Genomic DNA, 57,671 nt, shown 5'->3' on the forward strand with positions numbered 1-57,671 from the left:
CTGGACGCTCGGACATGGCAAATGCCCGCGCCGGAAAGCTGTCGCCAAACACCGGCATCGAACGAGCCTGCTCCAGGTCTTTCTGAAAACCGTTGGTGGAGATGTTCGCCAGGTTGTTGGCATGGGCCCGCTGCGCCAGTGCGTTCTGGCTGGCGCCGGTCATTGCCACATAAAGGTACTTGTCCACTGTCGTTCCTCTGCATGCCGGACGTTTGCCGTCCACTGCTGTACTGCTGAGCACTAAGCAATTTGCAGACCAACTTTTTTCTGGCGCCGTCGAGCCGCACAAACAAAGGGCTTCAGGGTTCTTGAAGGGATATGGGGAAATGTATCGAAGACGAAAAACCGGCGGTGTCATGCCGTTTGGTGGCAACGCTTGACCTTCTGGCAACGGCTACTGCCGTCATCGCGAGCAGGCTCGCTCCCACCATGGATCTTGGGTGCTCGCAGGATTTTGAACACTCGATACCCCTGTGGGAGCGAGCCTGCTCGCGATAGAAGTCCCCACCAAACACAACAGGCAAGCAACTATTATGAGCCGGCCTTACCCACCTCATACTCACGCAACTTATTGGCAATGGTCGTATGGGAAACCCCCAGCCGCTTGCCCAGTTGCCGGCTGCTGGGGTGTTCGGAATACAGCCGCTCCAACACGGCTTTCTCGAATCGCCCGACGATGTCGTCCAGCCCGCCCTCCAGGGAAAAGTCCCCCAGGGGCTGACGCACGCCGTAGTCCGGCAGACGGATATGCTCGGCTTTCACCGTTGCGCCATCACACAGGGAGACAGCCTGGAACAGCACGTTTTCCAGCTGCCGAACGTTGCCTGGCCAGTGGTAGTGGCTGAGACGGTCCATCGCCGCCGGGGCCAGTTTCGGTAGCGCACAGCCAATCTGCCGACTGGCCTGGTCAAGAAAATGTTCCACCAGCGGCATCAAGCCGTCGAGGCATTCGCGCAGGGGCGGGATGTGCAGCGAAAGGACGTTCAAACGGTGGTACAGATCCTGACGAAATTCCCCTCGGGCGCAGAGCTCGGACAAATCCACCTGGGTCGCACAGATCACCCTGACATCCAGGTACACCTCTTCATCGCTGCCTACACGACGGAAGCAACCGTCCTGCAAAAAGCGCAGCAATTTCACTTGCAGGCGCGGGCTCATTTCCCCTACCCCGTCGAGGAACAACGTGCCTCCGGCGGTCAGTTCGAGCAACCCGAGCTTGCCTTCGGCCCGGGCCCCCTCGAAAGCACCCGGGCCGTAGCCGAACAGTTCGGTCTCGGCCATGGACTCGGGCAATCCCGCACAGTTGAGTGCCATCAACGGTGACTGCCCGCGCGGACTCGCCAGGTGACAGGCGCGAGCCAGCAACTCTTTGCCAGTGCCGGTTTCGCCTTCTATCAACAGCGGCGCATCCAGTGGCGCCATGCGTCGGGCTTCCCGGACGACAGCGGCCATCACCTTCGAACTCTGGAAAATGCTGTCGAAGCCGCGCAACTCCTGCTTGCGCACGTTATAAATGCGCTCGCCCACCCGGTCCGCCCGATGCAGCGTCAGCACCGCACCGGCCATGGCCTCGCTGTCGTCGTGCTCCGATTGCAGTGGCGCGATATCCGCCAGAAACACATCGCCCCTGACCTTTACCCGCAAGCCGTTGATGCGTGACTGATTGGCGCGCACCAGCTCCGGCAGGTCAAAATCCTCGGCGTACCGGGACAGTGGAATCCCCGGCACTTCGTCCACTCGCACCCCGAGCAACTGCGCCGCAGCCCGGTTGGCGGCGACGATGCCCCCCCCCATGTCGATGGACAGCACCGGAAACTCCAGGGCGCCGAGCAGCGCGTTGAGCTCCATGTGCCGACGTTCACTGGGCATCAACCCCACCCGCTTGACGCCGAAGACCCCGGCAATGCCTTCGAACTTCGGGCGAAGCGCCTGAAACTGGATGTTGATCAGATTCGGGCAGTGCAGATAAATCGCATTGCCGTGCTCACCGCCCACTTCCCCGCGGGCGACGTTGATGCCGTACTCCACCAGCAGGTTGAGGATGTCCCGCAGGATGCCGATGCGGTTCTGGCAATGGACTTTGATGCGCATGAAAAGGCCCGATATCGATGTATATGCAAGCATGGGAGAGCGGGCTGCTTGGCAGCCCAGCGGGAGCAAGCTCCCTCGCCACAAGTTTTTTTTCTGCGTGGCAGCGCAAATAAACGTCAAGATTATGTGACAGTTGTAGGCCATTTCCCAGTCGAAAAACCCGACAATAGCGAAGAACAGCCAGCCCTGTAACGAAAACTTTACGAAACCACACCTTTATCGCGATACCCGCTCTTGTCTGCCTGCTGCACACATCCCTGCTTCGGGTTATCTCTAATGCATCGCTGGACATAACAACAAACAAGCCGTCCCCCAGAGGGAAATCAGCAGGAGAGCAGCATGAAGCAGACGCAATACGTGGCCCGCGAGCCCGATGCGCAAGGTTTTATTCACTACACCGCCGAAGAACACGCGGTGTGGAACACGCTGATCACCCGCCAGCTCAAAGTCATCGAAGGCCGTGCGTGCCAGGAGTACCTGGACGGTATCGACAAGCTGGGCCTGCCCCACGACCGTATTCCGCAATTGGGTGAAATCAACAAGGTGTTGGGTGAAACCACCGGTTGGCAAGTGGCCCGGGTACCGGCGCTGATCCCCTTCCAGACCTTTTTTGAATTGCTCGCCAGCAAGCAGTTTCCCGTCGCGACGTTCATTCGTACCCGCGAAGAACTGGATTACCTGCAAGAGCCGGACATTTTCCACGAGATATTTGGCCACTGCCCGCTGCTGACCAACCCCTGGTTTGCAGAATTTACCCACACCTACGGCAAACTCGGCCTACAGGCTTCCAAGGAAGAACGCGTCTACCTGGCGCGCTTGTACTGGATGACCATTGAGTTCGGCCTGGTGCAAACCCCGCAAGGCCGACGCATCTACGGTGGCGGCATCCTGTCTTCGCCCAAGGAAACTGTTTACTGCCTGTCGGACGAGCCGGAGCATCAAGCCTTCGATCCGCTGGAAGCCATGCGCACGCCGTATCGCATCGACATCCTGCAGCCGGTGTATTTCGTGCTCCCCGAGCTCAAGCGCCTGTTCGACCTGGCCCACGAAGACATCATGGGCATGGTCAAGCGTGGTCGCGAACTGGGCCTGCACGCTCCGAAATTTCCGCCAAAAGCTGCGTGAACCGCGTCTTTTAATCTCAATTGAGTCTGTTGCACAACGCGGCTTTGCTTTAGCGTGAGTGCATCGACGTTTTTCAAATATTCGATCCGGGAACACACCATGAACACTCTGAACCAAGCCCATTGCGAAGCCTGCCGCGCCGACGCGCCACAAGTCAGCGACGAAGAACTACCGGTACTGATCAAGCAGATCCCGGACTGGAACATCGAAGTGCGCGACGGCGTGATGCAGCTGGAAAAAGTCTTCCTGTTCAAGAATTTCAAGCACGCCCTGGCCTTCACCAACGCCGTTGGGGAAATCTCCGAGGCCGAAGGTCATCACCCGGGTCTGCTCACCGAATGGGGCAAAGTCACCGTGACCTGGTGGAGCCACTCCATCAAGGGCTTGCACCGCAACGACTTCATCATGGCCGCCCGCACCGATGACGTGGCCAAGACCGCCGAGGGCCGCAAGTAATGCATTTCGATGCCATCGGCCGGGTGCCCGGCGATCCGATCCTCGGCCTGATGGAGGCTTACGCGGCAGACAGCAATCCGGGCAAGTTCGACCTGGGCGTGGGCGTCTATAAAGACGCCCAGGGCCTGACGCCGATTCTTGCGGCAGTCAAACAGGCCGAGCAGCGCCTGGTGGACCGCCAGAGCACCAAGACCTACATCGGCGGTCATGGCGACGCCGCGTTCGGCCAGTTGATCAATGAACTGGTGCTGGGCGCCGACTCAACGCTGATCAAGGACAACCGCGTCGGTGCGACCCAGACGCCGGGCGGCACCGGCGCCCTGCGCCTGAGTGCCGACTTCATTGCCCAGTGCCTGCCGGGCCGCGGCGTTTGGTTGAGCAACCCGACCTGGCCGATTCACGAAACCATCTTCGCCGCCGCCGGGGTCAAGGCCAGCCATTACCCCTACGTGGGCACCGACAATCGCCTGGATTTCGAAGCGATGCTGGCGACCCTGAGCCAGGCACCCAAGGGCGATGTGGTATTGCTGCATGCCTGCTGCCATAACCCCACCGGCTTCGACCTGACCCAGGAACAATGGCGCCAGGTGCTGGAAGTGATGCGCAGCCGCAACCTGCTGCCGTTGATCGACTTCGCTTATCAAGGTTTCGGCGATGGGCTGGAGCAGGACGCCTGGGCCGTCCGGCTGTTTGCCCAGGCACTGCCTGAAGTCCTGATCACCAGTTCCTGTTCGAAGAACTTCGGCCTGTACCGCGACCGCACCGGTGCGCTGATCGTCTGCGCCGGCGATGCCGAGAAACTGGTGGACATCCGCAGCCAACTGGCAAACATCGCCCGCAACCTGTGGTCGACGCCGCCGGACCATGGCGCGGCGGTTGTGGCGACGATCCTGGGCAACCCGGACCTCAAAAGCCTGTGGGCCGACGAAGTGCAGACCATGCGCCTGCGCATTGCACAGTTGCGCAGCGGCCTGCTGGAAGCGCTCGAACCCCACGGTTTGCGTGAGCGCTTCGCCCATATCGGCGTGCAACGGGGAATGTTTTCCTACACCGGCCTGACGCCGGAACAGGTCAGGCTCCTGCGCGAACGCCACAGCGTGTACATGGTCGGCACAGGCCGGGCCAACGTGGCAGGCATCGACGCCACGCGCCTGGATTTGCTGGCTGAGGCTATTGCTGACGTGTGCAAGTAACCAGCCTTTGAATAGCTGAACACATCCCCTTGTGGCGAGGGGATTCATCCCCGCTGGGCTGCGCAGCAGCCCTTAAATCCGTCACCCCGGAGAGTCAGGTTGCCTTATATCGAAGGTTTTGGGGCTGCTACGCAGCCCAACGGGGATAAATCCCCTCGCCACAGATAAGTCCTCTTCACCACAGAAGCTGCGCCAGACGCTAAATCTGCGGGCCCGTCCACTCCCGGACAAACTGCCCGACATCTTCCTTCGGCGCCGTGCGGGCCTCTTTCTGCGGTGTGCCCAGGTAGAGAAAACCGATCACCTCTTCACCGTCCTCAAGACCAAGCCCCTTGGCCACATGAGGTGAATACGCCAGCTCACCCGTACGCCAGACTCCGCCCACCCCTTGGGCGTAAGCCGCCAACAGGATTGCGTGGGCTGCGCAGGCGGCCGCCAGCATTTGTTCGGACTTGGGGATTTTGAAATGGTCCTGCAACCGTGCAATCACCACCACGACCAGCGGTGCGCGCAGCGGGCCGTTGAGCGCCTTCTCCACGACGGCTTCGGCTACCAGCGGATCATTGAACCGCGCCGCTTCGGCCAGGAGCTCGCCCATGCGATGACGCGCCTGCCCTTCGACCGTCAGAAATCGCCATGGCCGCAACTGGCCATGATCCGGAGCCCGCATCGCCGCGGCGAACATGACCTCGCGCTGTTCGGCGGTAGGCGCCGGGTCCACCAGGCGCGGGACGGAAACACGGTTGAGCAAAGCGTCGAGAGCCTGCATCGGCCACCTCCTGAAAAAATGTCCAGCTATTCTAGTGGCTTGTACGGCGAGTTCGTTAGCTCAAATTCCGCAACCAGAAGTCCATTGCGCAGGCCACTGGCCTCACGCGCCACCGGGTGCCGGTTTACATGCCGCTTGTCGCGGGTAGAATGACGCCCTTCCCTTTCAGCCCGAGCGGACTTCATGGCGTTGCCGACCCTACGGATCATTGGTTTCATCATCGGCATCTTCCTGATCACCCTGGCGATCTTCATGGTCGTGCCCATGGCCACCTTGCTGATCTTCGAGCGCACCAACGACCTGCCATCGTTCCTCTGGTCGAGCATGATCACTTTTGTCGCCGGCCTGGCCCTGATCCTTCCCGGACGCCCGGAACACGTGCATCTGCGGCCCAGGGACATGTACCTGCTGACCGTCAGCAGTTGGCTGGTGGTGTGTATCTTTGCCGCGTTGCCCTTCCTGCTGACCCAGCACATCAGCTACACCGACTCGTTCTTCGAAAGCATGTCCGGAATCACCGCCACCGGCGCCACGGTCCTGAGCGGCCTGGATAACATGTCCCCCGGCATCCTGATGTGGCGGTCGTTGTTGCACTGGCTCGGCGGGATCGGCTTCATTGCGATGGCGGTGGCGATCCTGCCGCTGTTGCGCATCGGTGGCATGAGACTGTTCCAGACCGAATCCTCCGACCGCTCGGAGAAAGTCATGCCCCGCTCCCACATGGTGGCGCGGCTGATCGTGGCGTCCTATGTAGGCATCACCATTCTCGGCACCCTCGCACTGTGGTGGGCGGGGATGAACCTGTTCGATGCCATCAACCATGCGATGTCGGCGATCTCCACCGGCGGGTTCTCGACGTCGGACAAATCCCTGGCCAAATGGACCGAACCGGCGGTGCATTGGGTCACTATCGTCATCATGATCCTCGGCAGCCTGCCGTTTGCCTTGTACGTCTCGACACTGCGGGGCAATCGCCGGGCGCTGATCAAGGACCAACAGGTCCAAGGCCTGCTGGCGGTGCTGCTGGTGACCTGGGTGGTACTGGGCACCTGGTATTGGGCGACAACCGACCTGCACTGGCTGGAGGCCCTGCGGCATGTGGCGTTGAACGTGACGTCGATCGTCACCACCACAGGCTTCGCGCTGGGAGACTACAGCCTGTGGGGCAATTTCTCGCTGATGTTGTTCTTCTACCTGGGTTTCGTCGGCGGCTGTTCCGGTTCGACGGCCGGCGGGATCAAGATCTTCCGCTTCCAGGTTGCCTACATCCTGCTCAGGGCCAACCTCAAGCAATTGATCCACCCGCGCGCGGTGATCAAGCAGAAATACAACGGCCACCGCCTCGACGAAGAAATCGTACGCTCGATTCTCACCTTCTCGTTCTTCTTCGCCATCACCATCTGCGTGATCGCCCTGCTGCTCTCGCTATTGGGCGTGGAATGGATGACCGCCCTGACCGGCGCGGCCAGCACCGTGTCCGGCGTCGGCCCGGGACTGGGAGAGACCATCGGCCCGGCCGGCAACTTTGCGCCGCTGCCGGATGCGGCCAAGTGGATTCTGTCGGCTGGCATGCTGCTGGGCCGACTGGAGATCATCACCGTGTTCGCGCTGTGTATCCCGGCGTTCTGGCGTCACTGACCGGCCTGGCCGTTTGACCGCGCCCGGTATTCGCCGGGCGTCGTGTCGAACCAGCGTCGAAAGGCCCGGAAAAAATTGCTCGGGTCGGCGAAGCCCAGCAGATAGGCGATTTCCAACAGGGTCAGGGCCGGCTGCGCCAGATACTGTTCGGCCAGTTCGCGGCGGGTGTCATCGAGCAGGCTCTGGAAAGTGGTGCCCTCTTCCTGCAAGCGTCGCTGCAAGGTGCGCTGGGACAGGTGCAGCGTCTGCGCCACCACGTCACGCTTAGGCTCGCCCCGTGGCAGCAGCCGGCACAACACTTGCCGGGTCTGGTGGGTCACGCGGCTTTCGGAAAAACGCGCCAGGTATTCACCGGCAAACCGGTCGTGGAGCTGCGCCATGGCCTCGTTGGCGGTGGGTAACGGTGCTTCCATGTCACTACGTTCGAAGATCAACGCGTCGTAAGGTGCGCCGAACATCAGTGGCGCGGGAAACGCCTGTTGATAAGGCGCCAGATCAACCGGTTCGGCGCCCTGGAACAGCACCTTCATCGGGTGCAGGGTGCGTCCGGTCAACCAGTTGCACATGGCCAGCGCACAGGCCAGGGAAGCCTCGGCACTCTGGCGGGTGGGCGGGAGATGGTCGCCATGCACTGTCAGAACCAACCCGTAGCCCCCCTCCATCTGACGAAAGCTCAGGTCGGCGCTTTCAGCGATGATCCGCTGATAACGCACGAGCCGCTGGAAACCCTCGACCAGCGTGCGGCTGGACATCAAGGCATACCCGACCACGTGAAACGACGCCGGGCGCACCACTTTACCCATGTTCAAAGCGATGGCCGGGTTGCCCGACAACTCCACGGCGCGTTGCCAGAGTCGGGTCATCGAATCCTGGGGGAAACGTGCATCTGGATCTTCCAGCGCGTCATAGTCCAGCCCCAGCTGTTTGAACAGCATCCGACAATCCAGGCCGTCCATTTCCAGTGCCTTGACAATCCCCATCGCCCAGCTTGAAGAAGTCGTTCGTTCGCTCATGACGTTTTACTTGCATGACGAGCCGCAGGGTACGGCTGGATTTGCGAAGGATACTAAAGTGGCGCCCATTGTCACTGGTCGTTGCAAGTGATCGCTCTAGACTTCAATCAAACCGTTGGTCGCCCAGAACCAATAGAACAATAACCACAGAGCCCGCAGTCGTGGAAAACACCAGACGCTTCAATACGTTCGCTGAGTTCTACCCCTATTACCTCAGCGAACACAGCAACAGCACCTGCCGGCGCTTGCACTTTATCGGCACCTCTCTGGTCATCCTGATTTTTGCCCTGGCTCTGATCGTCGGCAACGGCTGGTGGCTGATCGTCTTGCCCATTGCCGGCTACGGCTTTGCCTGGGTCGGGCATTTCTTCTTTGAAAAGAACCGTCCCGCCACGTTCCAGCACCCGTTCTACAGCCTGCTCGGCGATTTCGTCATGTACCGCGACATGCTGCGGGGCAAGGTTGCGTTCTAGCCACTCTCAAAGGACTGCCCATGAACTCCCACGCGCGCTTTACCCACATGAAGGACGGTACTGAGGAAGACTGGGCAATCATCGCCGCCGACTTCAGCGCCTATGCCCGGCAATTACCGGGTCGAATCCTGACCCATTTGAAGTTGCTGGACGGCGATTTCGGCGGTTTTCCGGTGGATCGCCTGACCCATTCCCTGCAAACCGCCACCCGCGCCTATCGTGACGGACGGGACGAGGAATATGTGATCTGCGCCTTGCTTCACGACATCGGCGACACCTTGGGCAGCTACAACCACCCGGACATTGCCGCCGCCATCCTCAAGCCGTTCGTCAGCGCCGAAAACCTGTGGATGGTGGAGAAACACGGGATATTCCAGGGCTATTACTTCTTCCATCACCTGGGCATGGACCGGCACCTGCGCGAGCAATTCAAAGCGCATCCCCAATACCAGGCGACCATTGATTTCTGCGCCCGATACGACGCCGCGGCGTTCGATGCCGAGTACGACACCCTGCCGTTGAGTTTCTTCGAGCCGATGCTGGAAAGGCTGTTTGCCGCACCGAAGCAGTCGATCTACAAGGCGGCGATGGCTGAACAGGCTCAAGCCTGACTGATTGCTGGGATCGCTATGCGGTCCATCGCGGGCAAGCCTTGCTCCCACAGCTGGTGCTTGCTCTCGCAGGCTGTGAATACCTGTGGGAGCAAGGCTTGCCCGCGATGGCGTCAGATCGGCTCACGCCGGTTCGGTGACTTTCAACTCAGCCCGGATCAACGCCTCCCGCGCCTGGGCATCGGCCAACCGATACAACTCGATCGACCCGTCCCAATGCTCGATCAGCGCCGTGCACGACTCGACCCAATCGCCACAATTGAGATACTCCACCTCGCCCACCCTGCGCATCTCGGCATGGTGGATGTGTCCGCACACCACACCGTGCAGTTCACGCTTCACACATTCATGGGCGATGGCTTCTTCGAAGTCGCTGATGAAGCTGACCGCCGTCTTGACCTTGTGCTTGAGGTACGCCGACAACGACCAGTAACCGTAGCCATAACGGGCCCGCCAATGGTTGAGCCAGCGGTTCAGGGTCAGGGTGAACTCGTAGGCCGAATCGCCAAGGAATGCCAGCCAACGGTGGTACCGGGTGATGACATCGAACTGATCGCCATGGATCACCAGCAAATGCCGGCCGTCCGCGGTGACGTGCACCGCTTCGTCCACCAATTGGATATTGCCCAGGATCAGCTTCGAATATCGCCGCAGAAATTCGTCATGGTTACCGGTGACGTAGATCACCTCGGTACCGCGCTTGCTCATGGTCAGCAAGCGGCGAATGACGTTGGTGTGAGCCTGTGGCCAGTACATGCCGCCGCGCAGCTTCCAGCCGTCGATGATGTCACCCACCAGGTAGATCTTGTCGGTATGGTAGCCCTTGAGAAACTGCGACAAATGCTCGGCCTGGCAGTCCCGGGTGCCCAGGTGCACATCGGAAATCCATAAGGTGCGAACACGCTGTTTGCGGCTGGGTCTGGCGAGCTCGGCGCTGGTCATGGGCAACCCTCTGATCGTTTTAGCCACTGTGCCTCCCTGCGGTTAATACCCCATGACAAACACAAGTCCGTTACATGACAGCGCGAAGCAGCGTGGCCTCGGTGTATGCTGACGGCCTGCCCCGGGAGACCGAGATGAGACCGACCCTGACGCTACGCCATTACAGCCACGACCTGATTGTCCACAGCCACGACCACGCCCAACTGGTGTTCGGGTTGTCCGGGCTGTTGGATTTCGAGGTCGAAGGTTGTGGCAGCCAGGTCGTGCAGCAGAGTTTCGTGGTGATACCCGCCGGTGCCCATCACGCCTGCGGCAGCCCCCGTGGCAGCCGTTGCCTGGTGCTGGATGTGCCGAGCGATGACTGGATCGGGCAAGCCTTGGGTGATCACGCCGACGCCAGCCGCCGATTGCTCGACAATGCCGCGCGCAGGCCCCTGAATGCGGGGCAAAGCCAGTTGGTCAGTTGGCTGGCGGGCAGCCCGGTGGACGACCCGGTGATCGCCCAACAAGGGGCCGTGCTGCTCCTGGCCAGCCTCAATGGCACTGGCCAGGACATCGTCGGCGGCCGGCGCCTGCCCTATGCGGCGCTCAACGCCCACATTGACCAGTACGCCGCCTATCCGCTGCAAGTGGCGGACCTGGCCCAGGTCGCCGGGCTCTCCAGTGCCCGCTTGCATGCACGCTTCGTCGCTGAATGCGGGCAAACCCCGATGGACTACATCCGCAGTCGCCGTCTACACAAGGCGGTGGACCTGCTGCGTGATTCGCAACTGCCCATCGGTGAAATCGCCCACCGGGTCGGTTATAGCTCGCAAAGCGCCTTTGCCGCCGCAGTGCTGCGCGAATTCGGCGCCTCACCGGGCAAGCTGCGGCGCCAGCGCTAGCTTCGCGCTAAAAAACGCGAGGATCGCGACAGACATGAACGGCCGGTAGCGGGTTCAATACCCAGACGCTCAACCGTTGGACAAGGATCGCAATGACTCCCCGTACCGCCCTCGGCGCCCTGCACATTGGCGCACTCATGTTTGGCCTGACCGGTGTATTCGGCAAGCTCGCCGCCGCCTCGCCAGCGGTCATTGTGTTCGGCCGCGCCGTATTCGCCGTGCTGGCCCTGGCGTTTTTTGCCCGCTTCGCCAGCAGCGCCCGCTGGCACAAGCTCCACGCACAGGACCTTCGACGCCTGCTGCTGGGCGGCCTATTGCTCGCCGGACACTGGGTGAGCTTCTTCATATCGGTCAAAGTCGCCGGTGTGGCAATCGCCACGTTGGGCTTTACCAGCTTCCCGGCCTTCACGGTGTTGCTCGAAGGGTTGATTTTCCGCGAGCGGATCCGTGCCAATGAAATCCTGTTGGTGGCAATGGTAAGCATCGGCCTGGTGCTGGTCACACCGCACTTCGACCTGGCCAGCGGCGCCACCACCGGCCTGCTGTGGGCCGTGCTTTCGGGGTTGCTGTTCTCGCTGCTTTCGCTGGTCAACCGCGCCGGTTCCACACGGGTGCCGCCGGTACAGGCCGCTTTGTGCCAAAACCTGGTGGTCGGCTTTTGCCTGTTGCCAATGGCAGCGCCGCACCTGATTGACGTGCGCCCTGTCGACTGGCTTTGGATCGCCCTGCTGGGGGTGTTCTGCACCGGCCTGGCCCATAGCCTGTTTGTCGCCAGCCTGGCGGTGATCAAGGCCCGCACGGCGGCGGTGGTGTTTGCCATGGAACCGGTCTACGGCATCACCATCGCCTGGTTGCTATTCGATGAAAACCCGACGTTGCGCATGCTGCTGGGTGGCGCGCTGATCATCGTCGCGATCGTGATGTCGAGCCAACTCAGTGGCGGCACAAAGAAACCGGGTGTAAGCGCCCAAGCCGCGTCTCACTGAACCCGGTCGTTGTGGCCCAGGTCCCGCTCCGGGTCGATCCGGTCGCGGACCCGCTGCTTGAGAACCTTGGCCTCGGGAAAACCACCATCGGCCTTGCGTTCCCAGATCTGCGTGCCATCGCAACTGATATGAAACACCCCACCGGTGCCCGGCACCAACGACACCTTGCCCAAGTCGTCGCTAAACGTGCTGAGCAGTTCCTGAGCCAGCCAGGCGGCGCGCAGCAGCCACTGACATTGGGTGCAATAGGTGATGACGACTTCCGGCTTGTGCTCGGTCATTGCGGGTGAACTCCTGGGGGCAAAGGCATCGCTATAATACCTGCCTTTGATTGCCCGCCCCGAGATTGACGATGCGCCGCCTGCTGCCTTGCCTGCTTCTGCTACTGCTGCCCCTGCTCGTTCATGCCAACGAGCCCGCCGTCGAGGCGCCGCATCCGAAAATCGGCCTGGTACTGTCCGGCGGCGCCGCCCGGGGCCTGGCCCACATCGGGGTGCTCAAGGCCCTGGAGGAGCAAGGCATCCAGATCGACGCCATCGCGGGCACCAGCATGGGCGCAGTGATCGGTGGACTGTATGCCTCAGGTTACAAAATCGACGAGTTGGAAAAACTCGCCTTGGGCATCGACTGGCAACAGGCCCTGTCCGACGCTCCGCCGCGCAAGGACGTGCCGTTCCGGCGCAAGCAGGATGACCGGGACTTTCTGGTGAAACAGAAACTCAGCTTTCGTGATGACGGCAGCCTCGGCCTGCCCTTGGGCGTTATCCAGGGGCAGAACCTGGCCCTGCTGCTCGAAAGCCTGCTGGCCCACGCCAGCGACACCCGGGACTTCGACAAACTGCCAATCCCTTTCCGCGCCGTGGCGACCGACATCGCCAGTGGCGAGAAAGTGGTGTTTCGCAAGGGCCACCTGCCCAAGGTCATCCGCGCCAGCATGTCGATCCCGGCGGTATTCGCGCCGGTGGAACTGGACGGCCGGTTGCTGGTGGATGGCGGCATGACCGACAACATCCCGCTGGATGTGGCCCGGGAAATGGGCGTGGACAGGGCCATCGTGGTGGACATCGGCACCCCGCTGAGCACCCGCAAGCAATTGGTCACCGTGATCGACGTCCTGAACCAGTCGACCACCCTGATGACCCGGCGCAACTCCGAAGAACAATTGGCAACGCTCAGAGAAGACGATGTGCTGATCCAGCCGGCGCTGGCGAGCTTCGGCGCCACAGACTTCGGCCGCGCCCAGGAAATGATCGACGCCGGTTACCGTGCCACCCAAATACTCGAGGCCCGCCTGGCGCACCTGCGCCCCACGGAGCCGGCCGACCCCGAGCTCATGGCGGCGCGTACCCCAAGCGAGCGCACGCCGGTCATCACCGCCATTCGCGTGGAGAACGACTCCAAAGTCGGTGACGACGTGATTCGCTATTACGTTCGCCAGCAAGTCGGCGAGCCGCTGGACCTGGGTCGTTTGCAGACCGACATGGGCACGTTGTACGGGCTGGATTACTTCGAGCAGGTGCAATACCGCGTAGTGCACAAGGCCCCGGACCATACGCTGGTCATCAGTGCCCGGGGCAAACGCACCGGCACCGATTACCTGCGGCTGGGGTTGAGCCTGTCGGACGACATGCGCGGCGACAGCGCTTTCAACCTCGGCGCCAGCTATCGGGTCAATGGCATCAATCGCCTCGGCGCCGAGTGGCTGACCCGGGCACAGATTGGCGACAAGCAGGAGCTGTACAGCGAGTTTTACCAGCCGCTGGATGTCGGCTCGCGCTACTTCATCGCACCCTACGGGCAATTCGAATCCCGCAACGTCGAGTCCATCCTGGACAACGACCCGGTGGCCCAGTACCGCGTCGAACGTTATGGCTTTGGCCTGAACCTGGGCCGGCAGATTGGCAACAGCGGCGAAATCCGTTTCGGTGTCGGCCAAGCCTGGGGCGAGGCAGATGTACGCATTGGCGATCACGACCAGCCCAGCGAAAGTTTCAATGAAGGCTTCTACGACCTGAAGTATTCATTCGACTCCTTCGACAATGTGTACTTCCCCCATGAAGGCGAAGACATCGGCCTGACCTGGCGCCAGTATGAGCCGGGATTGGGTTCCGACCAGCGTTACCGCCAATGGGAACTCAATCTGGACAAGGCGCTGAGCCACGGCCCGGACACCTTCATCCTCGGTGGGCGTTACGGGCGTACCCTGGACACCGCTGAAGTGGTGACTTCAAGCTTTGTACTCGGTGGTGCGCGGCAACTGTCGGGCTTTCGCCAAGACGGCATCTCCGGGCAGAACATAAGCCTGATGCGCGCCGTGTATTACCGCAGGCTCACACCGCGAGCCTACCTGCCGCTGGATTTCCCGCTGTACATCGGCGGCTCCCTGGAACGCGGCCGGGCGTGGAACAACGACAATGAGTTCGACAGCGGCTACATCAATGCCGCCAGTATTTTCCTGGGGTTTGATACGCCGTTGGGGCCACTGAATTTCAGCTATGGGTTTAACGATGATGACGAGCGGGCGGTGTATCTGAATCTGGGGCAGACGTTTTGATGGCCCTGTATCCGCAGCAGCCCCCACATTGGTTTCGTGTCGTTCGCGGGCTTGGCGTTCACCGCAAATCCCCTGTGGGAGCGAGCCTGCTCGCGAAGGGGCCAGCAGGCTCACTAATAAAGGACTTCAGCGAATCCCCGCCAGGAGCACACGCGCGGTTTGCCTGAGAGGTTCGTTGCCCTCTTCGAGCAACTCTTCCAGCAGTGTGACGGCGGTTTTCAGATCGCCATCGTCAATGCAGTTCTGCGCTTGCTCCAGCTTGTCGGAGTGTTCCGGTACCTGAGGCTCTTGGTGGACAGGCTCGAGGACCATCGGCTCCAGTTCCAGCGACTGCTCTTCATCGGCAAACCCGTCGAGAAATGCATCGTCCAGCGATTCAGTTTCCGAAGGTGCGCTCCACTGCAGGTCCGGCGCGTCGAAACTCGAAAGCGACAAGTCCCCAAAGCCTTCGGGCGCAACAGGGGTTTTTTCAGTGGTGCTGTGCTGCGGCTCGGCAAGGTCCCAACTGGTTTCCATGGACAGCGCATCCAGATCGAGTTCGAACTCGTCACTGGACGCAGGAGCGACGTCAGTCAGCGGCGGCAGAGGTTCTGTGACCATGGGCGCGGCCACCGCGGCGACCTTCGGATAACGCCCGCGGATTTCTTCGAGTGTGCTGACGTCAATGCCCTGCGCCAACAAATGATGTTCCTGGGCCTGGAAACCGATGGTATCGCCCTGCTTGCCCAGCACTTCCAGCAACTTGAGGCCCAGGTCGGTGCGCGCGGGCTCTGTCAGCAGCGCGGCGCGCAGTAATCCCGCCGCTTCGGTGAAACGACCGTAGGTCAGGTAAATCCCGACCCCTTCCAGCACGTCCCCCAAAGGTGCATCACCGTTACTGAACGACGTGGCGGCCTCAGGCTGTTCCGTGTCGGCGGTCGAAGCGTAGGTTTGGGTGTCGTCTTCAAGCATCGGTTCAGGACGCTCGGGCAGGGGCTCCATTTCGGCCTGTTCTTGCTGCCGTCGACGAAGAAACAGCAATAACCCGAGCAACCCCAACAGCCCCACCAGCGCCGTTATCCACAACCAGTTAATGCCCTCCTCTGGTTCCGGGACCGGTTCTGTGACGGGTTGTGCTTGATCTGGCGGCGCGGGGGTTGCGGCAGGCACAGACTCCGGCTGCGCAGATTCAGCAGGGGCTGGCGCGACCTCGGCCAGTTGTGTCTGCAACTCGCTGATCTGCTTGCGCTGACTCGCGATTTCTTCGTCCTGGGATTGGAGCAGCGCCTGCAGTTGCTCGATGGTTTTTTGTTGCTGCTCGTTTTGCAGCACGCTGGCGGCCAGTTGCTCGTCGGACATGGCGGAGGCCGGGGCGGCAGCCGTTTCTGTCGCTGATGGCAGCACCGCAGAATCGGGCAGCAATAAACGCTGGCCCACGGAAAGCCGGTCACTGCCGGGGTTCAGGGCCTGGATGCCCTGCATCAGCTCATTGACCGAAGCATTGCTGCCGGCGTCATGCAGGCGTTTGGCGATGGACCAGGGGTTGTCTCCCTGCACGACGGTATAGCGCTTGCCTTGAGTAGCCGCAGGCGGCTTGATCGCAGGCGTTGCCTGGGCCGCGGCGGCTGGCTCGTCCCGCGCCGGTACGATACCCGGCGTGCCCGGTGGGTCGATCAGCACGGTGTATTCGCGCAGCAGACGCCCGTTGGGTTGATTGAGCTGCACCAGGAAATTGAGGAAGGGTTCCTCCACCGGTTTGCTGGAGGTCACCCGAATGTAGCCGCGCTCGCCGCGCAGCACTGGCGTGAAGCGCAAGCTATTGAGATAGAACACCCGCTCCACGCCGGCACGGCTGAAATCGTCCGCGCTCGCCAGGCTGGCCGACAAATCGCTTTCACTTACCCCGGTCACATCGACCAGGGCGATATCGGCACGCAACGGCTGATTCAGGGCGGAATGGAGGGTGATCTCCCCAAGCCCCAGCGCCGATGCCAACGCCGAATACCCCATGGCTGCCACGACTACCAACACGTTGAGCCAACTGCGCAACGTGCACTGCAAACTTACAAGCATGGGCATCCCTTTTGATTACCAGACTGAGCGCCTAAGTACTGGTTATAGTTCGCGAACCGCCGAATCTCAAAAGTCTGATGCCTGGGATATGCCTCAGGATTTTTCCAGATTGGCCAGAATCGTGCCATGGACCCGCATGCACACGCGCATGTCGGCTTCATCGACCCCCTCGAACAACTCGCGGCGCAGTTGCGTGGCAATGGTTTCGATCTGTTCGATCAGCGGCAGCGCCGGTGCACAAAGCACGATTTTCTTGGCACGACGATCCTCGGCCACGGCCTGACGCTGCACCAGGCCCTGAGCTTCCAGGCTGTCGAGCAACCGGGCCAGGGTCGGGCCTTCGACAGCGACACTCTGGGCCAGTTCGCGCTGGGTCGGCGCCTGTTCGAAACGGGCCAGGTGCAACAGCACCAGCCAGCGGGCCTGAGACAGACCCAACCCGGCCAGGCGACGATCCAGCTCGGCGCGCCAGCCTCGAGACATCTGTGCCAACTGCATGCCAAAACGGTGTTGATCGGTTAACGGCATAAAAAAACTCATCAGATCTGAAATAGAGAAAAACTAATTATTAGTCAGCTAAGCATGAGCTTCGGATTCAGGCAAGGTTTACCCTGTAGTGAATCGTTAAAGGAAGGTAACTCACTGATCAGACTTCAAATTCCGACTGCAACGCAGCCCTGACACAATACAGGACACCTTCCGGAACCCGACCGACAAACAGTGCTGCAACTTCCGACACCGCTGGCAACTCGCCTTCGCCGTCCAGAAACGCATCCTGCACCTCGCCCATCAATTCCTCGGGTAAATCCAACGCCTGCTCCAAAGACAACTGCTGCTTGCCGATGGCCTCGGCCAGCATCGTATAAACGTTCTTTTCCGAGCATTGCAGTTGTCCGGCAATCTGCAACGGGGTCATGCCGGCGCGGGCCAGGGTGATCAATTCGTGACGAACATCGGCCACCGCTTTCGGCGCCTCGACCTCGCCGCCCAGCACTTGGAGGAAGGCTTCGCCGTAACGCTCCAGCTTGCGCGCGCCCACGCCACTGACCCGGGCCATTTCCGCCAGGGAGGTGGGTTGGCTGCGGAGCATTTCCAGCAGCGTCGAGTCGGGGAAGATCACATACGGCGGCACGCCATGCTCTTCGGCCAGCTTGCGACGCAAGGCGCGCAAGGCTTCCCACTGGTCGCGCTCTTCGCCGCGCACCAGTTGGCTGGCTTGGCTCTTGCTGTTCTTGATCGCGGTTGCCGGCTTGAGATCACGGCGCAGTTCGAGGGAGACCTCGCCTTTGAGCAAGGGACGGCAGCTCGCACTCAGGCGCAGACCGCCGTAGCCTTCCAGGTCGATATCGGCCAACCCGCGGGCCACGAGCTGGCGGAACAATGAACGCCACTCACTTTCCGTGCGTGCCTTGCCCACACCGAACACCGAAAGATGCTGGTGGCCAAAACTGCGCACCTTTTCGTTGTCCTTGCCCAGCAACACGTCCACCAGATGCCCCACGCCATAGCGCTGCCCGGTGCGATAAATCGCCGACAACGCCTGGCGGGCCGGCTCGGTGGCGTCCCAGGTTTCCACACCGTCGACACAGTTGTCGCAATGTCCGCAAGGCTGGGACATGTCTTCGTCGAAATAGGCCAGCAAGGTCTGGCGCCGGCAGCGGGTCTCTTCGCACAGCGAAAGCATGGCGTCGAGCTTATGCTGCTCAAGACGCTTGTGGCGCTCGTCGCCCTCGGAGTTCTGCAGCATCTGCTTGAGCATCACCACGTCTTGCAGGCCGTAGGCCATCCACGCGTCGGCCGGCAAGCCATCACGGCCGGCGCGCCCGGTTTCCTGGTAATACGCCTCGAGGGATTTGGGCAGGTCCAGGTGCGCGACGAAACGCACGTTGGGCTTGTCGATGCCCATGCCAAACGCCACGGTGGCCACCATGATCAGGCCTTCCTCATTGAGGAAGCGCTTCTGATGATAGGCCCGCAGGTCATTGGGCAGGCCGGCGTGATACGGCAATGCCGGAAAGCCTTGCTCGCAGAGAAACGCCGCCACTTCATCGACCTTTTTGCGCGACAGGCAATAAACGATGCCGGCATCGCTGCGCCGCTCGGCAATAAACGCCAGCAACTGCTTGCGCGGCTGCTCCTTGGGCACGATGCGGTAGAAAATGTTGGGTCGGTCGAAGCTGGAAAGGAAGCGCTCGGCGTTCTGCAAATGCAGGCGTTCGACGATTTCTTCGCGGGTACGTTTGTCGGCGGTGGCGGTCAGGGCGATACGTGGCACGTCGGGAAACAGTTCGGCCAGTTGCCCCAGTTGCAGGTATTCACGACGGAAGTCGTGGCCCCATTGGGACACACAGTGGGCTTCGTCGATGGCAAACAGAGCGATTTCCAGGCTCTGCAGGAACGCCAGCATGCGCGGCTGCACCAGGCGTTCCGGGGCCAGGTAGAGCATTTTTATTTCACCCCGCTTGATTCGCGCCGCCAGGTCCCGTTGCTGCTCGGCGCTGAGGGTCGAGTTCAGCGAAGCGGCTGCAACCCCCAGCTCTTCAAGGGTCGCGACCTGGTCGTCCATCAACGCAATCAGCGGCGAGACCACTACCGCCAGGCCGTTGCGCAACAGCGCCGGCACCTGGAAGCACAACGATTTGCCGCCGCCGGTGGGCATCAGCACCAAGGCATCGCCACCGCTGGCCACGCGCTCAATAATGGCACCCTGGCGGCCACGAAAACTGTCGTAGCCGAAGATGTCCTTGAGGACGCGTTGAGCCTGTTCGAGCATAAAAACTCCAAAAATCACCGAAACATCCCTGCAAGGCTGGTTCAGAATCAAAAACGCTGCACCGGCAAATCGTAAGTGCGCGTTTCGAAACGCCGGGACGCCGCAGGGCATCACAAAACGCGGCAGTATACCCGAGGGTTTCGTTGTAAAGGGTGATGCTGACAAGAGGTGTCGGGGGTCTTCCGGTTGCCATCAGTCCCTGTGGGAGCGAGCCTGCTCGCGATGACATCGGCCCATTCAACATCAATGCAAGCTGCTCCACCGCTATCGCGAGCAGGCTCGCTCCCACATTTGATCTGTGGGCGAGCGCAAATTTGTGTCCACCCCGGGCATTGGAGAGGCAAATACACCACGCGGCTGGCCTGGGCGCTCAAGAAGGCCTAGAATTCCCGCATTGTTTATTCCCCAAGGTAGCCTGTAATGTCCTTCGCTGAGCAACTGACCCGCCTGCAAGTCTTCCTCGACGCCGATGAGCTGCACGAAGAGGCGCTGGATTACGTGGCCGCTCACGGCTACCTGACCGCCCTGTCCATCTGCTCCGAACAGGTGCCGGAGCGTGAGTGGATCGACGCGCTGTTCGCCGAAGAGCCGCATTACGCCGACGATGCCGAGCGTGAGGTCATCGAAACCACGCTGGTGTTGCTCAAGGCCCACATCGCCCGTCAGTTGGCTTCCGACGAAGAATTCGAATTGCCATGCGAGCTGGACCTGGGCGATGACCCGGACGATTCGGAACTGCGTGGCTGGTGCATCGGTTTCATGGAAGGCGTGTTCCTGCGCGAAGCCGCCTGGTTCGAAACCGCCGAGGAAGAAGTCAGCGAAATGCTGCTGCCGATCATGGTCGGTTCCGGTCTGTTCGACGAGCAACCGGAGTTTTCCGACATCGCCGCCGACGCGAACCTGATGGACGACATGATCGTGCAGATCCCTGAAGCCCTCACCGCCCTGTACCTGCTGTGCAACGCCCCGGACGAGAAACCGGCGATCCTCAAGCCGCGCCACCACTGAGCCACCGGGTGCCCGCGCCCATCGGCAACCGCTCGCTGATCCTGCGCTACGCCCTGCTGGCCATTGGCTGGTTGAGCGTGGTGCTGGGGGTCATCGGGATCTTCATTCCCGTATTGCCCACTACCCCTTTCCTGCTACTGGCCGCAGCCTGCTTCGCCCGCAGCTCGCCACGCTTCTATCGCTGGCTGGTGGGCCATCCGCGGCTCGGGCCCTGGATCGCTGACTACCTCAGCGGCAACGGCATCCCGCTCAAGGGCAAGGTCTACGCCATCAGCCTGATGTGGGTGAGCATCCTCCTGTCCTGCTACCTGGTGCCCCTGCCGTGGGCGCGCGCATTCATGCTGACCAGTGCGGTACTGGTGACGGTTTATATCCTCAAGCAAAAAACCCTGCATAAGCCCTGAAGTCGGCGCGAAGCTCCCTCGCCACAGGAGTATGGATGTCCTTCACCCGAAAAGCGTGCATCCCCTCAAAAACACAAAACCCGCCATATCCTATTTGAACATGACGGGTTTTGTTGTTTCAGTTCACCTCACACGGTGTCCACCTTCAACGAGTGATCATTCAACATTCCGTTGATGATGGTCGCCGTATCCGCGCCGGCGATCATGCCGTCCACGCCCGGTGTGACGCCGTAGTAGCTGGCGAGGTTGACGCCGGCCAGATCGATGGTCTGGTTCGGCGCGGCGCCGGCCGTGGAGCTGACGTCGATGCTGGTCATGACCGACGCACCACTGCCGGTGACGCTGAAGTGCAGGTAATCGTCCAGGGACGCGCTGCTGCCGTTTTCCCCCAGCAACAGTTGCGACAGGTCAAGTTTGTCGAGGCCTGGGGTGAAGTCCGTGACCAGGTCATGGCCGCTGTTGCCCACCTGCCATTGGAAGGTATCAGCGCCGCTGCCTCCGGTCAGGGTGTTGTTGCCCAGGCCGCCGATCAACACGTCATCGCCACCACCGCCATTGAGCACGTCGTCGCCCAGGCCGCCGTTGATGCGGTTGCTGGCACTATCGCCGGTGAGGGTGTCGTTGAAGTTCGAGCCGACCAGGTTTTCGATGCCCGCCAGGGTGTCGATGCCGGCGCCCACGGTGTTTTGCGCGGCTAACAGACCCAGGTTCACCGTAACCCCGGCACTGGCGTGGGCGTAGCTGGCGGTGTCGTTGCCGGTGCCACCGTCGAGCAGGTCGTTGCCGGCGCCGCTGTAGAGCAAGTCGTTGCCCGCCTCGCCATGCAAGACGTTGTTGCCCGAACCGGCGCTGAGTATGTCGTTGCCGTCACCCGCGTTGAGGATGTTGTCCCCCTCGCCGGCGATCAGCACGTCGTCTCCGGTCGTGCCCGTCAGGGTGTGGCCAGCCTGATAGCTGATGCCGACCGCTGCGCTGTCGCTGCCACCGTGATTGTCGCTGGCGGTGTAGCTGTCGTGGTAATCCGGCGTACTGTCCTGGGCGCCGGCGTAGTTGACGGTCAAGGTCAGTTGGTAGTTTTCCGCGCCGTTGGGGTTGCCACCACTGCCATTGGCGATGTTGGTGACGTGGATCTGGTAGTTGCCATCGGCCGCCGCGGTGAACGAGGCACCGTCGGTGATCGCGATGAAAGGCCCGCCGTTGAGGGAGTACTCCAGGGCGATCCGTCCGGCCGCCAGGTTGTGGTCCAGGGTGAGGGTTTCCCCCTGCTTGAGGCTGATGTTGAGCCGGTCTTCATCGTTGGTGTTGTGGTTGGACACCATCCCCAGTGCACCGCTGACCACCAGCACCGCGGTCATGGTCGCGGCATTGGCGACAAAAGCGCCGCGGTTGAGGTTGATCGACTGCACGTTGTTACCGGTGAAGCTGACCGTGCCGGTACTGCCGGTGAAGTCTGCGCCCCTGGCAACCCAGCCGGTGTTGAAGCCGGTGGGCGACGCCGTGAGCGGGTCGCCGTTGGCGTCGCTGTCGTTGCCCAGCAGCATTTCTCCCGGGATCACGATGTTGCCCGACAGGACGTTGGTGATGATGTTGTCGTCGACTGCCACGGGCGGGCTGTTGGGGAGAACCTTGACCACCAGGCTGGAACTGGCCAGGTCGCCGTCGTTGTCGCTGACAGTGAAGCCGATGGTCTCGGTGATCAATGTGCTGGTGGCGGTCTGGGAGGTGTAGCTGTACTCGCCGGTGTCGAGATTCACCACCAGCGTGCCGTCGTGGTCGGTGGCGATACTCAGCGTGTTGTTGGCGGTGTTGAAGGTGCCATGGTTGGCTCCGCCGCTGGCGGTCAAGGCACCCTGACCGGCGTTGGCGGCCGGATCGTAGCTGTAGGTGGTGCCATCGACCACCAGGCTTTTGACAAACCCGCCGTCGGCGCCGAACGAGCCACCCTCGCCCAGCAGGCTGCCAGTGACGGGCACACCCTGCACGGTGCCGGAGAGCACCGAGTTGAGCTGGTTCAGGTCGGTGACCAGCACCGCGTCGGTGTCGGTGTGGGTGCTGCCGTCGTAGGCCAGCGGGTCGAGGTGAGTGTCACTGACACCGCCGCCCAGGCCGATGGCGTAGTTCTTGATGCCGTTGGCGTCGAGGAATGCTTTCCACGCCACTTCGTCCGCCGCATCAATCCCCTGGCCCGTCGTGGGCTTGCCGTCGGAGAAGAAGTAGCCAATGTTCTGTGCTCCGGTCAGTTGCCCCGAGGTGACAAACGCGGTCTTGGCCGCCGCTACCGCCGCATCGTAGTTGGTCCCACCGCCCGCTGACAGGCCGGAGAGGAGCGACTTGGCGGTCGCCACGTCCACCCACACGGAAGTCTGGTCGGTGGCGCTGCTGCTGAAGGTCACGAGCTGGACTTTCACATCCCCCAGATCGTCGTATTTATCGAGCAAGGCACTGATGGCCTGTTTCGCCAGGTCCAGCCGCGAGAGCCCCGGTACACCCGAGGGGTCGGCCATGCTCCCGGACACATCGAGCACGATCAACAGGTTCGAGTCGATCTCCACCGCCGTCACCGAACGCTCGGACGCGACGGCCGTGGGCACGTCGTCGACGATGCTCACCACCAGGTTGCCGGTGACACTGTTGCCCAAGGCGTCCGTGGCCTGGTAGGTGAAGCTTTCGCTCAATACATTCGGGCCGTCGTTGGCGTTGGGCGCCGTCGTGGCGGGCGAAGTCAGCGTGTAGGTGTACGAGCCATCGGGGTTGAGCAACAACTGGCCGTAGGCGCCGGTGGCGTTGCCCACCAGACTGAACGTCAGCGCACCACTGGCACCAGTCACCGAACCGACCAGGCTACCGCTGGCGGTTTCGCTGGTGGCGCTCGGCTCGCTGCCGGTGACGGTACCGGGGGCCAGGTCCTGGCCGTCCTGATTCAGGTCCAGGGCTTTTTCGTAGACGGTAATGTCCTGATCGGTTTCAGCGACGAGGCAACTGTTGTAGACATCGATGGTGATGGTGGTGGTGCTTTCATCGCCGTCGGCATCGCGCACGGTGTAGGTGAATACGTCAGTGGCACCGGGTGCACTGACGGTGTTCGGGTTGCTGTGGTAAACGGCGTTGCCATTGGCGTCCAGCGTGAGATAGCCGTAGGTGCCGTTGATCTGGGTGTTGAGGCCACCTGTTGCAGGGGTTGAAGTGTCGTTGCCGGCACGTACGCCGATCACTGCGCCACCGTCGGCGCCGAGCACGTCGTTGTCCAGCACATTGCCATTGACCGTGCCGCCCTCCACTACCGAAGCCAAATCGGCATGGGCGTTGGGTACGTCGTCAACGATGTTGATAACGATGGTGCTGGTGACGGTATTGCCCAGCGAATCGGTGGCTTGATAGGTAAAGCTTTCACTCAGGACATTCGGACCATCGTTGGCCGAAGGTGCGGTGGTGGCTGGCGAGGTCAGGGTGTAGGTGTAGGAACCGTCCGGGTTGAGCAGCAACTGGCCGTAGGCACCGGTGGCGTTGCCTACCAGGGCGAAGGTGACGGCGCCGATTGCACCTGTGACCGAGCCGACCAGGCTACCGCTGGCCGTTTCAGTGGTAGCGTTCGGCGCGCTGCCGGTGACGGTACCGGGAGCCAGGTCCTGACCGTCCTGATTCAGGTCCAGGGCTTTTTCGTAGACGGTGATGTCCTGATCGGTTTCAGCGACGAGGCAGCTGTGGTAGACATCGATGGTGATGGTGGTGGTGCTTTCATCGCCGTCGGCATCGCGCACGGTGTAGGTGAATACGTCGGTGGCACCGGGTGCACTGACGGTGTTCGGGTTGCTGTGGTAAACGGCGTTGCCATTGGCGTCCAGCGTGAGATAGCCGTAGGTGCCGTTGATCTGGGTGTTGAGGCCGCCAACCGCCGAGGTTGAGGTGTCGCTGCCAGCACGCACACCGATCACCGCGCCGCTTGCGGCGGGTCCATCGGCACCGCCCACATCGTTGTTCAGGACGTTGCCGCTGACCGTCCCGCCTTCGTCCACCGAGGCGGAATCAGCATGGGCGGTGGGCAAATCATCAACAATATTCACATCCAGGTTGCCGGTGGCCGTGGTGCCGTTGTCGTCGGTGACCACGACGGCAAATTGCTCGCTAAGGCTGTTGGCACCGCTGGCGTTTGCGTGGGCTTCGTTGTCCAGCAAGGTGTAGCTGTAACTCACCACACCCGTGGCGGCGTTGAAGCCGGTGATGGTCAGCGTGTTGCCCAAGGCCGTAGTGATGGATTGTGGGAAACCGGCCGCAACACCGCCCGTGACGACATTGATGCCACCTACGCTCAGGGTCTGTACACCGTCCAGCGCGGTGATGGTGAAGGTGCCGCTTTGGGTCAGCGCTGGAGCGTCCGGGCTGGTGCCGTCGCTGAGGTTTTTCTCCTGAAGGTTCAGCTCACCGCCTTCGGTGTCCAGGCCTTCGATGATCACCGGGTCGTCGTTGTTGTGTACCTGCAACACCAGGTTGGCGGTGCTGGTGTCGCCGTCGGCGTCGGTCAGGGTGTAGGTGAAGGTTTCGCTACCGCTGCCGCCGCCGTACAGGCCTTTGAAGTCGGCGTCGGCGGTGTTGAGCGTGTAGGTGTAGGAACCGTCAGCGTTGAGAACCAGCGTGCCGTAAGTGCCAGTGAAGGTACCGGGCGTGACCGGGCCGGACGCCACACGATCCGCGCCTTCGGTGTCATTGGTCAGCACGCTGCCCGTCAGGGTCTGGTTGGTTTCCGAGGCGGTGCCGACGTTGCTGTCGTCCACGGCTTGAGGCACATCATCAACGATATTCACGTCCAGATTGCCAGTGGCCGTGGTGCCGTTGTCGTCGGTGACCACGACGGCAAATTGCTCGCTAAGGCTGTTGGCACCGTTGCCGTTTGCGTGGGCTTCGTTGTCCAGCAAGGTGTAGCTGTAACTCACCACGCCCGTGGCGGCGTTGAAGCCGGTGATGGTCAGCGTGTTGCCCAAGGCCGTGGTGATGGATTGTGGGAAACCGGCTGCAACACCGCCCGTGACGACATTGATGCCACCCACGCTCAGGGTCTGTACACCGTCCAGCGCGGTGATGGTGAAGGTGCCGCTTTGGGTCAGCGCTGGAGCGTCCGGGCTGGTGCCGTCGCTGAGGTTTTTCTCCTGAAGGTTCAGCTCACCGCCTTCGGTGTCCAGGCCTTCGATGATCACCGGGTCGTCGTTGTTGTGCACCTGTAGCACCAGGTTGGCGGTGCTGGTATCGCCATCGGCGTCGGTCAGGGTGTAGGTGAAGGTTTCGCTACCGCTGCCGCCGCCGTGCAGGCCTTTGAAGTCGGCGTCGGCGGTGTTGAGCGTGTAGGTGTAGGAACCGTCAGCGTTGAGAACCAGCGTGCCGTAAGTGCCGGTGAAGGTACCAGGCGTAACCGGGCCGGACGCCACACGATCCGCGCCTTCGGTGTCATTGGTCAGCACGCTGCCCGTCAGGGTCAGGTTGGTTTCCGAGGCGGTGCCGGCGTTGCTGTCGTCCACGGCTTGAGGCACATCATCAACGATATTCACGTCCAGATTGCCAGTGGCCGTGGTGCCGTTGTCGTCGGTGACCACGACGGTAAATTGCTCGCTGAGGCTGTTGGCGCCGTTGGCGTTTGCGTGGGCTTCGTTGTCCATCAAGGTGTAGCTGTAACTCACCACGCCCGTGGCGGCGTTGAAGCCGGTGATAGTCAGCGTATTGCCCAATGCCGTGGTGATGGACTGTGGGAAACCGGCCGCAACACCGCCCGTGACGACATTGATGCCGCCCACGCTCAGGGTCTGTACACCGTCCAGCGCGGTGATGGTGAAGGTGCCGCTTTGGGTCAGCGCTGGAGCGTCCGGGCTGGTGCCGTCGCTGAGGTTTTTCTCCTGAAGGTTCAGCTCACCGCCTTCGGTGTCCAGGCCTTCGATGATCACCGGGTCGTCGTTGTTGTGTACCTGCAACACCAGGTTGCCGGTGCTGGTGTCGCCATCGGCGTCGGTCAGGGTGTAGGTGAAGGTTTCAGTGCCACTTCCGCCGCCGTGCAACGCCACGAATTGCGGGTCGCTGGTGTTGAGGGTGTAGGTGTACGTGCCGTTGGGCTTCAGCACCAGGGTGCCGTAGGTGCCGGTGAACGTGCCGCCAATGATCGGCCCGCTGTCAGGACCGGTGGGGATGCGGTCGGCGCCTTGATGATCGTTGGGCAAGACGTTGCCGGTGAGCGTGACAAGACTTTCCGATGCGGTGCTGGCGTGGCTGTCGTCAATCGCCTGGGGTACGTCGTCGGTGATGTTGACGTCCAGGGTCCCCGTAGCTGTGTCGCCATCGCTGTCGACGGCCACGACGGGGAACTGCTCGCTGATGGTATTGGCCCCGCCCCCGGCGGGATGGCTTTCATTGTCCGTCAGGGTATAGCTGTAGCTGACCACACCGGTCGCGGGGTTGTAGCCGGTGATGGTCAACGTGTTGCCCAGCGCCGAGGTGATGGATTGGGGAAAACCTGCGGGCACGCCACCGGTGATCACGGCGATTCCACCGATACTCAGACTGCTCAGCCCATCGGGCGCGGAAATGGTGAAACTGCCGCTTTGCACCAGCGCGCCAGGATTGCTGGCGGAACCGTCAGACAGGTTCGCCTCATTGGCGGTCAATTCACCGCCATCCACGGTCAAGCCATCAAGGGTAACGGGGTTGTCCGGGGTTTCAGGGTCTACCGGTGACACGATTGCATCGTCGCCGCCGTCATCCGGATCACCGGCCAGACGCAGGTCTGGAAACTCGGGTATCCCGTTGAACCCGGCGGTGGGAAAACCGATCTGCGGATCGACTTCCCCGCCGACCTCTTCCAGCAACACAAAACTGTGCCCGCCACCCACGCCCCCCGGGTTACCGCCCTCGGCGCCTGCAGCCGTCGCCTCGCCGGTCTGGGTCGGGTCAGCGCCGGCGGCGATGGCTTGTTGCAGTTTTTGCACATCAGTCAGTTGCGCATCACTGGGTGTGGTGGCCTCAGGCGTATCGCTAGCAGAGGCCTGGTTGGCGAGCAATTGCGGGCTCAGCGTCAGGTCACTTCCGCGGCCCAGGGTCAACTCCTTGCCGTTTTGCAACTGCACAGCCACCGCCCCTTCGGCCCCGGTGATCAGGTGCTCACCGGCATAGAGCCGATCACCTTCAACCAGAGGTCGCCGCAGACCGCCGACGGCTTCTGCGAAAACCTGTCCTACCACCTTGCTGACGGTACCGATGAGCGCTGCCATGTGCATTCCTCCGTTGCCAACCGCAGTCGGCACCTGTCTGGGTGAAGAATTGGTGCTCGGGTTGGCAGCCAGGGAATCTGGAAAATCTGCCAGCTTTCGGGGACGTAAAAGGCGCTAGCTATTCGCCACAATGACAAAAAACCGTCACTTAAAATCGCCTTTCAGGTCGTCCTTTTCGGCACCTCTTCACATCGCTTCAAAATGATTATGGAACTTTATTGACGCCCAAAATCCGTCAGGACCCGCAGATTCAAAGGCTTTCGCTTTGAACAATGTGCCGCTTTTTTCCAAGCACATAAGTTTTTTTTGGCATAAGTCTTATGAGAAATTCTTCTTAGGTTTTGCGCAGGATGTTCTTAGCTGTGTTGTTACAAGCTTGAAACGGTTTTGATCTTAAATACGTCAATATTTTGGCGACAGCGAAGCACAACAGACCTTAGGAGATGCACCCCATGCGCGTTCTTTCCCCCCTCTGCAGCGCGGTTTTGCTGGCCATGGCCTGCTCTTCTTCAGCGCAGGCCATGTCGTTGACCGAAGCGATCCAGAGCACCATTGCTACTCACCCGGAACTGGCGCAACGGGTCGATAGCCGTCTGTCGGCCAATGAAGACGTCAAGGTCGCCAGAGGGGGGTTCTTCCCGTCGGTGGACTTGAATGCCGGCTACGGGCGCGGCTACAGCGACAACACCAACACCCGGGCGCTGGGCAATCACCACACCAATATCCTGACTTACACCCAGTCGGAGCTGCGCCTGCGGCAGATGCTGTTTGACGGGTTCAACACCGCCAATGAAGTGGAACGCACCAAAGGCGTGGTCAATTCCCGGGCCTACTACGCCCAAGGCACCGCCCAGGACCTGGCGCTGCGCACCATCGAGGTTTACCTGGAAGTGCTCAAGCGTCGCGAGCTGGTGACCCTGGCCAAGAACAACCTGCAAGCTCACCTGCGCGTCAACGACCAGATCGGCCTGCGCACCGAGCGTGGCGTGGGCAGTACCGCCGACTCCGATCAGTCCAATGCTCGCCGGGCCCTGGCGGAAAACAACTACGACACCGCCCAGGTCGATCTGGCCGACGCCGAGGCTAACTTCTACAGCGTGGTCGGACGCATGCCCGATGAGCTGGAAACACCGCCCTCGACCAAAGGCGAGATGCCCGCTGACCTGCGCCAAGCCCAGCAAAGCATGGTGGATAACAACCCGTACCTGAAATCGGCCCAGGCCGACGTACAGTCCGCCGAAAGCCAGTATGAAGTGGCCAAGTCGCCGTTCTATCCGCGGTTCGACGCCGAGGCGGCGGTGGGCGCCAATAACAACCTCGGCGGCGAAGAAGGCCACGACAACAACTGGCGGGTCGGCGTGGTGATGAACTACAACCTGTTCCGCGGCGGCAGCGACAAGGCGCGGTTGGCGTCCAATGCCCACCAGATCAACCAGGCCATGGACATCCGCAACAACGCCCTGCGCCAGCTCAACGAAGACACCCGCCTGGCCTGGAACGCGATGCTCAACGCCCGCAAGCAGACCCCCACCGCCCGGGAATATGCCGAAACCACTTCCCGTGTACGCGCCGCCTATCAGGATCAGTTCGGTCTCGGCCAGCGGACCCTGCTTGATGTGCTCGACAGCGAAAACGAGCTGTACAACGCCAACCGTCGCTACACCGAAGTGCGCTACACCGAGGAATACTCGATGTATCGGGTATTGGCGAACATGGGCCAGCTGTTGAGCAAACAGCGCGTGGTGCTGCCGGCCGACGCGGTCGCTCAAACAGAAGTCAAAAACGAAGCGCGGCTGCCCGAACTGAAGTAGCCCCCCAAAAAAATGGGAGCGATCAATGTGACCAGCATGGAACCCGCAACCCTCAGCACCGATCCGCGGCTGAATGTCGATGATCCCTTGCTTGACGGTCTGTTGATCCTCTGCAAACTCCATGGCGCGACAGTCAGCCGCGCCAGCCTTGGCGCCGGGCTTCCAATGGCGCACCAACGTCTGAGCCTGGACCTACTGCCGCGCGCAGCGGCCCGGGCCAATTTGCAGGCGCGCTTGCTGCGCCGAGAGCTGGCCGATATTTCGCCACTCAACCTGCCGGTGATGCTGATTCTGGCCGGTGGTCGTTGCGCCGTGTTGCGGCGCTGGAGTGAGGACGGCCAGGCGCTGATCCTGCCCAGCGAAGCCGATGGCGGCGAGCAGTGGGTCAGCCGCGACGAACTGAGCGCCGTCTACAGCGGCCAGGCGTTGTTCGCCCGGCCGCGCCATGAACTCGAAGACCTGCGTGCACCCTTGGTTCCACGGGTCGAGGCCTGGTTTCGTGACACCTTGAAACTGTCGCGCTGGCTGTACAGCGACGCGATCCTGGCAAGTTTGCTGATCAACCTGCTGGGGCTGATGGTGCCGCTGTTCGTCATGCAGACCTATGACCGCGTGGTGCCGAACCAGGCCACGTCGACGTTGTGGGTGCTGGCCGTGGGGCTGTTGATCGGCACGGGATTCGAACTGGTTTTGCGCGTGGTGCGCGCCCATCTGCTGGACACCGCCGGCAAGAAAACCGACGTGATCCTCTCCGCGACCCTGTTCGAACGCATCACCGGCATGGCGATGAAGGCCAAACCGGTGACCATCGGCGGGTTCGCCCAAAGCATCCATGACTTCCAGGGTCTGCGCGAATTCCTGACCGCTGTCACCCTCACCAGCCTGATCGACCTGCCCTTCGCCGTGCTGATGCTGGTGGTGATCGGGTTGCTGGGTGGCTGGCTGGTGGTGATTCCGGTGGTGGCTTTTCCGCTCACCATTATTTTCGCCATGATCATCCAGGCACGCCTGCGTGACACCGTGCAAAAAAGCCTGGCCCTGGGCGCCCAGCGCCAGGCATTGCTGATTGAAACCCTCGGCGGCCTGGAAACCCTCAAGGCTTGCAGCGCCGAAAGCGAGCGCCAGCATCAATGGGAAAGCACCCACGGCGCCCTCACCCGCCTGGACAGCCACGCCCGCAGCCTCTCGGCGCTGGCCACCAACGGCACGCTGTTTTTGCAACAACTGGCCGGCATGGCGACCATCGTCGCCGGGGTCTACAGCATCATGGCCGGTAACCTCAGCGTCGGCGCGCTGGTGGCGACCTACATGCTCGGCAGCCGGGTGCTGGCGCCGCTGGGGCAGATCGCCGGGCTGATCACCCGCTACCAGCAGGCACAGCTGACCATGCGCAGCACCGATGCGCTGATGGCGCTGCCCCAAGAGCGCGATGCCAAACAACGGCCGCTGGATCGCACCCAATTGCAGGGCGCGCTGGACGTCAGCGGCGTGACCTTCCATTACAACGGCCAGAACGCCCCGGCGCTGGCGAATGTGAGTTTCAGCCTCAAGCCCGGCGAACGGGTCGGGATCATCGGTCGCAGTGGCTCGGGCAAGAGCACCCTGGCGCGCCTGGTGATGGGATTTTATGAGCCCCAGGAAGGCCAGTTGCTGCTTGATGGGCTCGACCTTCGGCAACTGGACGTGGCGGACCTGCGCCAGCAGATCGGCTATGTCGCCCATGACCTGCCGCTGCTGGCCGGCAGCCTGCGGGACAACCTCACCCTCGGCGCCCGCTACATCAGCGATGCACGCATGCTGGAAGTGGCGGAACTGACCGGCGTCACCGAACTGGCCCGCCAGCATCCCCAGGGCTTCGACCGCCCGGTGGGCGAGCGCGGGCAGTTGCTCTCCGGTGGGCAACGCCAGGCCGTGCTACTGGCCCGCGCCCTGTTGCTCGACCCGCCGATCCTGCTGCTGGACGAACCCACCAGCGCCATGGACAACAGCAGCGAAGACGTGTTGCGGCAAAAGCTCCATACCCATGTGCAGGGCAAGACGGTGCTGCTGGTGACCCACCGCACGTCGATGCTCAGCCTGGTGGATCGGCTGGTGGTGCTGGACAACGGCCGGATTGTGGCCGATGGGCCCAAGGAAGCGGTGATCGATGCACTGCGTAAAGGACGGGTGGGGTCTGCGGCGGTGTAACAGCCCACACAGTCCCTGTGGTGAGGGGATTTATCCCCGCTGGGCTGCCAAGCAGCCCCAAGAGCAATCAACTCAATCAGGCTGGCACACCGAGGTGTCTGGTTTTAGGGCTGCTTCGCAGCCCAGCGGGGATAAATCCCCTCGCCACAAAAGCCGCACCGACCTTAGCTCTTTTAACTGACGGGTATCCCCATGTCTGCTCAAACACCCGATTCAGCGGCCCGAAGCTACTTCGGCAGTTTCAGCAAAAGCGCCGAAAGCGAGTTCATGCCGGAAACCGCCGGTGCCGCGCTGCAGGATTCGCCCCGTCGCTCGCGGGTCACGGTGTGGCTGGCGGCCGGACTGATCATCACCGCGTTGGTGTGGGCCAAACTGGCAGTCTTGCAGGAAGTCACCACCGGTGAAGGCAAGGCCATTCCTTCGAGCAAGATTCAGGTAATCCAGAACCTGGAGGGCGGCATCGTCACCGAGATTTTCGTGCGCGAAGGGCAGATGGTGAACAAGGGCGACACCCTGCTACGCCTGGACGACACACGGTTTCTGTCGAACAAGGGCGAAAGCGAGGCCGACCGTTATGCTCTGACCGCCCAGGTCGAACGCTTGTCGGCCGAAGCCGAAGGCCGACCTTTCGAACTGTCCGCTGAAGTCATCAGCAAGGCCCCGCAAGTGGCCGAGGACGAACGCTCGCTGTATGAACAACGACAGCGGCGCCTGGCCAGCGAACAGCGGACGCTGTCCGAACAACTGCGCCAGAAAACCCAGGAGCTGGCGGAGTTTCGCTCCAAGCAGGGCCAGTTCAGTTCCAGCCTGGCCTTGCTGCAAGAAGAGATGAACATGTCGGCACCACTGGTGCGCACCGGGGCGGTGTCGCCGGTGGAAATCCTGCGGCTCAAACGCAGCGCAGTGGAAATCCGTGGTTCGCTCAACGCCACCACCCTGGCGATTCCTCGGGCCGAATCGGCGATCAACGAGATCAAGAGCAAGATCGACGAATCGGAACAATCCTTTCGCTCCGAAGCGGCCAAGGAACTCAATGAGAAACGCACGGAGTTGTCAAAAATCACCGCTTCGAGCATTGCCATCGACGACCGCGTGACCCGCACCACCGTGGTCTCGCCGGTACATGGGGTGATCAAGCAGCTAAAGGTCAACACCATCGGCGGCGTAGTGCAGCCGGGCAGCGACATGGCAGAAATCGTGCCGCTGGAAGACAACCTGCTGATCGAAGCCAAGGTCCGCCCCCAGGACGTGGCCTTCCTGCATCCGGGCCAGAAAGCCATGGTCAAGTTCAGTGCCTATGACTACACGATCTACGGCGGGATGAGCGCCAGGCTCGAACTGATCGGCGCCGACACCATCACCGATGACAAGGGCAACAGCTTCTACCTGATCCAGGTGCGCACAGATAAAAATCACTTGGGCGGCGATGCCAAACCGTTGTTGATCATTCCTGGGATGGTGGCGACGGTGGACATCATTACCGGGGAGAAAAGTGTCCTGGATTACCTGCTCAAGCCGGTGTTGAAGGCGCGGACTGAGGCGATGCGTGAGCGGTAGGCCTTGAGCTGAGACTTTGGTTGATTGTGCTGCCGCTATCGCGAGCAGGCTCGCTCCCACATTGGATCTGTGGTGTTAGCAGATTTTTGCATGCACTGGAGATCAACTGTGGGAGCGAGCCTGCTCGCGATGAGGCCAGCAAAGGCACCACTCATTTCTCGGCATGATTACGCCGAAAAACCTCCTCCCCCATCGCCGCAATCTGCCCCTCGATCAACGCTTCGAACGGCCTCAGCAACGGCTCAAAACAGGTCGGTGCCTCAAGGGTTTGCAGCGCCTGGACAACCGCCTCCACCGTCGACAATGCCCCTGGCCCTGGCGCCTTGCGCAAGCGGTATCGAGACACACCGCCCGCGGCCAGCGTCACCCTCGGCAGCGCCGCTAACAGAGGGTTGAGGTGCAGCAACTTGCGCGCCTTGCGCCAGGTGCCGTCCGGGACGACCAGTAGTAGCGGATCCTCAGACGGAGCATAAGCATGCATGGGCTGCGCCTCTTCGCCGGGAAACAAAAGCCGCGCCTGATAACCCGGTTGATTGAGCAACCCAGGCAAATCCTCGAACACCTCGCCCACGATCAACTCGGCATTATTGAGCCCCAACGCCGCCAGCCGCGCGGTGTTCAGGGCATGGTTCACCTCGCTGGGATGCTGCAACAACAGCACCCGGGTGCGACTGTCGAGGCTGGGGATCAGCGGGCACAGGCAATGACTTTGCGGCCTGTGGCAGCGCGGACAATGAATTCTGGACATGACGGCACCTCAGGCCTGGTTGAGCTGCGCCTTGAGCAGATCGCGAAAAGTCTGGATCAGCGGCTCACGGCTGCGGCCACGGCGTACGATCATCGAAAACGGTGCCTGATAACCAAAAGTGGCCGGCAGCAACACGCGCAAATCGCCCTTGTCCACCCAGGCCTGAGCATAGTGTTCGGGCAGATAGCCGACGTAGGCGCCGGACAATACCAGGATCAACTGCGCCTCCATGCTCTCCACCGTCGCCGCGCTGTGCTTGAAACCGTGGCGGGCCAGTTCGGCCTGGCTCCAGTAACCGCGCCCGACCATGCGTTGCTGGGTGATGAGTTGCTCAGGGATACGCCGCTCGTTGAACAGCGGGTGACGGTTGCTGCAATACAACCAGTGCTGCTCACGGTACAGCGGCATGTAGACCAGGCCGCTCATGCGCGTGGAAAACGCGCCGATGGCCAGGTCCAGGCGGTTGTCCTGCACGCCCAGTTGCAGTTCGTACGGACTCATGACCGATAGGTGCAGGTGGACCGCCGGATGCTCCTGGCTGTAGGCGCCGATGGCTTCGGCGAACGGCAGGGCTTTGTCGCTGACGGTGGAATCGATCACCCCCAGGTTCAGCGTGCCGCGCAACTCGCCTTTCAGCGCGGCGGCGTATTGCTCGAACCCTTCAAGCTCGCCCAACAGACGCAGGGTCTCCTGGTGGAACAACTCGCCCTTGCTGGTCAGGCTGAACCCACCCCGCCCACGATGACACAACACCAGGCCCAGGGCCGATTCGAGCTGGCTCATGTAGGTGCTGATGGCCGACGTGGAAAGGTTGAGCTCATGCTGGGCATTGGCGAACCCCTGGTGCCGCACGACGCTGACGAAAATGCGCAACAGTTTCAGGTCGGGTAGAGCGTTGGCCATGGGGTCTCTCCATACAGGCGGGTCACTGCACACTTTGTGGCAAGGGGGTTTATCTGTGGGAGCAAGGCTTGCCCGCGATGAAGTCAACGCGGTTTCCCCCTTGGAACCGAGGCGCCTATGTCGCGAGCAAGCTTTGCTCCCACAGCTTTGCTTGCACAGCTTGCAAGCATGGTGTTGCCCCCAGAGATCAATCGCGAGTCTATCGCCCCATCCCGAATTAGTTTAGAAAAATCTGAACTAAGTATTTGCCCCCAGCGATTCTTCCACTCCCAGGCTTTTCGCAGAATCGGCCCCTGATAAATAAAACAACGATGAGGCCCTACCCGTGGACAAGATTCTTCACCAACCACTGGGCGGCAACGAAATGCCGCGCTTCGGCGGCATCGCCACCATGATGCGACTCCCCCATTTACAAACCGCTGCCGGCCTGGACGCTGCTTTCGTCGGCGTGCCGCTGGACATCGGCACCTCCCTGCGCGCCGGCACCCGTTTCGGGCCCCGCGAGATCCGCGCTGAATCGGTAATGATCCGTCCCTACAACATGGCCACCGGTGCCGCGCCGTTCGACTCGTTGTCGGTGGCCGATATCGGTGATGTGCCGATCAACACCTTCAACCTGCTGGACGCCGTGCGGATCATCGAAGAGTCGTACCACAAGATTCTGGAACACAACGTCATTCCCCTGACCCTGGGCGGCGATCACACCATCACCCTGCCGATCCTGCGGGCGATCCACAAGAAACACGGCAAGGTCGGCCTGGTGCACATCGACGCCCATGCCGATGTGAACGATCACATGTTCGGCGAGAAAATCGCCCACGGCACCACCTTCCGCCGCGCGGTGGAAGAAGGCTTGCTCGATTGCGACCGCGTGGTGCAGATCGGCCTGCGGGCCCAGGGCTACACCGCCGATGACTTCAACTGGAGCCGCAACCAGGGTTTCCGCGTAGTCCAGGCCGAAGAGTGCTGGCACAAATCCCTCGCCCCACTGATGGCCGAAGTCCGCGAGAAGGTCGGCGGCGGCCCGGTGTACCTGAGCTTCGATATCGACGGCATCGACCCGGCCTGGGCCCCTGGCACCGGCACCCCGGAAATCGGTGGCCTGACCACCATCCAGGCCATCGAAATCGTGCGTGGCTGCCAGGGCCTGGACCTGGTCGGTTGCGATCTGGTAGAAGTCTCGCCGCCTTACGACACCACCGGCAACACCTCGCTGCTGGGCGCCAACCTGCTGTACGAGATGCTCTGCGTACTGCCCGGTGTGGTCCATCGCTGAGGCGCGGTCATGAACGATCAGGCTCAAGTGTTCAAGGCCGCCGCTGAACTGGTGTCGGCCTTCGCCCGCAATGACCGTGACGCCTACTTCGGCGCCTTCACACCCGACGCGAGTTTCGTGTTCTACACCCTCGAACAACCTCTGCTGTCTCGCGATGCCTACCAGGCGTTGTGGGACCGCTGGCGGTCCGAGGATGGCTTCGAGGTGCTGTCGTGTACCTCGAGCAACGCCTTCGTCAGCCTGCAAGGGGACGTGGCGATTTTCATCCATGACGTGGCTACCGAGTTGCGCATGCAAGGGGAGCGACACTTTAGCCAGGAGCGCGAAACCATTCTGTTCCGCAAGCAGGAAGGACGCACACAAGAACAACAGGGCCTATGGCTGGCCTGCCATGAACATTTGTCCGCTATGCCGGAAGGGCTGCCACCCCCTTAGCCAAACAGACGACGCTCGCACACGATGGGCGCGCCTTTATGATCGGAGCAGATCATGCATAACAATAACGACAAAAGCCTTACGCAAATCGAAACCAACGGGGTCGAACAGATCCCGGACCATGAGCGAACCGCTGGCCCGACGGATCTGTTTCGACTGATCTTCGGCGGCGCCAACACCTTCGCCACCGCCGTGCTCGGCAGTTTCCCGGTGCTGTTCGGCCTCTCGTTCCAGGCCGGGGTCTGGGCGATTGTGCTGGGGGTGGTGCTCGGTTCGATCATCCTCGCGCCCATGGGCCTGTTCGGCCCGCTCAACGGCACCAACAACGCGGTGTCCTCCGGGGCGCATTTCGGCGTACACGGGCGGATCGTCGGCTCGTTCCTGTCGCTGCTGACGGCCATCGCGTTCTTCTCCCTGTCGGTGTGGAGTTCGGGAGATGCGTTGATCGGTGGCGCCAAGCGTTTGATCGGTGTGCCGGAAACCGACTTGAGCCTGGGCCTGGCCTACGGCCTGTTCGCCTTGCTGGTATTGACGGTGTGCATCTACGGCTTTCGTTTCATGTTGTGGGTCAACCGCATCGCCGTGTGGGCCGCCAGCCTGCTGTTTCTGCTGGGCATCGCCGCCTTCGCGCCGGCCTTCGACAGCCAGTTCGCCGGCACCGTCGGCCTCGGCCAGCCGGGCTTCTGGGCGGCGTTCATCGGCGCGGCACTGGTCGCCATGAGCAACCCGATTTCCTTCGGCGCGTTCCTGGGTGACTGGTCGCGTTACATCCCGCGCAACACGCCCAAGCGACGCATCATGCTGGCGGTGATCGCCGCTCAACTGGCGACGCTGATCCCGTTCCTGTTCGGCCTTGCCACGGCCACCATCGTGGCGATCAAGGCACCGGACTACATCGCAGCCAATAACTATGTGGGCGGCCTGCTGGCGGTTTCGCCGGGCTGGTTCTTCCTGCCGGTGTGCCTGATCGCGGTGATCGGCGGCATGTCCACCGGCACCACGTCGCTGTATGGCACCGGGCTGGACATGTCCAGCGTGTTCCCACGAGTTCTGTCGCGGGTCAAGGCAACACTGCTGATCGGCGTGCTGTCGATTGCCTTCATCTTCATCGGGCGCTTCGCCGCGAACCTGGTGCAGAGCGTATCGACCTTCGCCGTGCTGATCATCACCTGCACCACGCCATGGATGGTGATCATGATCATCGGCCTGCTGGTGCGCCGCGGCTTCTACTGCCCGGATGATCTGCAAGTGTTCACCCGTGGCGAAACCGGCGGGCGCTACTGGTTCAGCCACGGCTGGAACTGGCGCGGCCTGGGGGCCTGGATTCCCAGCGCGCTGGTGGGGCTGTGCTTCGTCAACCTGCCTGGGCAGTTCGTCGGACCGCTGGGCGAACTGGCCGGTGGCATCGACATCGGCCTGCCGGTGACCCTGGGCCTGGCCTCGGTGATTTACCTGGTGCTGCTTGGGTTGTTTCCCGAGCCGGCGGCGGTGTATGGGCCGGATGATCCGCGTAGCAAGGGTTCGGTCTCACCGAGCGCCGAACCTGTGGCGAGGGGATTTATCCCCGCTGGAGCGCGCAGCGCTCCCAAACTCTGACATATCAGTGTGCCTGACAGATTGAGTTGACTGCCATGGGGCGGCTGCGCAGCCCAACGGGGATAAATCCCCTCGCCACAACGGCAACGCTCGACTCCATCTGTCCATGGCGCCATCTCGACCTAACTATAAAAAAGACAATCGGAGACACGCCATCATGGCTTTGGATTTAATCGTCGTTCTCATCTATGCCACCGGCATGATTGCCCTGGGTTGGTACGGCATGCGCCGCGCCAAGACTCGTGACGACTACCTGGTCGCCGGGCGCAACCTCGGCCCGGGCTTTTACCTGGGCACCATGGCCGCCACCGTTCTGGGCGGCGCCTCCACCATCGGCACCGTGCGGCTGGGCTACGTCCATGGGATTTCCGGGTTCTGGCTGTGCGGCGCCATCGGCCTGGGTATCGTCGGCCTGAGTCTGTTCCTCGCCAAACCGTTGCTCAAACTCAAGATCTACACCGTGACCCAAGTGCTGGAGCGCCGCTACAACCCCGCCGCGCGCCACGCCAGTGCACTGATCATGCTGGTTTATGCGTTGATGATCGGCGCCACCTCGACCATCGCCATCGGCACGGTGATGCAGGTGTTGTTCGGCCTGCCGTTCTGGGTGTCGATCCTGGTGGGCGGCGGTGTCGTCGTACTGTATTCCACCATCGGCGGCATGTGGTCGCTGACTCTCACCGACATCGTGCAATTCTTGATCATGACCGTCGGCCTGGTGTTCCTGCTGATGCCGATGTCCATCAGCGATGCGGGCGGCTGGGACGCGATGGTGGCGGCCTTGCCGGCCAGCTACTTCGATTTCACCGCGATTGGCTGGGACACCATCCTCACCTACTTCCTGATCTACTTCTTCGGCATCTTCATTGGCCAGGACATCTGGCAGCGGGTGTTCACCGCCCGTAGCGAAGGCGTGGCGAAAGTGGCCGGTACCGCCGCAGGCCTGTACTGCGTGCTGTATGGCCTGGCCGGGGCCTTGATCGGCATGGCCGCCAAGGTATTGCTGCCGGACCTGGAAAACGTCAACAACGCCTTTGCCAGCGTCGTCCAGACCAGCCTGCCCAACGGCATTCGCGGGTTGGTGATCGCCGCCGCCCTGGCGGCCTTGATGTCCACCGCCGCGGCCGGCCTGCTGGCAGCCTCCACCACTGTGGTCCAGGACCTGCTGCCGCGTCTGCGCCAGGGTCGTGAAAGCGGCAATGGCGACGTTCATGAAAACCGCATCGCGACCCTGCTGCTGGGCGTGGTGGTGTTGGGCATCGCCCTGGTGGTGAGCGATGTGATCAGTGCCCTGACCCTGGCCTACAACCTGTTGGTGGGCGGCATGCTGATTCCGCTGATCGGCGCCATCTACTGGAAACGCGCAACCACGGCCGGCGCGATCACCAGCATGTCGCTGGGCTTTTTGACCGCGCTGTTCTTCATGATCAAGGACGGCCTGGACGCCAATACGCCGATCTACTACAGCCTGAGCGTGGCGCTGGTGAGTTTCGTGGTGGTGAGTCTGTTGTCGCCTCGGTCGAAGGTGGTGGCCAAGGCGGTCTGAAAGCAGCTTCTTCGAGGGTGTGGCGTCGGTGGCCACACCTTTTTTTTGCCCTTGTATCGCTCAGTTCCAGACGATGAAAACCCTGTGGGAGCGAGCCTGCTCGCGATAGCGGTGTATCAGTCAATATCAATGGTGGCTGATCCGCCGCTATCGCGAGCAGGCTCGCTCCCACAGAGATTTTCCTTCAAAAACAAAAAAGATCGCAGTCTCAGGCTGTTTCAACTGAAACAGCCTGAGACTGCGATCTCTCCGATATTCGCGGTGTTTTTACCGACGGCGCGGCTGGCGGCGGCGCTGCTCGTCATCGGTGCGGATAGGGATCGGTTGCATGGGCGGCTCGATCAGGCCGAGCGCGACACCCAAGTCGTGAAGCCAGTTCTGGATTTTCTCTTTCATCGTGGTGCCCCCTTCAGGGTGGTACGAGCGGCAAAATTCTGTGGCCCCTTCGCACTGATAATAGTCCGAAGTCCTACGCAATGCTCGTCACACATTGCAATGATCTGTTACTGAATCCATCAAAATCCAACGCTAGGCGCTCAAGCTGATCGTTCCACCATCAGCGGCGCCCGCGGCCGGGCCTGTTGCTGCAGTTCAATCCAGGCGGTGAGATTGGCCCCCACCATCCCTTTGCGCCACATCAGCCAAGTCGTGGCACTGGCAAACGGCTCGGCCAACGGATGCATCCTCACACGCTCGCGGCCCGGCAGGCTGGCGAGCATCGACTCGGACATCAGCGCCACCCCGGAGCCGGCAATCACACAGGCCAGCATCCCCTGATAAGACTCAATCTCCATCGCCCGGCCCATGGCCGCATGGTCATGGGCAAACCAGGCTTCCAGACGCATGCGGTAGGAACAGCCCTGGCGAAAGGTGAATACCGAGCGGCCCTGAACATCCAGCGCACTGCGCACTGGCGGGTGATCGGCCTCGGTGATCAGCACCAGCCGCTCGTCGCACAACGGCACCCCGTCCAACCCCGCCAGCTCCAGCGGGCCGTCCACCAGCGCCGCGTCAAGGCGCCCGGTGAGCAAGCCTTCGAGCAGTTCACCGCTGGGCGCCGACTGCACCTGCAAATTCACCGCCGGGTACGTGCGGTGATAACCGGCCAGCAGGTCCGGCAAATGAATCGCCGCCGTGCTGTACATCGTACCCAACACAAAATCCCCGGCCGGTTGCCCGCCCTGCACGGCAGCATGGGCTTCGTCGTGCAGAGCAAAAAGCTTGATCGCATAGTCCAGCAGGACTTTTCCCGCCGGCGATAGCTGCAAACGCTGACGCTCGCGCAGGAAAAGATCCACGCCCAGTTGCTCCTCAAGCTGCTTGAGCCGGGTCGAGAGGTTCGACGGCACCCGATGCAACCGCTCGGCAGCGCGGGTAATGGAGCCTTCCTCGGCCACGGCCTGGAAAATCCGCAATTGGCTGAACTCCACGACATTCTCCAAAAATGAACAAGTTACTCACTATTATTCATTTTTAATGAAAGTCAATCAGTCCTAGCCTGACGGTCATTCGCCTCAACGCTGGAGACCCGCCATGTCACCTCTGATTCGCCTGCTCGGCAGTTTCATCGCCCTGATGATGGCCATGGGCATTGGTCGCTTCGCCTTAACGCCGCAGTTACCTCATTTAATCGGCGAAGGTCAGATCGACTTGACCGCCGCCGGTCTGATTGCCGCGGCCAACTACCTGGGTTACTTCCTCGGCGCGCTGGACGCCATGTTCGCCCGCCGTCCGGAACAGGTGCGGCGGCGTTTGATCGGGGGCCTGTGGCTGTGCGTGCTGCTGATCCTGGCTTCGTTCTGGGCCTGGGGCTTCTGGCCACACTTGGCACTGCGCTTTGGTACCGGAGTGGCAAGCGCCTGGGTGTTGGTGATGATCACCGCCCTGAGCCAACCCTTGGCTGCGGCGGCGGGACGGCCACGGCTCGGCGCCCTGGTGTTTGCCGGCCCAGGGTTGGGGATTTTTCTGACCGGTTTGCTCGCCTTGGGCTCGAACCTGCTCGGCCAGACCTCCGCGACCCTGTGGCTGGTGTATGCCGGCGTGGCATTGGCGATGCTGCTGGTGATTCTGCCGATTCTGCCGCAACCCGCCGCAGCCGCGACCGCTACAGCGCCCGTCAGCGCCTCGCCGAACCGTGGCATCGCTCGACTTGGCGTGGTGTATGCCCTGTACGGCTTGGGCTACATCATTCCCGCCACCTTCCTGTCGCAGATGGCCTCGGCGCAGTTCCACGGGCAATGGCAAGCAGACCTGTTCTGGCCCTGCTTCGGTCTGGCCGCCGCCACTGGCGTGTTGCTGGTCAGCTTGCGTCGTCCCAACCCGAACACCACCGGTCGCTGGCTGATCGGTACACTCTGGCTGCAAGCCGCCGGAGTATTCGCCTGCCTGCTGGGCAGCGGGCCGGGGCTGGCGCTGGGCGTAATCCTGTGTGGAGCACCATTCCTGGCCTGCATGCAACTGGTAATGCTGCGTTCCCGGGAACTGGCACCCCACGCCACCCAGCGCAACGCGGGCCTGTTGACCGCCTGCTTTGCCTTGGGCCAGCTCAGCGGGCCATTGCTGGCGGCGTCGAGCAGCCACTTCAGCGGTGGCTTGCAACCGGCGCTGATCATTGCCGGCAGTGGCCTGCTGCTGGCCGGCGGGCTGTTACTGCGGCCCGCCAGCGGGGGTACGGTGAGCCCTTGCGCCCAGACCGCCCTGCGTTAATCAGGCCTGGCCGAGCGATGGGCTCAGGTGCACGGTCGAGTCACGCCGTGCCAAGGCGAAATACAACACCCCGCCCAGGAAGCAACCGGTGAACCAGGCGAAATTGGCCATCGGTGCAACATCGGCGTGAAGGTAATCGCCACGCCCATCAACGTCGCCGGCACCAGCGCCTTGACCGCCGTCCAGTTGATGCCGCCGCTGTAGTAATAGCGCCCGCTGGGCCCGTCATTGAACAGCGCATCGACGTCGATCTGCTGTTTTTTGATCAGGTAGTAATCCACCAGCAGAATCCCGAACAGCGGACCGATGAACGCTGCCAGCACGTCCAGGGTGTAGTGGATCACTTCGGGGTTGTTGAACAGGTTCCACGGTGTGATGAATATCGATGCAATGGCGGCAATCATGCCGCCGGCACGCCAGCTGATCTTGCTGGGGGCAACGTTGGCGAAGTCGAACGCCGGGGATACAAAATTGGCGACAATATTGATGCCGATGGTGGCAGTCACAAAGGCAAAGGCGCCCAGCAACACCGCCACGTCGTTGTCGATACGCGCCACGGTGGCGATCGGGTCATGGAGCATTTCGCCGAACACCGGCAACGTCCCGGAAACAATCACCACGGTCACCAGGGAAAACGCCAGGAAATTCACCGGCAGCCCCCAGAAATTGCCACGGCGCACGTCAGACATGCTCCGGCAGTAGCGACTGAAATCACCAAAATTGAGGGTCGGGCCGGAGAAGTACGACACCACCAACGCCGTCGCGACGATCACCTGACCGAACGCTTGCCAGCCGGACAAGGACTTCTCCGCCAGAGTGAAATTGATGTTGCTCCAGCCGGCTTTCCATACGATCCAACCCGCCAACAGGAACATTACGGCGTACACCACCGGTCCGGCCCAGTCGATAAAGCGACGGATCGACTCCATACCGGCCCAGAACACCAGCGCCTGGACGAACCACAAGCTGAGGAAACCGAACCAGCCCAAGTAGGACAATCCGGCAAATTGCGGCGAGGCATAGACTTCCATGGAAGGAAAAAACCGCAGCACCACAATGATCAGCGCGCTGGAAGCCAGGTACGTCTGAATGCCGTACCACGCCACTGCGATCAAGCCGCGGATCACCGCAGGAATATTCGCGCCGAAGACCCCAAACGCCAGGCGACAGATCACCGGATACGGCACCGCCGCTTGCTGGCTCGGTTTGGCAACCAGATTGGCGATCAACTGCACGAGGCAGATGCCGCAGAGCAACGCAATCAACACCTGCCAACTCGCCAGCCCCAACGCGAACAGGCTGGCAGCGAACACATAACCGCCGACGCTGTGCACATCACTCATCCAAAACGCGAAAATGTTGTACCAGTTCCATTTCTGCGGCAGCGGGCCCAGGTCTTCGTTATAGAGACGAGGGCTGTAGCCGTTGGGCAATTGCTCGGACATTGCGAGGCTCCTTTTGAGGACCGCCGTGCCCCCGTATCAACCTGCTCACCATACTGCGCACGGGAGCCGGCATGGTTTGTATACGGGTTGCTACGCAGAATGCATGCCAGAGGTGGGGAATATGAGACAAACTGCGGTGTGTGGCGGGGACTAAAGCCGGGCAGGAGCAGGCACGCGCCCACGAACAGGGCGCGGGTGCATGCTAAAGGTGCAGGGTTTTGTATACAGAGGAGAGCCGAACACCGCTCCTGTGGCCAGGAGATTTTGAGGAACGGCGCACCGCTGTGGGAGCAAAGCTTGCTCGCGAAACAGGCGCCTCGGTATCAGAAAGACCGCATCGTCTCCATCGCGGGCAAGCCTTGCTCCCACAGCGGCCTCCCCTGGCCACATGAATCCTTATTTGCCGTGGCTCGACTGAAGATCAGCTCAACTCAATCCGATCAGCATGAATGACAATTTGCCCATTCTTGTAGAGCGCACCAATGGCTTTCTTGAAGTTGCCCTTGCTGACACCAAACAGGCTGCTGATCAGCACCGGGTCGCTCTTGTCGCTGACCGGCAGCGTGCCGTTGTTTTCGCGCAACTTGGCGAGGATCTTGGCATTGAGGCTGGTCGCCGCTTCCTGACCCACCGGTTGCAAACTCAAGCTGATCTTGCCGTCCGGGCGGATTTCCTTGATGAAACCTTTTTCCTGCTTGCCGGCGCGCATGAACTTGAAGATTTCGTTCTTGTGAATCAGGCCCCAGTGCTTGTTATTGATGATCGCCTTGAAGCCCATGTCGGTGGCTTCGGCGACCAGCAAATCGACTTCCTGCCCCGGCGTGTAGTTGGCCGGGGTCTTGTCCAGATAACGGTCCAGGCGCGCCGTGGCGGTGATGCGGCGGGTGTGCTTGTCGAGGTAGACGTGCACCACGCAATATTCGCCGGCGGTCATCTGGCGCTTTTCTTCGGAATACGGCAGCAGCAAGTCCTTGGGCAGGCCCCAGTCCAGGAATACACCGATGCTGTTGACTTCAACCACTTTCAGGCTGGCAAACTCTCCGACCTGAACCTTGGGTTTTTCCGTGGTAGCGATCAGTTTGTCGTCGCTGTCCAGATAAATAAAAACATTGAGCCAGTCTTCATCTTCGCTGGGAATATCCTTGGGGATATAACGATTGGGCAGCAGAATTTCGCCGTCCGCACCGCCGTCCAGATATAAACCGAAGTGAGTGTGTTTAACCACTTGCAAACTGTTGTAGCGCCCGACTAAAGCCATTTCCAATACCCTCATTGCGTGGGCGGCATTCTACCCGGTTTTGCGGCGTGATTCGTGGCCTCTGGCGCGGGCGGCCGGAAGGGCCTTGTGCAGCCGTTGATTTCCCTGGGTTTTCCTCGCGTATGCGGCCATTCGTCAGGCGGACAACGGCCCTCCAGGCCGTTTCGGCCAGCCGTTTTTAAGTTATACAGTCCAGAGGGTTGCTATTTAAAACAGTGGCTTAGGGCAATAATGACGGCATACACCACGCCTTATTCCAGCACCCGGCGTGATAATTGAGGGAGTATATTTGCCAAGCAATTGTCAAGTATTTCCTGTACGATACCTGGCCCAATTAATTATTTACAGGTTAATGGCCGTCATGCGCGTAAAAGCATCCAACAGCAAAGCAAAGCCCGCTCCAGCCGTGGAAACCAGCGAGTCTATCAACGACCAGATCGCTGCATTCCTCAAGTCCGGCGGTGAAATCCAGCAAATTGCCAAGGGCGTCAGCGGCCAGACATTCGGCCCGTCCAAGCAGATCAGCCTGGGCAAAAAGTAACCCGCGCGTCACCTGGTCCCAAAGCGCTTTGAGCTTCGAAGCGCTTGGACTGGAACCTCCCCGCTTACCCTCATCCTGCAAGAATCGACGAACGGCCTTCGCTGCCGAGCTTTCGCCGGTATGCTTGCACCTCTCTAGCTCAAGTGTTTCAGCTTGATGACCGATCCTGCTCCTCGCTATCCATGGAGTGAAGCATGCGCATTCCCATTGTCTCCCTGACGCTCAGCCTGCTGGCCTGCCCTCTCGCCCATGGGCAGGTGTTTCAGGGCGAGCTCGGCGACTTCGACCTCAAACTCGGCACCACGCCCAGCCGCAGCATGGCCCAGGGCCTGGTCACGCCGTCAAGCACCGGCTCGTTTCATGGCGGCCTGGACCTGAGCCACGACAGCGGCTGGTACGTGGGCCAGTGGTCGCCCAGCGTTGGCCTGAGCCCATCGAGCAATCTTGAAGTCGATTCCTACATGGGCTTCAAACAGCCCTTCGACCAGACCCTGGGTTACGAAATCGGCCTGATCCACTACAGCTACCCCACCCTCGACACGCTCGACAGCCAGGAATTCTTCGGTGGCCTGACCGTACTGGGCAGCCGTTTCGGCGCGGCCTTCAGCAACGACCCGGATAAACAGAACAGCACCTTGTTTGCCGACCTGGGCGGCAACGTGCCGTTTGGTATTGGCCTGAGCGCCAAATACACCACCCACCAGTACAACTCACCCGTGTCGGTGGAGGACGGTTATGTAGGCAGTTTCAGTGACTGGTCGTTGAAAATTTCCCGCCCCTGGAGAGGCATCGACCTGGACCTGATCTACAGCGACTCCAGCCTGAGCGGCAGCCGTTGCTCGGCGTACTCCGGTCACAACAGCGAATGCGACGGCCTGCTGACCCTCAAGATGGCCCACCCTTTTTACTAAGCGTTACTTATTCGATCGGCTGAACTGCCGCGCACCTGCCATGCTCAAACAAGACAGTTACGCCTTCGCAACCCATGCCTTCGCAAGGACTCGCTCATGTCGCGCTGGTTCACCCGCATAGCCCTGCTCATGGCCCTGCTGCTCACCGTCACCGCCTGCAGCCGCGTGGGCCTGGCCTACCGCAACCTCGACCTGATCATCCCCTGGACGCTCAACGACTATCTGGACATCAATGGCGAGCAAAAGGACTGGTTCAACGACCGTCTCAATGAACACTTGAACTGGCATTGCACCACACAACTGCCCGGCTACCTTGACTGGCTGGACCGCTTGAAGAACATGGTGCAAACCAACCAGGTGACCGACCAGGCCCTGCAACAGCGTACCCGGGAAGCCAAGGCCGCCATCGCCGAAACCGCCCGGGAAATCACCCCGTCTGCCATCGAGTTATTGCAGGGGTTGAACGACGATCAGGTCGCGGACATGGACGCCGCGTTCGTCAAAGACCAACGCAAACGCCAGCAGCAATACCTCAAGCCGACGTTGCAGCAGCAAATCCAGGAGCGCAGCGAACGCATGGAGAAACGCCTGAACGACTGGCTCGGCCCGCTCAGCGAAGCCCAGCGCCAACGCGTGCAGGCCTGGTCCCGCGCCTTGGGCGATCAAAACCAGCAATGGATCGCCAACCGCGCGCACTGGCAAAACCAGTTCAGCGAAGCTGTGGCCCAACGCCACAGCCCCGATTTCCCCAAGCGCATCGAGCAACTGCTGGTCGACCGCGAAAGCCTCTGGACCCCCGCCTACCGCCAGGCCTTCGACAAAACCGAAGCCCAGGCCCGCAGCCTGCTGGTGGACGTGATGGCCGACAGCACCCCGACGCAACGCGAACACTTGCTGAGGAAGATCGACCGGGTGAAAAAGGATTTCAGTGATTTGAAGTGCCTGAAGGCAGCACGCTCATAAAACCACTGAGATGCATGTGGGAGATCGAATGTGGGAGCGAGCTTGCTCGCGATAGCGGCAGAACAGGCAACACACCTGTTGATGTCAGACCGCTATCGCGAGCAAGCTCGCTCCCACAGGGCTCAGTGCAGGCCTGTCAGGCAATCTGCGCCTTCGAAGCCACCTCATCAAAAGTAAACTCATCCAGCGCATCATCCTGCTCATCCAGCACCTGGCGCGGATGATCATTGCCCGGGATGCTGCTGTCGATCAGGCTCAACAACCGCGAGCCACGGGGCGTCAGCACAAAGTTCTCGCCGTTACCGCCCTCTTCCTCCGGCCGAGGCTCGATATAGTTACGCTCCAACAGCAGCTTTTCGTACTCCCCGGCGACCGCTTTCAGATGATCGAGGTTCTCGATCGGCTCGCCTGCGGCTGCCTTCTCTGCCGCGTACTGCTCCGCATAAGGCCGAGGGGTAAAGCTGTGGCCGGCGCCGTTTTGCACTTCGTGCAACAACCGTTCGATCAAGTCCCAGTTATAAGTCGTCATCCTGGTCCATCCTCCAAAGAATGAGATGCCTACTTAAAGTGTGACCCAGGCGCTGCGCTGCCGTTCAGCCGGGCTTACCGGTGGGCTATTGCCCAAGCCGACCAACGGCCTGTCGAATTCCCCCCGGGCCAAACGACCACTGACAGAAGTGCCGAATCAGCGGCTCTGCCACGCAGGAGAATTCACCATGAACGTAGAAAATCATGCCGTCGTCTCGCGGGAAGAATGGCTCGCCGCCCGTCGCCAGCACCTGATCCACGAAAAAGCCTTCACCCGCGAACGCGACAAACTCAGCGCAGAACGCCGCGCCCTGCCCTGGGTAAAAATCGAAAAACCCTACCGTTTCCAGGGCCCCAACGGCGAACTGAGCCTGGCCGACCTGTTCGGCGGCCGCAGCCAACTGATCATCTACCACTTCATGTTCGGCCCCGGCTGGACAGAAGGCTGTGATGGCTGCTCATTCCTGTCCGACCACATCGACGGCGCCAACCAACACCTGGCCCACCACGACGTCGCCGTGGTCGCCGTCTCCCGCGCGCCGTTCGCCGAGTTCCAGCCGTTCAAACGTCGCATGGGCTGGGCCTTCGACTGGGTCTCGTCAGAAGGCTGCGACTTCAACTACGACTTCGGCGTCAGCTTCAAACCCGAAGACACCGCCGCCGGAAAAGCCCCCTACAACTACGAAAAAACCGACACCACCGAAGGCGAACTCCCCGGCCTAAGCGTCTTCTATCGCAACAAAGCCGGCGACATCTTCCACACCTACTCCACCTACGCCCGCGGCCTCGACATCCTGGTCGGCACCTACAACTACCTGGATCTCACGCCCAAGGGCCGCAACGAAGACGAAATCATGGACTGGGTGCGGCATCACGATAAATACGAAGAGGCCAAGCCTCATAGCTGCTGCCATGGCTGATACGCCAACCCGCGCAAGTCGAGCGCGCTCCCCGTGGCGAGGGAGCTTGCTCCCGCTCGACTGCGCAGCAGTTGCCTGCTTGGCCTCAGCCAAAGCCGACAACTGCCAGGCCAAAGGTCCTACATGAAGCTCGGAAAGCGGTGTCTTGTGGCTCAAGAGTGGATCGCTCTATAGTCCTTCGTCACCCAAAAAAGCGACCGGGTTTGGCGACCCGACCTACAGAGAGACTCAATCAACTTTCGAGGCTCTGACTATGACCAGATACATGTCCATCACCGGAATTGACTGCACCCCGGCCACCCTGCTCATCGACACCGAAGCCCCGCTCGATGTCCTCTTCGAAACCGCCGACTACCGCATCCGCACCGTGACCCAACTGCTGGAAAATATCGCGTTCCGTTCGGATATCAGCTCCGATACGCTGGTGCTTTCGGACTTTTGCAAGATGCTGACGATAGCGTTGCGTGATGGGTGTGATGTGATGGACGTGATTGGGAGGCGGTTGCGGGCGCAGGCTGCTGAATAACGAAAACGGGCGACCTTTGGGTCGCCCATTTCATGCTCGAATAAGGGAGATACACTTTGCATACTTTTCACAAACAATAAGAGAAAAACGGTGACAGACCACGTTTCTACATCATAGAAAACGTGGTCTGTCCCCGTTCGTCATCAGCGGTTGCCAGAACATAACGTTGGCCAACAGGAACGCCAGGCCGTGTTTGGGCATGCCCCAGAAGTGCTCGCGGGTTTGCAAGGCAGCAGAAGGCTGGCAGGCCAGAAAGGCGTGTTGGCGGTCGTCCATGATCGAGTCTCGTTGCAGCAGGAATTAGAGGAATACATCCACGCGGAAGTAGATCGGCGCTTCGCGCTCGGTCAGGGCATCCGGGCGTTCCAGGGAATGGGCGAAGGTGACGCTGGCGCTCAGGTGCTGGCCGCGGGCGAACAACTCCAGCGAATTGCTCGACATGCGCCCGTGCTGGTCGTCGTTGTAGCGGCCGCCACGAATCACGCCTTGGTCGTAACCGAGGCTGGTGCCGTATTCAGCGAACACCGGGCGCAACCACTCCAGCGTCACCGGGCGGCTCCAGCGCAGGTCGTTGCGCCAATAACCACCGCTGTCGCCGGACAGCGACTGGTCCTTGTAGCCACGAATCGACGATTGCCCGCCCAGGCTCATGCGCTGGGGGCTGAACAGGATCCCTCAGGGTCTGTCCCCGTTTTTCTGCTTAAGTTGATTACCAAGAAGCGTGTAGGAAATCGCCCAGACAGAATCGAATCTTGCGCTATAAAACGAAGACCCAAGCCTTATCCCTTGCTGATGACAACTCGTCGAGCAGCAAGGGCTGAGGTCAAGAAGAATGGGTACCTGAAGAAGGTTAAGTAAGTGCCATTCAAATCTGTCCCTTTTCCTCGAGATGTACTCAACGTTACTCTTCAGTCTTTGTTAGCGCCTGCAAATATTTAAAAGGAGCATTTCCAAGTTCAAACCCCATATCCAATGCTAACTCCTGAATCTCTTTAAACTCATCAACACTCAGCGCTACATCGTACTCACAAATATGCTCACAAAAAATCTCTAACGCCAAGCTCTCTTCATTGTACTTGACATAGTCCAATGCCCCCGCCAGAAATACCGCTTCCAAACGCCCTTCAAATTTAGCACCTAGCTTTAATATTCGTTGCGAGTACATAGCAGCCTACTTAATAGATTTATAAGGTGGTATAGGTGCATTATCAGGAAATGCAGTTACAACATTACTTATCGCGGGTTGGTAAACAACACGCATACGAACCCCATCTCGCACCTCAGTTGCCGCCGTTGACTTCGTTGAGGATGGTCTTGGCCGCCGTGCCATTGAGGTTCGGGTTGCCGAGGATGATCCCGCCCAACTGGGTGGACTGGGTGCGGGCGGTGGCGTTGTTGAGGATTACGCCGTTGCTGCCGACGTTGTAATCCTTGAACTGGTTGTGGGACAGGCCGCTACCGTTGGGCTTGGCGATGTTGACGATGGGCACGCCGTTGCCGGCCCGGTCCAGGCCTGTGCCCGGCGCGCTGACCACGATGCCGTCAGCCTGGGCCCACAGCGGTTGCCAGAACATAACGTTGGCCAACAGGAACGCCAGGCCGCGTTTGGGCATGCCCCAGAAGTACTCGCGGGTTTGCAAGGCAGCAGAAGGCTGGCAGGCCAGAAAGGCGTGTTGGCGGTCGTCCATGATCGAGTCTCGTTGCAGCAGGAATTAAAGGAATACATCCACGCGGAAGTAGATCGGCGCTTCGCGCTCGGTCAGGGCATCCGGGCGTTCCAGGGAATGGGCGAAGGTGACGCTGGCGCTCAGGTGCTGGCCGCGGGCGAACAACTCCAGAGAACTGCTCGACATGCGCCCGTGCTGGTCGTCGTTGTAGCGGCCGCCACGAATCACGCCTTGGTCGTAACCGAGGCTGGTGCCGTATTCAGCGAACACCGGGCGCCACCACTCCAGCGTCACCGGGCGGCTCCAGCGCAGGTCGTTGCGCCAATAACCACCGCTGTCGCCGGATAGCGACTGGTCCTTGTAGCCACGAATCGACGATTGCCCGCCCAGGCTCATGCGCTGGGGGCTGAACAGCACGTCCTCGCTGCGCTGGCCGGTCATCAGGCTGCTGAAACTGAACGATTCGCCCCACAACTTGAACGGTTGCAGGTAGCTGACGGTAGCGGTGTATTTGCGATAACGGGCGTCGGCCTGGCCGGGACCCGGATCGTGATCGCCCTGGGCATCGAAAGCGCCGATGCCTTGCTGCACACCCAGGTCCAGGTTGACGAAAGCACTGCCGACCCGTCGGCCATGGTTGATGCCGAACTGCCCTTCACTCAGGCGATTGCTGCTGACGTCCAGTTTGCTGTCTTCAATGAAGTTATTGGTGCGCAGGTAGGCCAGGCCGGTGTTGAGAGACGTCTTGCTCAGGGCGTCGCGGTGAATCACCCGTTCGACTCGCAACTGATGGTTCTGGCTGTCGCCGGTCTGCTTGAAGTTGAAACCGTTGGCCGGGATCTGCGAGCGGTACTCGCTCCGACTGTAGGTGTAGCTGACGTTCCACCAGCCAAAAGGCAAGTTGTAATAGAGCATGGCGTTGTTGGAGGTGTGCTGGTGGTCGGTCATCGCATCGTGACCACCGCGCAACATCAACTGGTCGGCCAAGCCCAGCGGGCTGTCCCACTCAAAGCTGGTGCCCCACTGCTGCTCGCCTGTGCTGCGCTGGCCGTCGTTGCTACGCGACAGCCCGGCACGCCAGGGCTTTTGTACTTCGTTGGTGACGCGCACTTCACTGCCACCGACGTTCTGGCCGGGGGTCAACTCCATCTTCGCCTGATTCGATGGCAGGCGATTGAGCTGATCGACCATCTGCTCGATCTCTCTCAGGTTGACCAACTCGCCGGTCTTGCCAGGAAAGGCCATCGCCAATTCACGGTCCGAGAGCTTGCTGTTCTCGGCGCCCTTCAAGCCTTCAAGCCGTCCTTCCACCACCAGCACGCTTAAATGCCCACCGGACAAATCCTGCTGCGGTAAATAGGCCCGGCTGGTGACCAGGCCTTTTTCGATGTAGTGATCGGTGATGACTTTGAGCAGCTCATTGAGCTGCGTCACGCCCAGGCATTGGCCGATGTAAGGTTTGAGCAACCGCTCGCGCTCACTGGCCGAAAGACTGTCGGCACCTTTGAGTTCAATGGTCTTGATGGGGAAACATCGGGCATCGGCAGGCGCTGTTGGCTGGGCCGGTTTCTCCGCCTTGCCGGGTAAGTCCTTGAGCTCTTCCAGACGTTGACGCTGCTCTTCGAGCAAGCGGTTCTGACGCTCGCGGATAAGGTCGGTTTCGCCGGGGGTGGGGGCAGCGTGAGCAAGGGGAAGCGGAGAAAGGCACAGCAAAGCTACGCACAACCTCGCCCAAAGTAAGGGGGAGGACATGTTAGATCCCTCTAGCAAAAACGATATCAAAATAGTGGCGCGATACTAATTAGCCATCATTTTGACGTCAACTATTTGTTTGATCCGCGGGACTATTACCGAAACCATTCATCTGAAATAAGACGCCTTCCCCACGGAAGTACGAAAGGTCCGATGCGGAACCGGAGACTTCCTGCGAGACGGACAGAAACAATCGCGGGCGTACCTCGCAACATCCAGCCAATGAACTTTCCACCCTCGCGTGGCCTCAACCCCTTATCAGCCCAACAAGGAATACGAGGCCCTGCCATGAACACCCTCCTCAAACTCACCCTCGCCGCCACCCTCACCTGCGCCCTGCCCGCCTGGGCCACTTGCACGCCCGAGCAAGCCACCGCCAAGCGTGAACAATTGGCCAAGGAAGTGACCAGGCTCACCGAACAGAACCCGGAGAAGGCTAAGGAAATGAATAAGGAACTGCAGGCCATGGACCTGGAGACCGCCAGCAAAGATGTGCCGGACAAGTGCCAGTTGATTGATGAGCGTCTTCAAGAGCTCAAGAATGCGGAGAAGAAAGCGGGGTGACGCCCGGAGCGGATACAGCTTGCTTTTGTGGCGAGGGAGCTTGCTCCCGCTGGGTGCGAAGCGCCCCCTGAAATCGAAGCGTCAACTCGTTAGATGATTGTAAATTCCACTTTGTTGGGGCTGCTGCGCAGCCCAGCGGGAGCAAGCTCCCTCGCCACGGGTTTTGCGTCAGATTCAGTTATCCATAAAAAACCGGACCCAAGGTCCGGTTTTTTGTGCAGCACTACCGCCGTTTCACTCAGCCGCTGGCGCTTCAGGCTTGCGGCGCTTGAGTGGGGCCATGCCGTCCTTGCTGACCAGCGACAAAGCGTCGGTCTTCGGACGGTTGGCGATCTTGCGCTTGGTCGGGGCCTTGGCGCCGGTTTTCTTCTTGTCGCCCTTGGCGTCGACCTTTTTCTTCTTCACGCCAACAGCCTTGCCCGAGGCCTTGACCTTTTTCGGTCCGCCGTAGGTGCCTTTGACTTCCTTGATGGTGCGGCGCTCGAAGCTCTGCTTGAGGTAGCGCTCGACGCTCGACATCAGGTTCCAGTCGCCATGGCAGATCAGCGAAATCGCCAGGCCATCGTTGCCGGCGCGTCCGGTACGACCGATACGGTGCACGTATTCGTCGCCGCTGCGGGGCATGTCGAAGTTGATGACCATGTCCAGGCCTTCCACGTCCAGGCCGCGGGCGGCGACGTCGGTGGCGACGAGGATTTTCACGCCGCCCTGCTTGAGGCGGTCGATGGCCAGTTTGCGGTCTTTCTGGTCTTTCTCGCCGTGCAGCACGAACGCCTTGTATTCCTGGGCCACCAGGCGACCGTAGATGCGGTCGGCCATGGCGCGGGTGTTAGTGAACACGATGGCTTTTTCGTAGGTTTCGTTGGCCAGCAGCCAGTTCACGATCTGTTCTTTGTGCTGGTTGTGGTCAGCGGTGATGATCTGCTGACGGGTCGTGGAGTTCAGTTGGCTGACCGCGTTGAGCTGCAAGTGCTCAGGGTTGTTCAGCACCTTGGCGATCATTTCCCGCAGGCCCGAACCGCCAGTGGTGGCGGAGAACAGCATGGTCTGCTGGCGGTTGACGCATTCATCCACCAGGCGCTGCACGTCTTCGGCAAAACCCATGTCGAGCATGCGGTCGGCTTCGTCCAGCACCAGCACTTCGACTTCCTTGAGGTCGAGGTTGCCGGCGTTCAGTTGCTCGATCATCCGCCCTGGCGTGCCGATCAGGATGTCCGGTACTTTGCGCAACATGGCGGCCTGGACCTTGAAGTCTTCGCCACCGGTGATCAGGCCAGACTTGATGAAGGTGAACTGCGAGAAGCGTTCCACTTCCTTGAGCGTTTGCTGGGCCAGTTCACGGGTCGGCAGCAGGATCAGGGTCTTGATGCTGACACGAACCTTGGCCGGGCCGATCAGGCGGTTGAGGATCGGCAACACGAACGCCGCGGTCTTGCCGCTGCCGGTCTGCGCCGTCACCCGCAGATCACGCCCCTGGAGCGCGAGCGGAATAGCCGCTGCCTGCACCGGCGTTGGCTCGACAAATTTAAGCTCGGCCACGGCTTTGAGCAGGCGTTCGTGCAGGGCGAATTGGGAAAACACGGGTGCTACCTCGAAGAAATGCAAAAAAACAGCTGCATAGGGTAACGGTTTCGAGCGCGAAGGCCGAGTTTCTTTATACGAACGGCGCTAATCAGTGGCTTTTTTGTGAGCCGACTCGTCATCAAGGGTCACTTAACCTGGCTTAAATGCTCTAATCGCACCGTCGCGTCTTTATAGAAGAACCGTTTCGTCCATGGACATCAAACAGCTCTGGGTCAACATTCAAGACCTTTGGGGTGCTCTCGATAAGCATCCCCTCCTGCATTCCAGCCTTGCACTGATACTGCTGCTGGTGATTGCCCTGGTGCTGGGGCGCGTGGCGCGTTACCTGATCCTGCACGGTGCCAAGTTGCTGGGTCGCCAGCCGGCCCTGCACTGGGTCAACGACCTGCGCCAGAACAAGGTTTTCCATCGCCTGGCGCAGATGACGCCCTCGCTGGTCATCCAGTTCGGCCTGCACCTGGTGCCGGAACTGAGCAAGACCAGCATGATTTTCCTGGGCAATGTTGCCCTGGCTTTCACCATCCTGTTCATGGTGCTGGCCATCAGCGCCCTGCTCAGCGCCCTTCTGGATGTCTACGCCCGCACCGAACACGCCCGCACCCGCTCGATCAAAGGCTACGTGCAACTGACGAAAATGGTGCTGTATGTGTTTGGCGCGATCATCATTGTTGCCACCCTGATCGACCGCTCGCCGCTATTGCTATTGTCGGGTTTGGGGGCCATGTCGGCGGTGATTCTGTTGGTCTACAAGGACACCTTGCTGTCGTTCGTCGCCAGCGTGCAGTTGACCAGCAACGACATGCTGCGGGTCGGTGACTGGATCGAGATGCCTCAGGTGGGGGCCGACGGTGATGTGGTGGACATCACGCTGCACACGGTCAAGGTGCAGAACTTCGACAAGACCATCGTCTCGATCCCCACCTGGCGCCTGATGTCCGAGTCGTTCAAGAACTGGCGCGGCATGCAGCAATCCGGCGGGCGGCGGATCAAGCGCAGCCTGTTCATCGACGCCGGCGGCGTGCGGTTTTTGCAGGACGAGGAAGAACAGCGCCTGACCCAGGTTCATCTGCTGACCGATTACATCAGCCGCAAACAGGCCGAACTCAAGGCCTGGAACGAAGCCCAGGGCAACGTCGCGGCGATGTCGGCCAACCGCCGGCGCATGACCAACCTGGGCACCTTCCGCGCCTACGCCTTGGCGTATCTGAAAAGCCACCCGGACATCCAGCCAAACATGACCTGCATGGTCCGCCAGATGCAGACCACGGCCCAGGGCATCCCGCTGGAAATCTACTGCTTCACCCGCACCACTGCGTGGGCCGACTATGAGCGTATCCAGGGGGATATCTTCGATTACCTGCTGGCGGTAATGCCGGAGTTCGGGTTGAACCTGTATCAACAGCCCAGTGGCATGGATCTGCGTTCGGGGCTGTTGCCGGCGGCATTGGGGGCCAGTCCTCTGCCGGAGCCGCAGAAGCAGGTGGTTTGACCTTCAAGTCGCAGAGATCCCCGGTGGGAGCGAGCCTGCTCGCGAAAGCGCAGTGTCAGACAACAGATACAGCGACTGATACGACGCCTTCGCGAGCAGGCTCGCTCCCACAGGGGTTCAGTGTGCAGGCAGCGGCTGGCGTACCCCCAACCGACTGATCCACACCGCCGCTAATATCACCGACCCGCCCAGCAGCAACCGCCCCAGTTCCTCGTGCTGGTTCCAGATCAGCAGGTTGACCAGCAACCCCACCGGCACATGCAGGTTGTTCATCACAGCCAGCGTGCCGCCGTTGACCATGCACGCGCCTTTGTTCCACCAGTAAAGCCCCAAAGCGGTGGAGACCAGGCCGAGGAATATCAGTACGCCCCATTGCAGCGGTGCTTCTGGCCAGAAATCCGCCTTGCCGAACATCAGGAAGGCCGGCAACGCCACCGCCAGTGCGCCGAGGTAGAAGTAGCCGAAACGCCGGTAGTGCGGCAGGTCGCTGGGATGGCGAGCGACGAGATGTTTGTACAGCACCTGCCCGGCCGCATAGGTGA

Annotated in this window: 46 protein-coding genes and 4 pseudogenes (2 of these 50 only partly in view); 26 read left to right on the top strand and 24 right to left on the bottom strand. The window is 61.0% G+C overall.

Features of this window, described 5'->3' with window-relative positions; translation table 11 throughout:
- Together HQ912_RS20290 and HQ912_RS20295 are read right to left on the bottom strand one after the other, a co-directional pair.
- Positions 1-187 carry the 5' end (the start) of a flagellar basal body rod protein FlgF gene (locus HQ912_RS20290; RefSeq protein ID WP_047226216.1) on the bottom strand. 551 nt of this gene lie to the left of the window's left edge, so only the first 187 of its 738 coding nucleotides appear in the window; its start codon is at positions 185-187; the stop codon falls past the left edge of the window.
- 344 nt (positions 188-531) lie between these two features.
- Complete coding sequence (locus tag HQ912_RS20295; RefSeq protein ID WP_173407224.1) at positions 532-2,091, bottom strand: sigma-54-dependent transcriptional regulator; 1,560 nt, start codon at positions 2,089-2,091, stop codon at positions 532-534.
- A 339-nt stretch (positions 2,092-2,430) separates the two neighbouring features.
- On the opposite strand from HQ912_RS20295, the gene phhA reads away from it, so the two are divergent.
- The 3 genes from phhA to HQ912_RS20310 all read left to right on the top strand — a co-directional run bounded on the left by phhA (position 2,431) and on the right by HQ912_RS20310 (position 4,865).
- Complete coding sequence (gene phhA, locus HQ912_RS20300) at positions 2,431-3,216, top strand: phenylalanine 4-monooxygenase (RefSeq protein WP_047226214.1); 786 nt, start codon at positions 2,431-2,433, stop codon at positions 3,214-3,216.
- 99 nt (positions 3,217-3,315) lie between these two features.
- Positions 3,316-3,672 carry a 4a-hydroxytetrahydrobiopterin dehydratase gene (locus tag HQ912_RS20305; protein WP_003184087.1) on the top strand — a complete coding sequence of 119 codons (357 nt, stop codon included), beginning with the start codon at positions 3,316-3,318 and terminating at the stop codon, positions 3,670-3,672.
- Positions 3,672-4,865, top strand: a complete 1,194-nt coding sequence (locus tag HQ912_RS20310) for an amino acid aminotransferase (protein WP_047226213.1) — start codon at positions 3,672-3,674, stop codon at positions 4,863-4,865. The genes HQ912_RS20305 and HQ912_RS20310 overlap by 1 nt, the downstream gene beginning before the upstream one ends.
- A gap of 199 nt (positions 4,866-5,064) precedes the next feature.
- Here HQ912_RS20310 and HQ912_RS20315 read toward each other — a convergent pair whose 3' ends face one another.
- Positions 5,065-5,634 (bottom strand): NAD(P)H nitroreductase, encoded by a 570-nt coding sequence (locus HQ912_RS20315; RefSeq protein WP_047226212.1) that lies wholly within the window; start codon positions 5,632-5,634, stop codon positions 5,065-5,067.
- 183 nt (positions 5,635-5,817) lie between these two features.
- Between HQ912_RS20315 and HQ912_RS20320 the strand changes: the two genes are divergently transcribed.
- Positions 5,818-7,272, top strand: coding sequence for a TrkH family potassium uptake protein (locus HQ912_RS20320; protein WP_173407225.1), 1,455 nt, complete (start codon positions 5,818-5,820; stop codon positions 7,270-7,272).
- On the opposite strand, the pseudogene HQ912_RS20325 reads toward HQ912_RS20320, so the two are convergent.
- Positions 7,229-8,285 (bottom strand): annotated as a pseudogene (locus HQ912_RS20325) (AraC family transcriptional regulator). The gene HQ912_RS20320 and the pseudogene HQ912_RS20325 overlap by 44 nt on opposite strands.
- A gap of 161 nt (positions 8,286-8,446) precedes the next feature.
- On the opposite strand from HQ912_RS20325, the gene HQ912_RS20330 reads away from it, so the two are divergent.
- Together HQ912_RS20330 and HQ912_RS20335 are read left to right on the top strand one after the other, a co-directional pair.
- Positions 8,447-8,758: a DUF962 domain-containing protein gene (locus HQ912_RS20330; protein WP_173407226.1), complete on the top strand. Its 312-nt coding sequence runs from the start codon at positions 8,447-8,449 to the stop codon at positions 8,756-8,758.
- Positions 8,759-8,778: 20 nt separating this feature from the next.
- On the top strand, positions 8,779-9,369 hold the full coding sequence (locus HQ912_RS20335) for an HD domain-containing protein (protein WP_107322116.1): 591 nt from the start codon (positions 8,779-8,781) through the stop codon (positions 9,367-9,369).
- 123 nt (positions 9,370-9,492) lie between these two features.
- On the opposite strand, the gene HQ912_RS20340 is transcribed toward HQ912_RS20335, so the two are convergent.
- On the bottom strand, positions 9,493-10,311 hold the full coding sequence (locus tag HQ912_RS20340) for a UDP-2,3-diacylglucosamine diphosphatase (RefSeq protein WP_047226208.1): 819 nt from the start codon (positions 10,309-10,311) through the stop codon (positions 9,493-9,495).
- Positions 10,312-10,445: 134 nt separating this feature from the next.
- Between HQ912_RS20340 and HQ912_RS20345 the strand changes: the two genes are divergently transcribed.
- Both HQ912_RS20345 and HQ912_RS20350 read left to right on the top strand, forming a co-directional pair.
- Entirely contained in the window at positions 10,446-11,195 is a 750-nt protein-coding gene (locus tag HQ912_RS20345) for a helix-turn-helix transcriptional regulator (RefSeq protein WP_047226207.1), read from the top strand.
- A 92-nt stretch (positions 11,196-11,287) separates the two neighbouring features.
- Positions 11,288-12,181 carry a DMT family transporter gene (locus tag HQ912_RS20350; RefSeq protein ID WP_107322115.1) on the top strand — a complete coding sequence of 298 codons (894 nt, stop codon included), beginning with the start codon at positions 11,288-11,290 and terminating at the stop codon, positions 12,179-12,181.
- Here the strand turns inward: HQ912_RS20350 and HQ912_RS20355 are convergent.
- Positions 12,175-12,462: a SelT/SelW/SelH family protein gene (locus HQ912_RS20355; RefSeq protein WP_047226205.1), complete on the bottom strand. Its 288-nt coding sequence runs from the start codon at positions 12,460-12,462 to the stop codon at positions 12,175-12,177. The genes HQ912_RS20350 and HQ912_RS20355 overlap by 7 nt on opposite strands.
- 71 nt (positions 12,463-12,533) lie before the next feature.
- Here HQ912_RS20355 and HQ912_RS20360 point away from each other — a divergent pair, with 71 nt between their 5' ends.
- Entirely contained in the window at positions 12,534-14,735 is a 2,202-nt protein-coding gene (locus tag HQ912_RS20360; RefSeq protein ID WP_047226204.1) for a patatin-like phospholipase family protein, read from the top strand.
- Between the two features lie 126 nt (positions 14,736-14,861).
- Here the strand turns inward: HQ912_RS20360 and HQ912_RS20365 are convergent, their stop codons facing one another.
- The 3 genes from HQ912_RS20365 to recQ all read right to left on the bottom strand — a co-directional run bounded on the left by HQ912_RS20365 (position 14,862) and on the right by recQ (position 19,560).
- On the bottom strand, positions 14,862-16,787 hold the full coding sequence (locus HQ912_RS20365) for a FimV/HubP family polar landmark protein (protein WP_047226203.1): 1,926 nt from the start codon (positions 16,785-16,787) through the stop codon (positions 14,862-14,864).
- 93 nt (positions 16,788-16,880) lie between these two features.
- Positions 16,881-17,315: a MarR family transcriptional regulator gene (locus HQ912_RS20370; RefSeq protein WP_047226202.1), complete on the bottom strand. Its 435-nt coding sequence runs from the start codon at positions 17,313-17,315 to the stop codon at positions 16,881-16,883.
- A gap of 118 nt (positions 17,316-17,433) precedes the next feature.
- Positions 17,434-19,560, bottom strand: coding sequence for a DNA helicase RecQ (recQ, locus tag HQ912_RS20375; RefSeq protein ID WP_047226201.1), 2,127 nt, complete (start codon positions 19,558-19,560; stop codon positions 17,434-17,436).
- A 420-nt stretch (positions 19,561-19,980) separates the two neighbouring features.
- Here recQ and HQ912_RS20380 point away from each other — a divergent pair, with 420 nt between their 5' ends.
- Positions 19,981-20,568 (top strand): YecA family protein, encoded by a 588-nt coding sequence (locus HQ912_RS20380; protein WP_047226200.1) that lies wholly within the window; start codon positions 19,981-19,983, stop codon positions 20,566-20,568.
- Between the two features lie 8 nt (positions 20,569-20,576).
- Entirely contained in the window at positions 20,577-20,972 is a 396-nt protein-coding gene (locus HQ912_RS20385) for a YbaN family protein (RefSeq protein WP_173407227.1), read from the top strand.
- Positions 20,973-21,100: 128 nt separating this feature from the next.
- Here HQ912_RS20385 and HQ912_RS20390 read toward each other — a convergent pair whose 3' ends face one another.
- Positions 21,101-28,216, bottom strand: a complete 7,116-nt coding sequence (locus tag HQ912_RS20390) for a retention module-containing protein (RefSeq protein ID WP_173407228.1) — start codon at positions 28,214-28,216, stop codon at positions 21,101-21,103.
- Positions 28,217-28,668: 452 nt separating this feature from the next.
- Between HQ912_RS20390 and HQ912_RS20395 the strand changes: the two genes are divergently transcribed.
- The 3 genes from HQ912_RS20395 to HQ912_RS20405 all read left to right on the top strand — a co-directional run bounded on the left by HQ912_RS20395 (position 28,669) and on the right by HQ912_RS20405 (position 33,771).
- On the top strand, positions 28,669-30,027 hold the full coding sequence (locus HQ912_RS20395) for a TolC family outer membrane protein (RefSeq protein ID WP_107322109.1): 1,359 nt from the start codon (positions 28,669-28,671) through the stop codon (positions 30,025-30,027).
- A 27-nt stretch (positions 30,028-30,054) separates the two neighbouring features.
- Positions 30,055-32,214, top strand: coding sequence for a type I secretion system permease/ATPase (locus tag HQ912_RS20400; RefSeq protein WP_173407229.1), 2,160 nt, complete (start codon positions 30,055-30,057; stop codon positions 32,212-32,214).
- Between the two features lie 192 nt (positions 32,215-32,406).
- Positions 32,407-33,771 (top strand): HlyD family type I secretion periplasmic adaptor subunit, encoded by a 1,365-nt coding sequence (locus HQ912_RS20405; RefSeq protein ID WP_047227896.1) that lies wholly within the window; start codon positions 32,407-32,409, stop codon positions 33,769-33,771.
- A 151-nt stretch (positions 33,772-33,922) separates the two neighbouring features.
- Here the strand turns inward: HQ912_RS20405 and HQ912_RS20410 are convergent, their stop codons facing one another.
- Positions 33,923-34,519 carry a tRNA-uridine aminocarboxypropyltransferase gene (locus HQ912_RS20410; protein ID WP_047227897.1) on the bottom strand — a complete coding sequence of 199 codons (597 nt, stop codon included), beginning with the start codon at positions 34,517-34,519 and terminating at the stop codon, positions 33,923-33,925.
- A gap of 9 nt (positions 34,520-34,528) precedes the next feature.
- The gene (locus HQ912_RS20415) at positions 34,529-35,422 is read right to left on the bottom strand and encodes a LysR family transcriptional regulator (RefSeq protein ID WP_047227898.1); all 894 of its coding nucleotides are present in this window, start codon (positions 35,420-35,422) and stop codon (positions 34,529-34,531) included.
- Positions 35,423-35,747: 325 nt separating this feature from the next.
- Here HQ912_RS20415 and speB point away from each other — a divergent pair, with 325 nt between their 5' ends.
- The 4 genes from speB (at position 35,748) to HQ912_RS20435 (ending at position 40,275) form a co-directional block, all read left to right on the top strand.
- Positions 35,748-36,698 (top strand): agmatinase, encoded by a 951-nt coding sequence (gene speB / locus HQ912_RS20420; RefSeq protein WP_003198979.1) that lies wholly within the window; start codon positions 35,748-35,750, stop codon positions 36,696-36,698.
- Positions 36,699-36,707: 9 nt separating this feature from the next.
- Positions 36,708-37,133 (top strand): YybH family protein, encoded by a 426-nt coding sequence (locus HQ912_RS20425; RefSeq protein WP_173407230.1) that lies wholly within the window; start codon positions 36,708-36,710, stop codon positions 37,131-37,133.
- Positions 37,134-37,184: 51 nt separating this feature from the next.
- Positions 37,185-38,729 (top strand): purine-cytosine permease family protein, encoded by a 1,545-nt coding sequence (locus tag HQ912_RS20430; protein ID WP_260990094.1) that lies wholly within the window; start codon positions 37,185-37,187, stop codon positions 38,727-38,729.
- A gap of 157 nt (positions 38,730-38,886) precedes the next feature.
- Positions 38,887-40,275: a sodium:solute symporter gene (locus tag HQ912_RS20435; RefSeq protein ID WP_047227901.1), complete on the top strand. Its 1,389-nt coding sequence runs from the start codon at positions 38,887-38,889 to the stop codon at positions 40,273-40,275.
- A gap of 267 nt (positions 40,276-40,542) precedes the next feature.
- Here the strand turns inward: HQ912_RS20435 and HQ912_RS27895 are convergent, their stop codons facing one another.
- A complete protein-coding gene (locus tag HQ912_RS27895; protein ID WP_256222727.1) occupies positions 40,543-40,671 on the bottom strand; it encodes a PA1414 family protein in 129 nt (42 codons plus the stop codon).
- A gap of 140 nt (positions 40,672-40,811) precedes the next feature.
- Positions 40,812-41,705: a putrescine utilization regulator PtrR gene (gene ptrR, locus HQ912_RS20440; protein ID WP_047227902.1), complete on the bottom strand. Its 894-nt coding sequence runs from the start codon at positions 41,703-41,705 to the stop codon at positions 40,812-40,814.
- Positions 41,706-41,808: 103 nt separating this feature from the next.
- On the opposite strand from ptrR, the gene HQ912_RS20445 reads away from it, so the two are divergent.
- Positions 41,809-42,981, top strand: coding sequence for an MFS transporter (locus tag HQ912_RS20445; protein WP_173407232.1), 1,173 nt, complete (start codon positions 41,809-41,811; stop codon positions 42,979-42,981).
- Here the strand turns inward: HQ912_RS20445 and HQ912_RS20450 are convergent.
- Together HQ912_RS20450 and HQ912_RS20455 are read right to left on the bottom strand one after the other, a co-directional pair.
- A pseudogene (locus HQ912_RS20450) lies at positions 42,982-44,426 on the bottom strand (NCS1 family nucleobase:cation symporter-1).
- A gap of 421 nt (positions 44,427-44,847) precedes the next feature.
- The gene (locus HQ912_RS20455) at positions 44,848-45,684 is read right to left on the bottom strand and encodes a S1 RNA-binding domain-containing protein (protein ID WP_047227905.1); all 837 of its coding nucleotides are present in this window, start codon (positions 45,682-45,684) and stop codon (positions 44,848-44,850) included.
- Between the two features lie 352 nt (positions 45,685-46,036).
- On the opposite strand from HQ912_RS20455, the gene HQ912_RS20460 reads away from it, so the two are divergent.
- The 3 genes from HQ912_RS20460 (at position 46,037) to HQ912_RS20470 (ending at position 48,099) form a co-directional block, all read left to right on the top strand.
- Positions 46,037-46,225 (top strand): hypothetical protein, encoded by a 189-nt coding sequence (locus HQ912_RS20460; protein ID WP_018607615.1) that lies wholly within the window; start codon positions 46,037-46,039, stop codon positions 46,223-46,225.
- Between the two features lie 194 nt (positions 46,226-46,419).
- The gene (locus tag HQ912_RS20465) at positions 46,420-47,136 is read left to right on the top strand and encodes a TorF family putative porin (protein WP_173407233.1); all 717 of its coding nucleotides are present in this window, start codon (positions 46,420-46,422) and stop codon (positions 47,134-47,136) included.
- A 96-nt stretch (positions 47,137-47,232) separates the two neighbouring features.
- Positions 47,233-48,099, top strand: coding sequence for a DUF6279 family lipoprotein (locus tag HQ912_RS20470; protein ID WP_047227907.1), 867 nt, complete (start codon positions 47,233-47,235; stop codon positions 48,097-48,099).
- Between the two features lie 136 nt (positions 48,100-48,235).
- On the opposite strand, the gene HQ912_RS20475 is transcribed toward HQ912_RS20470, so the two are convergent.
- Entirely contained in the window at positions 48,236-48,628 is a 393-nt protein-coding gene (locus HQ912_RS20475; protein WP_047227908.1) for a hypothetical protein, read from the bottom strand.
- 187 nt (positions 48,629-48,815) lie between these two features.
- Between HQ912_RS20475 and HQ912_RS20480 the strand changes: the two genes are divergently transcribed.
- Both HQ912_RS20480 and HQ912_RS20485 read left to right on the top strand, forming a co-directional pair.
- Entirely contained in the window at positions 48,816-49,547 is a 732-nt protein-coding gene (locus HQ912_RS20480; protein ID WP_173407234.1) for a DUF899 domain-containing protein, read from the top strand.
- 253 nt (positions 49,548-49,800) lie between these two features.
- Complete coding sequence (locus HQ912_RS20485; RefSeq protein WP_047227909.1) at positions 49,801-50,073, top strand: hypothetical protein; 273 nt, start codon at positions 49,801-49,803, stop codon at positions 50,071-50,073.
- Between the two features lie 111 nt (positions 50,074-50,184).
- On the opposite strand, the gene HQ912_RS20490 is transcribed toward HQ912_RS20485, so the two are convergent.
- From HQ912_RS20490 to HQ912_RS20510, 5 genes and pseudogenes are all read right to left on the bottom strand, one after another.
- Positions 50,185-50,349, bottom strand: a complete 165-nt coding sequence (locus HQ912_RS20490; protein WP_157952123.1) for a hypothetical protein — start codon at positions 50,347-50,349, stop codon at positions 50,185-50,187.
- Positions 50,350-50,373: 24 nt separating this feature from the next.
- A pseudogene (locus HQ912_RS20495) lies at positions 50,374-50,745 on the bottom strand (ShlB/FhaC/HecB family hemolysin secretion/activation protein); the annotation flags it as partial.
- Positions 50,746-50,974: 229 nt separating this feature from the next.
- Entirely contained in the window at positions 50,975-51,238 is a 264-nt protein-coding gene (locus HQ912_RS20500; protein ID WP_107322103.1) for a MafI family immunity protein, read from the bottom strand.
- A 118-nt stretch (positions 51,239-51,356) separates the two neighbouring features.
- Positions 51,357-51,761: pseudogene (locus HQ912_RS20505) on the bottom strand (hypothetical protein); the annotation flags it as partial.
- A gap of 24 nt (positions 51,762-51,785) precedes the next feature.
- Entirely contained in the window at positions 51,786-53,492 is a 1,707-nt protein-coding gene (locus HQ912_RS20510) for a ShlB/FhaC/HecB family hemolysin secretion/activation protein (RefSeq protein WP_173407235.1), read from the bottom strand.
- Positions 53,493-53,780: 288 nt separating this feature from the next.
- On the opposite strand from HQ912_RS20510, the gene HQ912_RS20515 reads away from it, so the two are divergent.
- Positions 53,781-54,056, top strand: a complete 276-nt coding sequence (locus tag HQ912_RS20515; protein WP_173407236.1) for a hypothetical protein — start codon at positions 53,781-53,783, stop codon at positions 54,054-54,056.
- A 234-nt stretch (positions 54,057-54,290) separates the two neighbouring features.
- Here HQ912_RS20515 and HQ912_RS20520 read toward each other — a convergent pair whose 3' ends face one another.
- Complete coding sequence (locus tag HQ912_RS20520; RefSeq protein WP_107322100.1) at positions 54,291-55,637, bottom strand: DEAD/DEAH box helicase; 1,347 nt, start codon at positions 55,635-55,637, stop codon at positions 54,291-54,293.
- Between the two features lie 193 nt (positions 55,638-55,830).
- On the opposite strand from HQ912_RS20520, the gene HQ912_RS20525 reads away from it, so the two are divergent.
- Positions 55,831-57,129, top strand: a complete 1,299-nt coding sequence (locus HQ912_RS20525; RefSeq protein WP_047227913.1) for a mechanosensitive ion channel family protein — start codon at positions 55,831-55,833, stop codon at positions 57,127-57,129.
- Positions 57,130-57,246: 117 nt separating this feature from the next.
- Here the strand turns inward: HQ912_RS20525 and HQ912_RS20530 are convergent, their stop codons facing one another.
- On the bottom strand, positions 57,247-57,671 hold the 3' portion of the coding sequence (locus tag HQ912_RS20530) for a carboxylate/amino acid/amine transporter (protein WP_047227914.1). 442 nt of this gene lie beyond the right edge of the window; the window shows 425 of its 867 coding nt (coding positions 443-867); its start codon lies off the right edge, out of view — the gene reads right to left on this strand; its stop codon occupies positions 57,247-57,249.

The organism is Pseudomonas sp. MPDS, from assembly GCF_013283895.1.
Lineage (GTDB): Bacteria > Pseudomonadota > Gammaproteobacteria > Pseudomonadales > Pseudomonadaceae > Aquipseudomonas > Aquipseudomonas rhizophila.

Excerpts from the sequence above, each read along its gene's own strand:
- HQ912_RS20295 (WP_173407224.1), bottom strand. The coding sequence starts at position 2,091 with ATGCGCATCAAAGTCCATTGCCAGAACCGCATCGGCATCCTGCGGGAC.
- phhA (WP_047226214.1), top strand. The coding sequence starts at position 2,431 with ATGAAGCAGACGCAATACGTGGCCCGCGAGCCCGATGCGCAAGGTTTT.
- HQ912_RS20305 (WP_003184087.1), top strand. The coding sequence starts at position 3,316 with ATGAACACTCTGAACCAAGCCCATTGCGAAGCCTGCCGCGCCGACGCG.
- HQ912_RS20310 (WP_047226213.1), top strand. The coding sequence starts at position 3,672 with ATGCATTTCGATGCCATCGGCCGGGTGCCCGGCGATCCGATCCTCGGC.
- HQ912_RS20315 (WP_047226212.1), bottom strand. The coding sequence starts at position 5,634 with ATGCAGGCTCTCGACGCTTTGCTCAACCGTGTTTCCGTCCCGCGCCTG.
- HQ912_RS20320 (WP_173407225.1), top strand. The coding sequence starts at position 5,818 with ATGGCGTTGCCGACCCTACGGATCATTGGTTTCATCATCGGCATCTTC.
- HQ912_RS20335 (WP_107322116.1), top strand. The coding sequence starts at position 8,779 with ATGAACTCCCACGCGCGCTTTACCCACATGAAGGACGGTACTGAGGAA.
- HQ912_RS20340 (WP_047226208.1), bottom strand. The coding sequence starts at position 10,311 with ATGACCAGCGCCGAGCTCGCCAGACCCAGCCGCAAACAGCGTGTTCGC.
- HQ912_RS20345 (WP_047226207.1), top strand. The coding sequence starts at position 10,446 with ATGAGACCGACCCTGACGCTACGCCATTACAGCCACGACCTGATTGTC.
- HQ912_RS20350 (WP_107322115.1), top strand. The coding sequence starts at position 11,288 with ATGACTCCCCGTACCGCCCTCGGCGCCCTGCACATTGGCGCACTCATG.
- HQ912_RS20355 (WP_047226205.1), bottom strand. The coding sequence starts at position 12,462 with ATGACCGAGCACAAGCCGGAAGTCGTCATCACCTATTGCACCCAATGT.
- HQ912_RS20360 (WP_047226204.1), top strand. The coding sequence starts at position 12,534 with ATGCGCCGCCTGCTGCCTTGCCTGCTTCTGCTACTGCTGCCCCTGCTC.
- HQ912_RS20365 (WP_047226203.1), bottom strand. The coding sequence starts at position 16,787 with ATGCTTGTAAGTTTGCAGTGCACGTTGCGCAGTTGGCTCAACGTGTTG.
- HQ912_RS20370 (WP_047226202.1), bottom strand. The coding sequence starts at position 17,315 with ATGCCGTTAACCGATCAACACCGTTTTGGCATGCAGTTGGCACAGATG.
- recQ (WP_047226201.1), bottom strand. The coding sequence starts at position 19,560 with ATGCTCGAACAGGCTCAACGCGTCCTCAAGGACATCTTCGGCTACGAC.
- HQ912_RS20380 (WP_047226200.1), top strand. The coding sequence starts at position 19,981 with ATGTCCTTCGCTGAGCAACTGACCCGCCTGCAAGTCTTCCTCGACGCC.
- HQ912_RS20390 (WP_173407228.1), bottom strand. The coding sequence starts at position 28,216 with ATGGCAGCGCTCATCGGTACCGTCAGCAAGGTGGTAGGACAGGTTTTC.
- HQ912_RS20395 (WP_107322109.1), top strand. The coding sequence starts at position 28,669 with ATGCGCGTTCTTTCCCCCCTCTGCAGCGCGGTTTTGCTGGCCATGGCC.
- HQ912_RS20405 (WP_047227896.1), top strand. The coding sequence starts at position 32,407 with ATGTCTGCTCAAACACCCGATTCAGCGGCCCGAAGCTACTTCGGCAGT.
- HQ912_RS20410 (WP_047227897.1), bottom strand. The coding sequence starts at position 34,519 with ATGTCCAGAATTCATTGTCCGCGCTGCCACAGGCCGCAAAGTCATTGC.
- HQ912_RS20415 (WP_047227898.1), bottom strand. The coding sequence starts at position 35,422 with ATGGCCAACGCTCTACCCGACCTGAAACTGTTGCGCATTTTCGTCAGC.
- HQ912_RS20425 (WP_173407230.1), top strand. The coding sequence starts at position 36,708 with ATGAACGATCAGGCTCAAGTGTTCAAGGCCGCCGCTGAACTGGTGTCG.
- HQ912_RS20435 (WP_047227901.1), top strand. The coding sequence starts at position 38,887 with ATGGCTTTGGATTTAATCGTCGTTCTCATCTATGCCACCGGCATGATT.
- HQ912_RS27895 (WP_256222727.1), bottom strand. The coding sequence starts at position 40,671 with ATGAAAGAGAAAATCCAGAACTGGCTTCACGACTTGGGTGTCGCGCTC.
- HQ912_RS20445 (WP_173407232.1), top strand. The coding sequence starts at position 41,809 with ATGTCACCTCTGATTCGCCTGCTCGGCAGTTTCATCGCCCTGATGATG.
- HQ912_RS20455 (WP_047227905.1), bottom strand. The coding sequence starts at position 45,684 with ATGGCTTTAGTCGGGCGCTACAACAGTTTGCAAGTGGTTAAACACACT.
- HQ912_RS20460 (WP_018607615.1), top strand. The coding sequence starts at position 46,037 with ATGGCCGTCATGCGCGTAAAAGCATCCAACAGCAAAGCAAAGCCCGCT.
- HQ912_RS20465 (WP_173407233.1), top strand. The coding sequence starts at position 46,420 with ATGCGCATTCCCATTGTCTCCCTGACGCTCAGCCTGCTGGCCTGCCCT.
- HQ912_RS20470 (WP_047227907.1), top strand. The coding sequence starts at position 47,233 with ATGTCGCGCTGGTTCACCCGCATAGCCCTGCTCATGGCCCTGCTGCTC.
- HQ912_RS20475 (WP_047227908.1), bottom strand. The coding sequence starts at position 48,628 with ATGACGACTTATAACTGGGACTTGATCGAACGGTTGTTGCACGAAGTG.
- HQ912_RS20480 (WP_173407234.1), top strand. The coding sequence starts at position 48,816 with ATGAACGTAGAAAATCATGCCGTCGTCTCGCGGGAAGAATGGCTCGCC.
- HQ912_RS20485 (WP_047227909.1), top strand. The coding sequence starts at position 49,801 with ATGACCAGATACATGTCCATCACCGGAATTGACTGCACCCCGGCCACC.
- HQ912_RS20490 (WP_157952123.1), bottom strand. The coding sequence starts at position 50,349 with ATGGACGACCGCCAACACGCCTTTCTGGCCTGCCAGCCTTCTGCTGCC.
- HQ912_RS20500 (WP_107322103.1), bottom strand. The coding sequence starts at position 51,238 with ATGTACTCGCAACGAATATTAAAGCTAGGTGCTAAATTTGAAGGGCGT.
- HQ912_RS20510 (WP_173407235.1), bottom strand. The coding sequence starts at position 53,492 with ATGTCCTCCCCCTTACTTTGGGCGAGGTTGTGCGTAGCTTTGCTGTGC.
- HQ912_RS20515 (WP_173407236.1), top strand. The coding sequence starts at position 53,781 with ATGAACACCCTCCTCAAACTCACCCTCGCCGCCACCCTCACCTGCGCC.
- HQ912_RS20525 (WP_047227913.1), top strand. The coding sequence starts at position 55,831 with ATGGACATCAAACAGCTCTGGGTCAACATTCAAGACCTTTGGGGTGCT.